Here is a 57671-nt window from a genome sequence, read left to right on the forward strand (position 1 = left end):
TTGAACTCGATAACATCTGTAGACTCGGCTACCATTTGGAACGACTGTTTGGCCATCATCAAACAGGATGTAGACGAACATAGCTTCGAAACATGGTTTAAACCCATTACTCCACTGCGCAGTGATGGCGAAATTTTAACGATTCAAGTGCCTTCGCAATTTTTTTACGAATGGCTGGAAGATCATTTTGTGCCCGTTTTGAAAAAAGCCGTACACAAAGTATTAGGAATAGGCGGGAGGCTCGAATATTCGGTAGTGGTAGACAGTGGCAATCGCCAAAATCCACCCGTGATGGTAAACTACCCGAACGGAAATGGTTTTGCGAAGAGTAATGCGCAGCCCGTAAACGGAAGCGATGTTTATTCGCCCTTTAGTTTTAAGGCACTAAATCCGCAAACTGTAAATTCACGGCTGAACCCTAATTATTCGTTTGATAATTTTATTGAAGGCGATTGCAATCGCTTGGCACGCTCTGCCGGATTGGCCGTAGCCAAAAAGCCAGGCGTCACTTCTTTTAATCCATTGATGTTGTATGGTGGCGTGGGTGTAGGCAAAACGCACTTGGTGCAGGCCATTGGCAACGAAATCAAAAAGAGCTTGCCACATAAAATTGTTTTGTATGTCGATCAAAATGATTTCACAAGCCAGTTTTTGAATGCGCTGCAAAACAATAAGATGCAAGACTTCCAAAATTTTTACTTGCAAGTAGATTTGTTGATTTTGGATGACGTGCAGTTTTTGGCGGGCCGTGAAAAGACACAGGAGATTTTTTTCCATATTTTTAATCAACTCCATCAATCGGGGAAGCAGATCATCATGACAAGCGATTGTCCTCCCCGTGATTTGAAAGGATTTCAGGAGCGATTGCTCTCTCGCTTTAAGTGGGGGTTGACAGCCGACTTGCAAGAACCTGATTTTGAAACCAAGCTGGCCATCATCCATAAAAAGATGCAGTCCGATGGTATTGAAATTCCAAAAGAAGTAGCCGAATACTTGGCGTATAGCGTAGACACCAACTTGCGCGACATGGAAGGCGTGTTGAACTCCTTGCTCTTCCACGCCACTCTTTTGAAAAAAGAAATTGACTTAGAGTTGGCCAAAGAGGTGTTGAAAAACATTGTAAAAGAAATTCAAGCTGATGTAAGTGTGGATTTCATCCAAAAAACGGTGGCCGATTATTTTAAAGTAGAGTTGGATGCCATGAAGGGAAAAGTGAAGAAGCGCGAAATTGTAATTCCAAGGCAAACGGCCATGTATTTCTGCAAACGCTACACGCAATTAACGCTGGCGCTGATTGGTGAAAATTTTGGTGGCCGCGATCACAGCACGGTTATTCACGCCCTCGAGTCGGTTGAAGACATGATGAAGACTGATGCGAATTTTAAAAATAGTGTAGAAGAATTGAACAAGAAGTTTAAGCAAAGGATTTCGGCTTAAGTGCTCATTTCAAAAATGCAACGTCACCGCGAGGTTACTTGCGGAGAGCAAGTCTGAAAGAGTTTTCTTGGCAGTCCAAAAAAATCTGATAGTTTCTAGTACTCATCTTCCATCGATTTCATCATCAACTCGCGGTGATGTTTCAATAATCGATCGTGCAAACCTATTTCTACGGTGTAGCCTATTATTTTAATTTTTTCTTTGCTGATGGTTTGGTTGGTAACAGGTGGTGTGATGCAGCTAACATTCATGCCTGCCTTTTGCATGCCGTAGGTACTATTAGTAAAGTGGTTAGTGTTGTCCGCTTGCCCACATACCTCAAAGGTTTTTTTGCTATCGTCTTTTATTACCTGCCAAGATTTTGCGTACATGGTTGATTGGATTTGTTTAGCAAGATAGGGATTTTGAGGGTTTGGTTTGAAATGAGTATACATTCCGAATTATTAGTCAATACCATTATATTTGAAGAACAGTCTAAAGCAGAATCTGAATGGCAGACAAAGAGGCAGAGGCAAGAATCAAGATTAATAAACTTCTGGAGGAGTCAGGCTGGCGTTTCTTTTACGACAAGCATGACAAGGCCACTATTAATCGAGAGTCATCCATAAATCATTGAAATCTTTGAGCAAAAGATAAAAACAAAAATCAGTGAGGTTTTGGATATAAGGACTAGAGTTTATCAATTGTAGAATAAGAAGCTATCAATGACAGCAGAGCCTTAATTTGTAACGAATGAAGGAGAATCAACATCTAGAAAAGAAATCAATACGATTGGTAACGGGTGCTAATCCAGAATGGAAAGAATTGTCTAAAGATTGTGTATGCTTTGCCAATGCCAGAGGTGGCACAATTTACATCGGTATTGAAAACAATGACCAACAGCCGCCAATTGCTCAGTTAATAAACCCTGATTTACCCGCACTAATCAGAAAGAAGGTTTCAGAAAATACAGTCAATGTTGCCACCCATGCAGAAATTGTAACAGCGGCTAATGGAGGTCAATATATTGAATTGAGAGTCCTGCCCAGCGCATCCACGGTTGCCAGTACCACCGATGGCCGCTACTACATTCGTATTTCTGATGATTGTAAACCTGTATTACCAGATGAGCTAAATAGACTGTTCACCGATAAAACTGCTTTTCAATGGGAAACTAAAGTTGCCAGGTCTGTTTTTAAATCGGAAGTTGATGCGGAAAAATTACACCAGTTTTATCTGGATATAAGAGCCAGCGACAGGGTATCCGATTTTGTAAAACAAAAATCACCAGAAGAGCTTCTGGAGCATTACCTGATGTGCGAGGGTAACTACTTCACTAACCTTGGGGTTCTTTGGGTTGGAAAGCGGACTGACCGTGCAAAACTATTATATGCACCCGTTATTCAGTTTTTAAAATTTGATGAAAGTGGTGCAAGAAGCAATAAAATTGTTTGGGATGATTTCTCGCTCAACCCAAAGGAAATGGTTGAAGCCGTTTGGGCTCAGATTCCAGATTGGAAGGAAGGCATTGAAGTATCGGACGGAATATTTAGGAAGTTTATTCCTAACTATGAGCAGGAAGTAATTCGAGAGCTTATAGCGAACGCATTAGTCCACAGACCATACACCACACGAGGCGATATTTTTATTAATCTTTATTCAGACCGGCTTGAAGTTCATAATCCGGGCTTATTGCCACTTGGAGTTACCCCCGACAACATGCTCCATAAAACCGTTCGAAGAAATGAACATCTAGCAAAAGTGTTTTACGATTTGAAGTTAATGGAACGCGAAGGCTCTGGCTTTGATAAAATGTATGAAATACTTTTATCGAATGGGAAGCAATTGCCGTTACCGATTGAAGGAGAAGACCGGGTTACCGTCACGATACGCAAGCGTATTTTGAAAAACGAAGTTGTAAAACTTGTTAGTCGAGCTAATGAAGAATTTCAACTTCGTCAAAGAGAAATTATTTGCTTTGGTTTGATAGCCCAACATACTACGCTTTCAGCAATCGAGTTCTCAAAGGTTCTTTACCTTCCTCAACAAAATGCGATACGCGATTGGTTAGGTCGCCTTCAAGACTTGGAACTTGTTCAATCAAAAGGAAAAACAAAAGGAGTTGAATACTTCATTAACCCGGAGTTTCTAAAACAAGTTGATTTTAAAGGTAAAACCAATTTGAAGAAAATTGAGGACCACCGATTAAAGGAACTTATCCATGAAGATATATCTACTTACCCCAATAGTTCTGTAAGTGAGATACATCAGCGCATCGGGCCAGAGATTGCCGTTCGAAAGGTGAAGGGAATCATCTATCAAATGGTAGATGAAGACAGATTATCCTTTTCAGGTGATCGGAAATGGAGAAGATATTTTATAAACAAAAGCGCGTGAAAAAACACGTCTTTTTGTTTATAAGATGTGCATAATCATGGTATATATGATTGCAAACAGCTGATTTACAGTTTATTGAAAACTCGCTAAAAGTTGCTTAAAAGCTTCTAAAAGGCGGTTTAAAATATTTTTAAAAAAGAAAGGAATGAATCGAAAAAAGGCAACTTTGCTAATGGAAAGGCCTGACATAGTTGCTATGGGGAAAATCCAAATCGTTACTCCGCCAACGTAATACCATTATTCCCAATCAAAATCGCTTTGCCAAAGCGTCCGTCTTCTTCTTTTACTTCTAAGTTTAATACGCCACGGGGGCAAACGGAGGAACAAACGCCACAGCCCACGCACGAGCTGCGTACAATGTTTTGTCCGCGCTGCGCATACCACCGCACATCAATGCCCATCTCGCAATAGGTAGAACAATTGCCGCACGAAATGCATTGGCCACCGTTGGTGGTAATTCTAAAACGAGATTTGAATCGTTGAATGATTCCTAAGTAAGCAGCCAAAGGGCAACCAAACCGGCACCACGTGCGGTTGCCCATCAACGGATAAAAGCCAGTGCCCACCACGCCCGCAAAGCCAGCCCCAATAAAAGCACCGTACACTTCGCGCAACTTGTAGCTATCAAAAAACAACACCCACGAGGCATTGGTGAAGTACGTATACAAAACACCAGCCGTCATTACGATGGCAAAAACCAGTACGCCATGAATCATCCACCGCTCAATTTTCCACGCACTTAATTTTTTGCTCGATAGTTGCCGATACGGATCGCCCAATGTTTCGGCCAAGCCGCCACATCCGCACACCCAACTGCAGTACCATCGCTTGCCAAAAAAATAAACCAATACCGGCACGGCAATTACAATAAGTGCAATTCCCCACACCAACATAAAAATTCCTAGACCACCATTCGCCAGAAGGCTGTCCAAGCGATTGTTGAAGAAAAAACTATAATCGAGCGGCCAAATATTTTTGAAATCAAAGTAGGGTTGATTAAGGCGGATCATGATTTCGGGAATTAAAAACGCAAAAGCCGTTTGAAAAAACATGACCGAACAAGTACGCAAGATTTGATACTTACTATGGCGATAGTTGATGAGCATGCGAATGCCCATCACTAAAATGCAAAGTGTGTACAAGAACCCGTAGAGAAAAAACCGTCCTGCTTCTCCACCATTTAGAAATTTGCTTACAGGGTCAACCATGATCACCCAATTGGTCATATACTCGGGATAGAAATACAAGAACACATAAAACGCGATCAGCCAACTTCCCGTAAGGATGCCAAGCCATTGCACGTTTTTCATGGTGTTGAAAAAGATGCCGTTGTTTTTGATGCCGAGAGGAAGTTGCCATTTCGGTAAAATATAAAGTAGCGCTCCGATTACACAAAGCCCAATGGTAAGGAAAAGAAAGAAAGTCGGGTTTTCTTTTACGGGACTGACCGATGACGCTTTGGTGATGGAGTAGGTTAAATCTTTTACCGCATATCGATCAAACCCAAATTGATTGACGATGCCAAATTTTTTGATGTTGTCGGCAACATGATGTAGTTGATCTTTGATAGTAGGTTGGCCGTCCAGCCAACTCCCATAATTTTTAAATGCTTTGCGTTTAAAAATATTTTTTTCATCGCTTCCGTTAAATACGGAATCGACTGAGGTGAGGGTAAACTTTTCTTTGTTGTACGAAGCCAATCGCTCTACTTCAGCATCTGAAATAGAAAAATTTTGGACTTGTGTTTGGTTGATGCGCTCAAAGGCAGCATGCAATTGATTGACAAATGAAAAATTTGATTTTGTTTTATTTTTGGTGAGCTCAGTTGTCTCTTGCAAGAATACTGATGCTTTTACAGAATCGCGTATTTGCAATTTGACAATCGTGGGTGTAAGCTGGTAACTTGACCAAAAGAACGAAAAATTGAAAATGGCAAACCCCGTGATGAAGAGAGATAGACCGATTGGTTTTAAGTACTTCATTTTTTTTGTGATTAAACTACTGACTGCCTGCTGCCTACTTTTTTAAATTCTCTAACAATTTCCCCTTCATGTCTTTCAAAAAACTCAGGATCAAAATTAGCCTCTACCAAATGGTTCATTACAAAGTCGATGCTTTTCTTTTCGCGCAGCCAACGATCAAAACATTCGTGCCGCAAGCGGATGCCAAATGCATTGATGCCTAAAAATTGATTGGTGATTTTATCCCATACCACGTGAACGCACTTCATTCCAATGGGGTGTTCCCAATAGAAGTCTGACTCATTTTGTTTTAGTTGATTGCCTACAGTGCCATACGTTTGATATTCAATGTCGAAGAACTTGGCGGAGTTGAACCACGGTCCCGGTTCGTATTTTGTTTTTTGTCCTGCGATTGTTTGCGCCACCACTTCACCCATCATGCGGCCGGTGTACCACACTTGCTCTACGGTTCGTCTTCCGGGCAATTCATATTTTCGCTCCACGCAATCGCCTAGCGCAAATACATCGGGCACATTGGTTTCTAAGAATTCATTTACCAATACACCGCGTTTTGTTTCGATGCCTGACTCTTTCAAAAAATCGATGTTAGGCGAAACACCAACAGTTAACCCTACAAACTGACAGGGAATTTGTTCGCCTTTGTTGGTGACAATCGCTTGCACACGTCCCGAATTATCTCCTACAATTTCTTTTAGTTCGGTGGCTAGTAGTAAATTGACATGGTGCGAGCGTATGTGTCGACTGATTAAACTGGCTTCTTGCTTGGGCAATACGTTATCCCAAAAGTCATTTTCACGAACTAAAAATGTGACTGCAATTTTTCGGCTGATCAGCATCTCAGCCATTTCAATACCAATTAGCCCTCCGCCTACAATCACGGCTTGTGTAATGCCTTTGGTATTTTCTTCCATTAACTGAAGATCTGGATAACTGTATAAACCTTGCACACCTTTTAGGTTTTGACCCGGCCACCCAAACTTATTTGGTTTTGAACCAGCCGCAATCAGCAAGCTGTCATAGCGAATGTGGTTGCCCGATTGCAGTTGTATTGTTTTTTCAGTAGTGTTTATTTTCTGTACATGATCCTTTAGCAGGTCGATTTTGTTTTTCTTCCAAAACCAATCTTCATAGGGTTTGGTATGCTCAAATTTCATCTGACCCATGTAAATATACATGAGTGCAGTACGCGAGAAAAAGTGCTCGGTTTCAGAGGAGATAACGGTGATCCGATGGTTGGTTTGTTTGCGAATGTGTCGGGCAGCCGTTATGCCACTGATGCCATTGCCGATGATCACGATGTGTTTCATAAAAATGCCAATCTGGCGAGATGCTTCATCATACTTTGTCAACCAATTGACAAAACATTCATTAGGGGCTAAGTATTTTTGATTTTCAAGGTAACAATAAAATCTATTGTACCATCTTCAAGGTATTATAACTTTCATAGTGACTAATTTAATTTTATGAAACGATTACTTTCACTTTGGATTTTTTTAGTGATACAAATCCAAGATCGCCAAAGTTGTGATCAAAATAGGCTAAAAAAATAGCCTCATAAATGTCCATTACTCCTGAAAATAGCAAATAGCTTTTTCTACTTCGGGAATTTTTTTACGGATCGTGGGAGTGAGTAAATTGGGTGAAACGCCCCATTTGTTTTCCAGGTTATCGTACTCGGCACTGGTAACTGCCCGGTAAATACGGTCCTTGTATTTATGAAAGGTATCAAATGAGGGTTCATCAAATTGCGAAAGGCAATGGTTGGGTGAGCATAGCTGTATTTTCTGTATGCCAATACGATGTCGTATTCCACGCTAAAAAACTTGATTTTAAGGCAAGAATAGAATTTTATTAAAATCTGAAAGTTTGCAACCGGCCTTTAGCGTCCAATTTCGGTCAAAAATTCTAACCCATTTATTCTTCATTCATTCCTCCAAAGCGAAGGCTCTGAATTTTTAAAATAGCGTTGATAAGCCGTGCGTGTAGTAATGCCAATTGGCCCTTCATAGATGCCGCCAACATTACCCATGTCTTCCACCAATACTTCTATTACATTAGCAGAACCTTTTTTAAGTAACCCATCTGGAATGGTGTACACACGTCTCTTTTCAAACGAACGGCTCTCTCCATAATCTTCGCCATCATTCGTTTTGCCAATGAGTTTTCCATTCAAATAGGTTTTATCAAAATCATCTATTTTGCCAAGCATCAATACAATTTCTTCGTCTTTCTCAGAGAAATTGGCTGGTAGGGTAAACGTTTTTCGGTACCACGCATAGCCATCGTATTTATAGTAACCTTGATGTTCCCAGGCAGACGGAACCATCATCTTGGTCCATTCAGCGTCTCCATCGAGTGGTTTTTCATTTCGTGTTTTGGCAAATTGCCATAACCCCGATAAATCTACGAGCATTCTGTTTTTAGCTGAACGATAAATTCCCAAATCACCATCAATGATTCCGCCACCGAGGGTAACATCAAATACCCGAACAGCAATTATGTTGTCGCCTGCAAAGTTGATTACTTCTGAAGGCAGTGTATATTTTCGTTCGCTGTTAAAGGCGGTTTTGAATTTTGGAGGCATTGTGCCCGACACTCCAATCAATGTTCCATTTACATAGACTTCATCGCAATCATCAATGTAGCCGAGGTTTAGGTAATAGCTTTCTCCCTTCTCTAAGGTAGTGCCATCAAACTTTTTGCGGTACCATGCAAAACCATCGTATCCGTTAAACCCTTCTTCTTCCCAAGCCGCTGGAGCGATGATGTTATCCCAATCCGAATCATCATACTTTGGGTTCGACCACATCGATTTGTCGCCAATACGAAATTTCCATTCGCCTCTTAATTTAATCACCTGTGCGAAGCTGGAAAATGTAAAAACAGAAAGGAGAAGGAAGAGAGAAATTTTTTTCACGGCTAGATTTCGAGTTAAAATTACAAAATGTTTGAGTGAAGGCGAACAACCTGACCAAGGAATCGTCCGCCTTTCCCAAACTTAACCTATCTTAATGCAACGGTAGGATAATTGTAGGTTGCTTTTTCAAGCTGAGCCATCCACTTGCCATCGGTAGGAGCAATTAATTTATAGGTTACCGCCACCTCGTTGCTCTTTACTTCAATCCACAGTGCATCATATTGATCACGTTGTATTTTGTATTTTTTGATAAAGCCACGGTTGAAGTTTTTGGCCTTGATACGCTCAGTACTGATGGTACCTGTTTTGTCCAAGAAACTCACTTCTACCGTTTCGTTTTTATCGTATCCGTAAATTAATTTAACGGTGTTTTTCTCCATACCTGGAACCACTTTGATGGCGGGTTGACCTTGGGCTTTTGCTGTTAATGAGAAGGCACTGATAGCTGCTACCACTACGCCTGCCATTAAGATTCTTGTTTTCATATTGATTGTTTTTTAGTTATTTGTTTTTGTTTCGTTCACAGTACAAATAACGCGGAGGTTGTGTGGAGAGATGTCACCGCAGGGTAAAGGATTGTAACAAGATGTAACGCAGGTTGGTGAGGGTGGTAAGAGGGTAATAGGTGATTGGTAAGTGGTATAAGGTAATTGGTGAGAGGTAGTAGTTAAGAGGTGGTTGTTGAGAAGTAGTTAGTAAGAAGGGAGTGGTGTGGAGTGCTTGATATGGGGTAGCGATTTGTTATTTGGGATCTTTGGTTTTTGGTTTGCAAAAAGAGGCTGACTTAAGAATCATAGAATTTAACATATTGCCAATAGAAGTATATTGTTTCAAGAAGTTAGCGGCTACTTCATTTGAAATATAGCCACAGTCTAACGCAACTTCAATCCAGTGCTGGGTTTCCAACTGTTCACCATCTGCATCGGTAAGTTTGCTGATAAAATGTTTTTCATATCTTCTTTTTCCCCATGATTCAGCGATCTGTGCTCCAACAGAACGGGATGACCTCCTCACCTGATCAGTAAGAGAATACATTTCCTCTTTTGGAAACTTCTTTGTTACATTAAAAATATCCTTTGATAATTGGCGAGAAAGCTTATAGACTTCCAAGTCCCTAAATCCTATTGCATATTCCATATTTTAATCGATTACTCTTTTTATTGTACGGCCACTTACCACTTACCATCACAGAATTAACTTATACCCCGTCCCATGCACGGTCAAAATAACCTTGGGCTGATTGGGATTGGTTTCAACTTTTTGGCGAAGACGCACCATGAAATTATCAACCGTGCGGGTGGTGGGTTGCTCATCGTAACCCCATACTTTTTCTAGCAAGTCGTAACGACTAACTACTTGATTTCTATTTTGGTATAGATAGGAGAGTATCTCAAACTCTTTGTGCGACAACTTTATTTCAGCGCCATTTTCTTCTGCGCGAAAGGCAGCAAAGTCAATTTTGATTCTTCCAATCGATATTCCTTCTGATTCTTTCATCGGTTCGGATTTACTTCTACGCAAGTGCGCTTTCACGCGCGCCAATAGTTCGCGCACGCTAAAAGGTTTGGTGATGTAGTCATCTGCACCCAATTCCAAACCCAATACTTTGTCGATTTCTTCCCCACGCGCAGTGAGCAGAATAATTGGCACTTCAATGCCCGCTGCGCGTACGGCCTTGCACACATCAAAACCTGAAAGCTTGGGCATCATTACGTCCAATAATACCAAGTCGTATGGATTTGCTTTTATTTTGAATAAACCTTCCTCGCCATCACTGGCCAACTCCACAGAATACGATTCCAGTTCTAAGTTATCTTTCAACCCCAGTTGCATGGCGGGTTCGTCTTCAACGATTAATATTTTTGTCATAGATGAGTAGGAGTTAGGAGAGGAGTTAGTAGCGATACATGTTATTTTCAAATTTTACAAATTGCCTCATTTCCAAATTAGTTGAGTGGTAAATAAACAACAAACACCGACCCCTTCCCCAATTCGCTGCTAACGGTAATTTTTCCATGTTGTTGCTCAATCAATTGTTTGACCAAGGAAAGACCTAAGCCTGTGCCTCGACTCTTAGCCAGATCACCACTGGATACCCGATAAAATTTGTCAAAGATGTGTTTTTGGTCAGTGGAACTGATGCCCACTCCATAATCTTTGAAAGACGCCCAGCCAAAACCATTTTCTCTTCCAGTAGTAATCACCACTTGTTTTTTTTCTGTACTGTATTTCACCGCATTGTCAATCAAGTTGATGATGATTTCAGTCATTGCCTCTTTGTCTGCTAATACGGCTAACGATTCTGATGCTTCAAAGTGGTATTCAAAACCTTTGTTGCGCAAGTGAAAATCATAGGTCTTCAGCACGTCTTTGATTTCACTTGTCAAATCAATTATTTGAGGATGAAGTTTCTTCTTACCTGCCTCCGTCTGACTGAAATTTAAAATTTTATTTACAATGCCCGTGAGGCGGTGCGTTTCTTTATTGATGATGGAATAGTATTCTTGTTTTTTCTCCTCCGATTTTACCCTACCCATCTCAAGCGTTTCGGCAAACATACTGATGAGGGCAAGCGGGGTTCTGATTTCGTGCGAAACGTTGGAAACAAAATCGGCTTTATTTTGGGCAAGCTGCACTTCCTTTTTCACACTTCGAAAGGCAAGTATCAACGCAGCAATCAACACCACATCCAACCCAACCAACAAATACAAATTGGTGGTGGTTCGGTTGCGTACCAATTGCTGAAGCGAGGCTTCTTTTGTGCGAATGCCCAACGCATAGTTAGGAAATACCCACAAATCTTTGGTCAATGAAGCGGACGCAAGCGAAGTGGTGTCACTTGTTTCGGTGGAGTAAACGCGTGACTTGGTTTCTTTGTTAAATACCGTCAATACAAATTGCTCTTTGGATATCCGTTGAAGCAAAGGACCCACCACATCTTCAATAAATAATTCTGAATCAATGGTAAAACCAGCCACTTGCCACGGGTTGCTTGTACCTTCTGCAATGAAAATGAGATTTTGCAAACGCGGATTGGTCGATTGGATGCTTTCTATTTTTTGAAAACCACTTCTCCTGTATTTTAAGAGTTGGGTAATCTGCCCCTTACTCTGGGCAAGCGAATTTTCCACGAAAGGCTTCAATTGAACACCGAGCATGCTATCCAACGAAAACAAAACCAAGTTTGCCTTTTGCGAAGCGGTATCAATCGAAAAAATGAGTTGGATGGATGAGTTTAGCGAAAGCAGATTTTGAAGAGGCGGAGGCAATGGCTCTTCCATGACTCCATTTGTCAGTTGATTTTTCCCCGCTTCGGCTTTGGCCATCCAACTATTGATGGTGGCATCTGAAATCTGATTGACCGAGAAAAGAATCGCCTCCAATTGCTTTTGGTAAATGCCCTCAATCATTTTTTCATCTTTAGTAAGCGATGAGATTTCATACACCGAAAAGAACAAGGCGGGTATGAGAAACACTACGGTAAGGATGATGGCAATTCTTCGGGTGGCCGACATTCAAGCACGGATATAAGTCAATCGCTCAAAGGTCGCAAAAGTTTTGGTTTGATGAATGTAAAAAATTGTAATAGCTATTCACTTCTCAAACTCTCCACTGGGTTACTCACCGCAGCTTTCATTGCTTGATATCCGACCGACACAATTGCTGTTATTAGTAAAATACAGGCAGAAATTAGAGGAAACTCCCACGTAAAATCAATTCGGTAGACGTATGACTTGAGCCAGAAATTAGACAAGTAAATTGCTACTGGCAGGGCTAAGCCGAACGCTATTACCAGCAATTTCGAGAAATCAGAGGAAATCAACAATACTAGATGCTGAACGCTCGCGCCCATTACTTTACGAATGCCAATTTCTTTTGTTCTTTGCTCGGCCATAAAAGTAGCCAATCCAAACAAGCCAAGGCTGGAAATAAAAATTGCAATGGTGGTGAACGCCAACGAAAGCTTTTGAATGGTTAGTTCGCTAGTATACTGCTTCTCAAAATTCTTATCTAAAAATTGATATTCAAATGGGTAAGTTGGGTCGAATTTCTTATGCACTTCTTGTAGTCCTTTAATAGCTTGTTGGAAATAACCGTTTTCAATTTTCACAAATCCACGCCAAGTGTTATCTGTTCTATACATTATTATCAATGGCTCAATTTTGCTATGCAGACTTTGGTTATGAAAATCTTTGATAACACCAATCACTTTGCCTGACGGGCTATTCCAAACATCGAGTGGTGCACCGATGGCGTTAGTATATCCAAGGCGAGCTGCCGCGGTTTCGTTAATGATGTAGTTGGTCGAATCGGCCTTTTCGTTAGTGAAGTCAGATCCTTCTTTCAATTCCATTTTCATAGTGGTGAGAAAATCTCTATCGGTAAATATTAATTTGAAAGGGACTCTTTCGGCTTCGTTTTTGCCAGGCCATTTCACATCGGTAGTCATGGCTCCAACCGAAAATGGATTTTGCCCAGCAAATGTGATGCTTTCGATGCCTTTCGTTTTCAGTGCTTCATTTTTAAAGGTCTGTTGATTATTTGTCACACCATTATACATATCAAACACGATAATATTGTCCTTGTTAAAACCAAGGTTCTTGGTCATAATGAACTGTGTTTGCTTGAAGACTACGAGGCTAACGACAATGAGTATTACGGATAATCCAAATTGAAATATGACTAAACCTTTTCGCAGCTTTCCCCCCGCAATAGTTGATTGAATTTGCCCTTTGAGAACGGAAGCTGGTTTAAAAGAGGATAAGAAAAAAGCTGGATAACTTCCCGCTATTAAACTTACCGTGATGGTCAGCAAAGTAACGGCAATAAGAAAAATGGGATTAAAAAAATTTACAACAATTTGACGCCCCATTATTTCATTGAAGAAGGGAAGTAGGAGTTGAGCCAGAACAAGTGAAATAACTACGCTAGTAGAAGTGATGATCAATGATTCGCTAATAAATTGCCCGATCAGCTGACCTTTTTTTGCTCCCGAAGCTTTGCGCACACCAACCTCTTTACTTCTCCCGGCAGAGCGCGCGGTTGCTAAATTCATATAGTTGATGCAAGCGATGAATAATATAAAAACAGCAGTGAGCACAAATAGCCGCACATATTCTATTCTACCCCCCGTAGGTTTTCCGTTTTCATAATTGTCATTAAGATATTTATCCGTTAGTTGTTGTGCAAAAGGTTGATGCATACAATCAGGACAGTGTTTTTTAACAATCGTTTTTAGTTTTGTGTTAAGATTTTCAATGTCAGCATTGCGCTTCACTTTTATGTAAGTTTGATCGTTGAAATTTTCCCAATGCGACATCCATTCGTTTTCTTTGTAGTATACTTCATACGGTAATAGAAAGTCGAAGTGTTTTGATGCGTTTGATGGAGTTTCTTCAATGACTGCCGAAACAGTCATATCATATTTCTCATCGATTTTGAAAGTCTTACCGATAGCGTCTTGACCTGGAAAGAATTTGTCGGCTGTTAGCTGTGTAATCACAAAAGAATTAGGGTCTTTCAACAAATCTTTAGTGCGCCCCTTTACCACCTTGAACGAAAAGATTTTCATGATACTAGGGTCGGTCCACAATCCTTTTAAAAGCAAGGATTTATTTTCATGCCGGAGCAGTCGCGGAGTTGGATCGTCCCAACGTCCTGCAGCTTCAACTTCTGTTACATCAGCGATGATCGCTTCAGCTAACGGACCAGCGGTCGATTCGCTTGTTTCTATATGTCCATCAGAAAAAGTTGAATTATAAAGTACCTGATAAATTCTGTCATGATCTACGTAGCCAGTATCTACGTTTATTTCGTCATTCACCCAAATAGCAATAAGAATTGCTGCTGTCAGCCCGATGGCAAGGCCGAAGATGTTAATGAAACTATAACTCAGATGTCGAGTAAAGTTGCGAAAGGCGGATGTAAGATAATTTCTGAGCATAGCTTTAATAGCGGGCTTTTTAAAGTACGGATTGCTTTTTTTTCATTTTGAATCTGAAACTTGAATTGTCTTACTCACTCCTCAAACTCTCTGTTGGATTACTCACCGCTGCTTTAATCGCGTGCGCGCTCACGGTTACCAACGTGATCACCATTGCTGCCAAGCCCGAAAGCGCAAAGGATGTCCAGGTTATTTCAATGTGATAGGCGTAGCCCTGTAACCATTGGTAAATTCCATACCAAGCAAACGGTGTGGCAATCGCCAAGGCAATCAATACTAATTTCAAGAAGTCTTTTGATAATAGGACAACAATGCCATTTACGGTAGCACCCAATACTTTGCGGATACCAATTTCTTTGGTGCGGGCTTGTGTGGTGTACGCCACCAATCCAAAAAGCCCTAAACAAGAAATGAACATGGCTAACCCAGAGAAAATTTTGAATAACGTGAACAAACGTTCTTCCGATTTGTAGTAGCCATCGATTTGTTCATCAAGAAATTGATACGAAAAAGCACCCTCGGGGTACGCTACTTTCCACGCAGCTTCAATGGCTGCGATGGTTTCAGGCAGGTGGCTTTTGGCTTCGATTTTTATTCCCGCCTGCTCGCATTCTTCTAAGTTAGGCGTAATGAAAACGGGTGTGATGACTTCCCGCAACGGGCCCGAATCGAAATTGGCGATGACGCCAACAATTTCAATCTTCCCGGTATTTACTCCAACGTTAACGATTTGCCCGATGGCGGCTTCATTGGATTCAAATTCTAATTCACGGACTAACTTTTCGTTTACCACCGCCTTCATCATTCGCTTTTCCTTTGGCAGCGATGCAGAAATAAAGTTTGTGTCAGCGGCTTGAAGCAGTCTGCCGGTTACCAATTTTAGATTGTAGAGTCCACAGTATTTATCGTCTGCGAAAATGGTGGTCACAGATTTTCGATTATTGTCAAATACATTCTCCCGACTCATGATGGTACCCCAATGGCCCTGACTGCTTGGGGTCGAAGTTTCAAATGTAAAATCCTTAACACCTTTGATTTTGCGTAACTCGTTTGCAAATATTCGAGAGGTCTTTTCTGAATTTTTCACATCCACCACCACCACATTGTCTTTATCGAAGCCCAGTTTTTTGTTTCTCAGAAAGGAGACTTGTTGCGCCATTAACATCACCGCCATTAGCAAGCAGGCGGAGAGACTGAACTGCGCCACCACCAGACTTTTTCTCAACCATGCAGAACCTTGACTCCCCGTTGAAACAACGCCAGCCTTCAGCGTGATGCTTGGGTTAAATTTGGTAATGACCCATGCAGGATAAATTCCCGAGAGTAGCCCGGTGAGCACTAACCCCACTAACAGTAAAGCAAGCAAAACAGGAGACTCCAATAAATTAAATGTGATGCTCTTGTTCATTAGCGTATTCAAATTGGGTAAGAGCATTTGTGTTGCAGCCACCGCCAAAATTCCTGATACGAAAATCAACACCCAGGCTTCTAACAAAAACTGCGTGATAAGACTCCGTTTTGCAGCGCCTACTGACTTTCTTACACCTACTTCTTTCGCGCGTGTCAATGCTTGCGCGGTGGAAAGATTCATGAAATTAATACAAGCCAAAATCAATACAGCTACCCCAATGATTCCAAAAAACCAAAGCCAGCTGATGGATACCGCTTGCACCCACCGACCGCCATTCGCATAAGATGCATTAAAGTGGACATCGTTCAAAGGTTGCAATTCAAAATCGGTACGCTCTTTTAGTTTGGAAATTTTTGGGTTGATGTATTTATCGGCTATTGCTTTGAGTTGAGCAGATACAATTGACAAGTCCGCATTTTCCGGAAGTACCACCAATGTCTCGGTTCCGGATACGTATGTCCACCCATCTAAATTTGGCTTCAGGAAATTTTCGGTGTAGGAGTGCGAAAGTAAAATGGATGCCGGCAAGTGGGTGTTTGATGGAAAGTCTTTGATGAGAGCCGTTACCGTGAATTCGAAGTCTTCGCGTAGTTTAAATTTGAACGTTTTGCCTATGGGGTCCTCGTTGCCATAAAATTTCTTAGCCGTGCTTTCCGTCAACGCGGCCTGATACGGTTTGCTCAGCGTTTGATAAATGTCACCTTTCAAAACTTCTATCTGAAAGATATTTGGGAAGTCTGGCTCGACAACAAGTATATTTTTTTGTAAGAATCGTTTTTTCGGAGTTACCTCTACCGTTTGCACATACGGAGGATGCGCGAAGCTAACATGTTCAATTCCACTGATCTCATTACGGATAGCATTGGCCAACGGAAAGGGCGTTGAAAAATTTCGGTCAATTTGGTTGTTGGGTTCTGTCCATTTAGATGCCACACGATAGGTTCGGTTGGCTTTTTCGTGATACGTATCAAAGCTCATCTCATATCGGATAAAGAGCGTGATGAGTAAACACACGGTAATGCCAAGCGTAAGGCCTGTGATATGGAGTGCGGTGTTCAGCTTTTGCCGACCTAGATGACGGAAAGCGATGTGTAGGTAGTTGCGCATCATATTTCTTATGGATTAATTCTTTTTTACTACTCGTTTCAGTTTGCTCACGACTTGAAACCAGAAATCAGCAACCGTTTATTCGCTCCTCAAACTTTTGGTAGGATTTGCGACTGCTGCTTTTAGTGCTTGGGTACTTACAATTAGCAATGCCAACAGCAACGCAAACAAACCTACGCCCGCCAATACCCACCACGCTACACTGATGCGATAATCATATTGAGCTAAGAAATTGTTTAAGAACCACCACGCGATTGGTGCAGAAATCAAGAAGCCAAAAATCACTAATCGCGAAAAGTCTTTTGAAATGAGCAGCACCAAGCTACTAACCGAGGCTCCCATCACTTTGCGAATGCCCACTTCTTTGGTACGTTGCTCGGCCGTGAAAGCAGCCAACCCAAACAAGCCTAAACATGTTATGAAGATGGCAAGCCCGGCAAAAATTCCAGCCAATCGACTGATCAAATTGATAATTGAAAATTTCTTTTGGAAGTCAACATCAGCAAAGCGGTATTGAAAGGGATAGTTTGGATTTATTTTTTTGAAAACACTTTCTACTTTGGCAATGGAGGTGGGAATATCGTTGGTTTTATTTAAACGAATGGTAACCGTACTACTCCAGTCAGGAATAAATACCATTGTAAGTGGTTCTACAGGTCGGTACGGAGAATCCATCACTACATCTGCAATCACTCCAATGATTTCAAGTTGAGATCCGCCAAGCACTTCAATTTTTTGACCGATTGGTTTTTCCATTCCCATCATTTTCACAGCGGCCTCGTTTACTATCACAGCCGATGAATCGCTTTTGAAGTCACGCGAAAAATCGCGACCCTCTATGATTTTAATGCCCATCGTTTCGGTATAATCATATTCCGTGGCAATGGTGGTAAAGGCTACCCGGGCATCGCTTGCTTTACCAGGCCATTTTACTTCGTTATTAGAAAAAATAGATGTGATGGGGCTATTGCTTTTGCAAACCGATTTTACCACTTCAGTTCGTAATAGCTCCTCGCGTATGGTTTTAAAGTTTTTTTCCAACTCGCCATTCGTCCAAATTTGAATGAGGTTTTCGCGATCATAACCCATGTCGCGATTTTTTACATGCTGTATTTGCTGATAGATGACAATTGTGCCGATGATGAGAAAAATTGAGAAACCAAACTGAAGGGTAACCAATACTTTGCGAGGTGTGCTAGCGCCTTTGCCCACATTCACTTTTCCTTTTAGCACCTTCACAGGCTCAAAGGCCGATAGGTAGAAAGACGGATAACTACCCGATAATGTACCAATCACAAAAATTAATGAAAGGGACGCTAACCAAATCGATGGATTGGAGTAATCAATTGAAATAGTTTTGTTGACCAACACATTGTAGCTGGGCAACACGAGTTCGACTAGCACGATTGCCAATAGAAAGGCGATCGTTGTAATCGCAATCGATTCTCCCAAAAATTGAAATATTAGCTCTTTTCTGCGCGAACCAATACTTTTGCGAATGCCCACTTCGCGTGCCCGGCTTTCGCTGCGGGCCGTGGCTAGATTCATAAAATTGATGCAGGCAATAATAAGAACGAAAATTGCTATGGCGGTGAACAGTCTCACATACACAATTTGGCCTCCGGTGTTCACACCTTCTTCCCAGTTGGAGTGCAATCGCCACATACTCATCGGGTGAAGAAATACCTTGGCCGTGGGCGATTTTGGGTTGTTGTCTTTTACAGTTGTTGCAATGGCTTTGTTAACATCAGTGGATGTTGCTCCTTCTTGGAGCAACACATACATTTGAAAGGAATTGTTGTCCCAACCTTGTTTAGAATTTCTTACCCACTCATTTGTCTTTTCGTAATAACTAAATGGAAGAATGTAATCAAATTCAAAAAAAGATTGTTTGGGAACATCTTCGATAAGGCCCGTTACTTTCAGTTCGTCACCATTGTCAATGCGTATTGTTCTATTGAGTGGGTCTTGGTCTTTAAAAAAAGTTTTGGCCGTGGATTGGGTAATCACGATGTTGGTGGGCTCGTTCAGTGCGGTGTTCGGATCTCCCGCCAAAAACTTAAATCCGAAGATTTTGAAAAAATCTTCACTTGCCGATACACCAAATTTATTCAGGCGATTGTCTCCAACTTGCAGCATGTTGCCTTCGCCCCAATTGGTCATCACCGAGTATTTTATTTTACTGGATTTCTGAACCAGTTCGTCCTTTAGCTTATACGGCAAACTATTTTGTGTACCCTTGTGGCCACTCCAGTCCGCGTGCATCCATACTTTATAAATGTTTTGGTAATTGGAGTGAAATGTATCGTATGAATATTCATCGGCCACCCAAAGAAAAATCAAAATGCTGGAGGCTAGGCCAATGGCTAGGCCGCCAATGTTGATGATTGAATAGGTTTGATTTTTGAGAAGGCTTCTAAACGCGATTTTGATGTAGTTGCGGAGCATAGATGATCTGTTTTGATCGTGTATTTACCACCATCGTGCCAACAAACAAAAAAGCCTTGTTCGTTAAAAAACAAGGCTTTTAATTCTATTCAGTAATCAGTTACGGACAATAACGTCCGATTGCGGTCAGTTTACGTGCCCGTGATATTTTAATTCTTTCTCGCGCTCCAGGTCTTCGCGTTCTCGTTTGATCCGTACTTTGGCGGTAGGCCCCACCATGATGGGCACACGCTCTACTTCTACGTTGGCCAATTCCAATCCATACATTTCTTCGGTAGAAAGACTGTGACTTTTAATAAATCGATAGCCCTGTATGATCAAGTTGTCGAAAGTAGAAATCTCGCTATCAACCGATGCCAACGAGTGCAAGATGATAAACTTAAAATCCGCTGGCATGCTGTGTTTTTTCAATGAATCGTAATGGCTGATCATATCAATCTCGGCAGCCTCTGCCATATCGTGCAGAATTTTGTTGAAGAGCAAGTTTACACGATGGTCTGCCTTAAATCCAAGTTTGATTCGGATGAAAAAGCATTTCTTAGGTATAATTGTATCTACAGAATACTTAGAGGTATAAGGGCTATCGACCGTATCCACATGTACAAACCAATAGGTGTCCGCTCGCTTGGGGCGTTTTTTAAACATCGAATAAATAATGTTTGAATCAATGTAGCGCTTGCTATCGGCTACTGACATATACACTAAGTTAGTGGCTTCTCTTGGTAAAGAAATGTCAGCTTGCAAGTCTTCGATCAATGGTACATAATGTTTCAAATCTACAAACTCTGTATGTCGATCGCGCAACATGCGTGCACGCATTAGAATAAACATCATGAAAAAGAAAATAATCGCAATGGCAAAGGAGAACCAACCACCGTGAATAAACTTACTTAGATTTGATACCAAGAATGCCCCTTCAATAGTAAAAAATAAGATGGCCAGCCCGGTAGAGCGGATGGTTGATTTTTTGGCCGTGGCAAAATAATATACTAGCAATGACGTGGTCATTAGCATATTGAAAGTGATAGCAAGGCCGTATGCTGCTTGCATATCATCTGATTTTTGAAAATATAGAACCACTATTGAACTCCCCAATAACAACATCCAATTAATGGCGGGCACGTATATTTGTCCTTTCATTTGACTAGGATAACGGACACGAGTAGCTGGCCATAATTTTAATTTCATGGCTTCGTTGACCAAAGTAAACGTACCTGAAATCAAGGCCTGACTAGCAATGACAGTTGCCATGGTAGCAATGACTACACCAAAAATTAGGAGCCAACTTGGAATGGTAGCGAAAAACGGTATGACATCGCCCAAGGGTTTATTAGAATATTCAGAAAGCATCCACGCACCTTGGCCAAAATAACTCAACAGCAAACATACTTTTACAAATCCCCAGCCTGCCCGGATATTGGATTTTCCGCAGTGCCCCAAATCAGAATACAACGCTTCCGCTCCAGTGGTGCATAAAAACACCGCACCTAACAACCAAAACCCACCTGGATATTTCATTAAAAGTTCGAGCGCATACATTGGATTGATAGCGCGCAGCACAGATAAGTTTCCAGCTAGGTGATAAGCCCCAATACTTCCGATAAACACAAACCAAATGATCATGATTGGGCCAAAAGTTTTGCCCACCACGCTACTTCCAAATTGTTGAAAGATAAATAGCGCTAGCAAAATGCCCATCACAATCGAGATAATGGTTCTTTCTGAAATATTTGGACTAAGGGTCTTTAATCCCTCAACAGCCGAAGTTACACTAATGGCAGGCGTAATAAATCCATCAGCTATCAATGTACAGCAACCAATAATGGCAGGAAAAATTACCCACTCTGCCTTGTATCTTCTGACTAGTGCATACAGTGCAAAAATACCTCCTTCGCCTTTGTTGTCGGCACTTAATGCTAGATAAACATACTTTACAGAGGTAATGAGCGTAAGCGTCCAAAATACACACGATAAACCACCGAGTATAAGTTCTTCTGATACAACATTACTTCCTACAATAAAGCGAAAGGTATAAATAGGCGAAGTACCTATGTCACCATAAATAATGCCAAGGGCAACTAATATGCCTGCTGCTGAAAGCCTGTGAGGTTTGTTTGAGTCCACTTAAAAAAATTAGGCCGATTGCTTAAGCTCTTCGGTTGGAGTCTTTACTTCATCGGCATTCATTTTTTCTTCGCCCCTGCCGATAATCAGGCGATTGCTTCGGTCATATGAAAAATAATTCCACATCCAGCTAAAGAAAGTAAAGACCCGGTTTTTCCACCCAACGATTGACATCAAGTGAACAAACATCCACACATACCAAGCAAACATGCCTTGAAAGCGAATGCCTTTTAAATCAACTACTGCTTTGTTTCGCCCAACGGTGGCCATGGACCCTTTATCAAAATAGTGGAAAGGCTTCAACTCCTTCTTTTCAATTAGCCGCAAAATATTTTTAGCGACCAGCCTGCCTTGCTGCTGGGCTGGCGGAGCCATTTGCGGGTGACCCTTCGGGAATTTCTCATCCCCATCCATAAGGGCAACATCGCCAATAGCAAAAATGTTATCATATCCTTTTACGCGATTGAACTCATCCACCGTCAAGCGATTGCCTTTGGAAAGATTTTCTGGCTTTAGTCCTGCAATAGGATTGCCCGTAACACCTGCTGCCCAAATCAACGAACGCGAAACTAGTTTTTCACCAGTATTCAATACGATTTCAACTCCGTCATACGATTTCACGGCCGTGCCTAAATGCACCTTTACACCCATCGTGGTCAAAAAATCCAGTGCTTTTGCACCGGCTTGCTCGCTCATGCCATTGAGCAAGCGAGGAGAAGCTTCAACCAAATGCACGTCCATCTGGCGCATGTCCAATTCTTTATAATCTTTGGGGAACACATTGTGCTTCAATTCGCTGAGTGCACCACATAGTTCAACCCCCGTGGGGCCACCGCCCACTACAACAAAATCCATTAGCGAGTTCATCACTTCACGATCTTCTGTAAGCAATGCATACTCCATCTGCCGAATGATTTTATTGCGCAGCTTGGTGGCGTCTACAATGTTTTTCATGGAGATGGCATTCTTTTTCACTTCCTCCATTCCATAAAAGTTGGTGACCGCCCCGGTGGCAATCACGAGGTAATCGTATTTAACACCACCAATGGATGTTTCAATGTAATTCTCTTCTGGCTTGATATTTTTTACTTCCGCCAACCGAAAATAAAAGTCTTGATAATTGCCAAATAGTTTTCGAAAAGGAGCTACAATGGAATTTGTCTCCAAACCTGAGGTAGCTACTTGATAGAGAAGAGGTTGAAAGGTATGGTGGTTGTTTTTATCAAAAAGCACAGTCTGCACTTTCGATCCTCGAAGTTTTTTAACGACTTCTAGCCCGCCAAACCCACCACCAATTATGATAATTCTAGGTTTGCCCAGGTCTTCAATACGCGTACGCGTGGTTATTAATTTGGGCATTTAACGAATAAAATTTCCGTTTTGCGGGCGCAATTTACGTGTTGGCGGTTGATTTAGGGCTATTTGAAAAAATATTTTCTTATTGCAGCCTTAACTATGGTAAACACTCTATTTTTACAGCGGAATAATCACCAAAAACTAACAACTGTATGCTTAAAAACTTAATATTCGTATCTGCTATTGGCCTGCTATTGGCCAGTTGTGGCGGTAATTCAGAAAAACTTCAGTCGCAGGTTGATTCATTGAAAAATGAACTGCAAACAAGCCAACAATTTGCCACCACCTTGCAAGAGGTAGGAGTATTGATGGATTCCATCGATGCCAACCGTCAATTGCTTCGGGTGAACATGGTAGAAGGAACAACCTACGACAATTATCAGAGTCGTATGCGTGACATCAACAACTATGTGAGAGACACACAAGGCAAAATTACTGAGTTGGAGAAGTCGTTGAAAAAATCAAAAGGCAATGCCAATGCCTATGCTGCAACTATTAAAAAGTTAAAAGCAGACTTAGAGAGTAAGAACGCAGAAATTGCTTCGCTCAGTGAAAAAGTGGAACAGTTGAAAAATGAAAATTCAAATTTGATTACTACTGTTGGCTTGCAGGAAGCCGAACTATCTGATAAGGAAGTACAAATTCAAGCCAAGCAACAAGAGTTGGCGTTGATAGAGAACCGCATTCAAGAATTGATGGTACAAAGCAAAATGAATGAAGCGGATTCGTACTTTGCACGCGCTACTGCCGTGGAAGAAGCAGCTAATCGCACGAAGTTGGCCCCACGCAAAAAGAAAGAGACTTATAAAGAAGCCATTGAACTTTATAAGAAAGCACTTTCTATGGGCAAGCAAGAAGCCCAAGATAAAATTACAGCCCTAGAGAAAAAGGTGAAGTAGTCTGTTGATTGACTTCAAATAAAAATCCCTTCCTTGCAAAAGGAAGGGATTTTTTGTTTTGCAACTTTTTAAAGTAGCGGTATGGGTCCAAACTACTCGTTTAGCCATCTATCTTCTTCTTCGTTTAAATCTTCATTTGATATCAATTTACCTTCTATGATATCCTTTTCGCTTCCCGAAAGCATTTGCTTCTGACCATCCGAAATTTTAAAAACAGATTTAGACACATCAACATTACCGATGAGATGATCTATTTTCTCGAGTAAGCTAACATCACGAATGGATATTAATTTATCGATTAAATTGTATTTCAAATGGTTTGTTTGCGTGGCAGTTGAGCTTTATTTCTACTTTCAAATTTATTAAAAATCACATCGAAATGCTTCCATTGTCCATACCGATCAACACTACAGTATAAACAATGTAACCAATCAACATAAGAGCGGCTTCCCATCTGTCTAGTTTTCGGGTATTGAGTGTGAACATAAAAATCATCAGCAATACCGTAGAGCTCATCAACACGTTCAAGTCAAAATTCATGACCTCTTTATATTCAAGGGGATTAATCATTCCAGTAACTCCTAAGATAAAGAAGATGTTGAATATGTTAGAACCAATTACATTCCCGATAGCAATGTCGGTGTTTTTTTTATAAGCAGCGACACATGATGTGGCTAGTTCTGGTAACGATGTGCCGGCTGCAAGTATAGTTAAACCAATGAGTTTTTCACTCAATCCGAAGGTTGTGGCAATAGCAACAGCATTTTCAACCACTTTATCTGCTCCGTATACTAAGCCAATTAATCCCCCAAAAGTCATTAATAAAGCAATTGGTGTTTTATATATTTTTATTGAGTTATCCTCTTCATAGTCCGAAGTAGTTTTCATTGAACGATAGATGTACAACAAAAAGCCTCCAAAGAATAACAGTAAAATCAATGAATCTATTCTGCTTAAGAAATTGCCTTCACTTCCCAAAATCATTTTGTCATTAACTAGTAAAAAGAGAACACCCGCAGCCAATAATGAAAGTGGCACTTCGTATTTTATGGTATTTCGTTGCACAACTAATGGGTAAATCAACCCAGCCAAACCTAGTATAAACAGAAGGTTAAAATTATTGCTTCCGATTATATTACCAAAAGCAGCGTCATTATATCCTTTTAGTGATGATTGCACACTTACTAATAGCTCGGGCATGGAAGTTCCAAATGCTACAACTGTAAGTCCGATGGCCAAATTCGAAATTCCCATTTTCTTTGCTATTGAGGAAGATCCGCTAACCAGAAAATCAGCACCGAAGATTAGTATTGCGAAACCAGCAATTAGCCATACGAATTGGACAATCATAAAACTTTAGGGTTTGAGGTAATTATTTTTTAAAGTTAAAACCATTTTTTGTATTTAAAATAGCGAATCATGGCCACCACAATCAAAAGCATAACCACCCACACAATCGGGTAGCCATAGGTCCAGTCAAGCTCGGGCATATTCCAAGGGCTAGTGCTAGTATGGAAATTCATACCGTAGATACCCACAATAAACGTGAGGGGCATAAAGATGGTAGAAATTACCGTCAGTACTTTCATAACCTCGTTCATGCGCGCGTTGAGGGTGTTGATGTAAATATCCATCAAGCCGGAAGTCAAATCTTTATACGTATCCAACGAATCGATTAGGTGAACCACATGGTCGTACACATCGGCATAGTAACGCACGTTGTTGGCTTCAATGAAACCGCTCTCATCTTTGATCACTTTACTCATGGCATCGCGTAAGGGGTACAATGCTTTGCGCAAAAAAATGAGTTCTTTTTTAAGTTTTTGAATTTTTTTGAATTGCTGCTCAGATGAGTTTTTATAAATCTCTTCTTCAATCACCTCTATCTTTTGGCCAATCGCATCTAGTACCGAATAATAATTGTCAACAATAATATCAATGAGGCGATACAACAGGTAATCCGCTTTCTTTTTTCGTACCCTTCCTTGATCCAATCGAATCCGATCACGAAAGGGCCCAAACAGATCGCCTTCTTTTTCTTGAAATGAAAGCAAGTAATCTTTGCCCAATACAAAACTTACTTGCTCGTAATCGATTTGATCCTCCTCAATCCGATAGAGCATTTTCAGAGTAAAGAACAAGTAATCATCGTACTCTTCTGCTTTGGGTTGATGATCGCTCACGATGTCTTCGATCAGTAGCGAATGCAAACAAAAATGTTCACCAATTTTTTCTACAATCGACCGCTCGTGCAAGCAATCCACATTAATCCAGTTAATATGATTTGTCTTTACTTGGCCAATCAGCTCGGTTACCGGTAAATCTTCGAATTTGGCAAACTCTTTTTCGTTGTATTGAATCAGTTCTAAAATCACTTTGCTCTCGCTGGGGCGAGGCATAGCAACGGCAGATACCAATTTTTTCTTTCGGGCCATAGACTATACTGTTTTCATCACTACCAAGTGATGCAAATTACTTAACATGATGCCTGCTTGGTCAAACCTTTCCTTAATGGATTTATTCAAATCACACTTCAAATCAAAAGCATCGGAAGAGTTGTTCGTCCATACATAGGCACGCAGTTGTATGCCTCCATCCAAAAATGTCATCACACGCACCATCACATCGTCTTCACCTCTTGCCCGATCCACCTCACTGCGGTTATCAATGAAATAGCGATGCTTGCGAGCTTCTTCTTTTATAATGGAAATAGCTTTGTTTAAATCGGTTGAATAGGCAACCGCCAATTCTATAAATACAACCATCCGTTCATCGGTAATGGTTGAGTTGATGATGGTTTCGTTGCTGATTACACTGTTGGGAATGATGACCCTGCGGTTTTCAAAATCTTTGATGGTGGTGTGGCGAAGATTGATGTCTTCCACATCGCCCGTATAAAGTTGACCTATTTTAACTCGGTCGCCCACACTAAATGGTTTGAAGATTACCAAAAAGAACCCGCTTACAATATTGGAGAAGGCAGCTTGCGAGGCAAAACCCACAATAGCAGCCAATACACCCGCACCCGTGAGCAAGGTGGTGCCCACCGTTCGCAATGAAGGGATGGATCGGAAAACAACGGCAATGGCTATGAATAAAAGTATCAAGTCGATCGCATTTTTAAAAAAGTTGTAGCGGGTAGGGTCAACTTTTAGTTTTTTGGCAGCTCCGCGGATGAACTTGCCCACGATGAAGCGCAGTATGCGCGATAGAATAAATGTGATGAGAAGTACGGAGAGCACGAAAACAAACTGCTCCCATTGCTTATTTATTCCAAACATAGCCGTGAAAATAGTAAATAGTCAATGGTCGGCCTCCATACGGGTTAGATTTTTTGTAACATTTACCTGTTTAGTTTGGGCAATCGCCTTGGTACTTTTCGTATTATTGCAATTCATGTCCTTATCATTAGAAAGCATAAAAGCACCTGTTGCCGCAGAAATGGAAGCCTTCGAGCCGAAGTTTCGCGATTCTATGAAAACCAAGGTGCTGCTGTTGGACAAAATCATGAACTACATTGTGAAGCGCAAAGGCAAGCAGATGCGGCCGCTCTTTGTTTTTTTGAGTGCTGGGGCGTGCGGCACCATTTCCGATTCTACCTACCGTGGCGCTTCGTTAATCGAATTGTTACATACTGCTTCGTTGGTGCACGATGATGTGGTGGACGACTCCAATTATCGCAGGGGTTTTTTTTCGGTCAATGCTTTGTGGAAAAATAAAATTGCCGTTTTGGTAGGCGATTTTTTGTTGGCACGCGGGCTTTTGCTCTCCGTGGAAAACAAAGAATACCATCTGCTGGAAATTGTAAGCAATGCCGTGAAGCAAATGAGCGAAGGTGAGCTTCAACAGATGGAGAAGGCCAGGCACTTGGATATACAGGAAGAAGTTTACTACGATATCATCAGGCAGAAAACGGCATCGCTGATTGCATCTTGCTGTGCCGTTGGCGCGGCCTCGGCCGGTGCAACCCAAGAAGTGGTCGCCAAAATGCACCAGTTTGGCGAATACGTGGGTATGGCTTTTCAAATCAAAGACGATTTGTTTGACTATGGCGATGACGAGATTGGAAAGCCCTTGGGCATCGACATCAAAGAAAAGAAAATGACCTTGCCATTGATTTACGCATTGTCGCAAGCAAGCTGGCTTCAAAAAAGGAAAATCATCAGCATTGTAAAGAACGATAGCGAGAAGCCAAAGAAAGTAAAAGAAGTAATTGAGTTTGTAAAACAATCAGGCGGCATAGCTTATGCGCAGCAGTCCATGAATCGTTACTACCAACAAGCGTTAGATACCCTCCATTCGCTCAACGATTCTGAATATAAAAAGTCATTGAAGCAACTGGTGCAGTTCACGATTGAGAGGAGAAATTGATCGACTGATTCACAAATTGGACAGCTCAATTGAAACTCACAAGAAATTTATTGGTGAATCTGTACTGTGAATCAACCATTAAATCTTCAGATAAAAATCCTTGGTCAGGTTTTTATAATCGTCTGACCAGCTCTCGCCTTTGCTGTGTAAAATCAATTGCTCTTTTTGGGTAGGGGAGGCATCGAATGAAAATTCCATCAACCACCGCTCTTGTCGTTTTCCTTGGCGGGAAAAAAAAGCCAGCTCTCGGTTGCAGAACAAACCTTTCAGCGATGCTAACGAAATAAATTTTTTACCTTCTTCGTAAGGAAGAATTACCGCTAATTTCCCCTTTGTTGTTAACAATCGAATTGAATGCTGGATCAATTCTTCATAGGTAAGCGAATTGGTGTGCCTAGCTGTCGCGCGATGACTGGCTGGTGGCAATTGGCTATTGATGAAATACGGTGGGTTGCTGATAATTAAATCGTATTTATAAGGAGAAGTAAATTTTTGAAATGACAAGTGATGAAACAAAACCCGATTACACCATCTTGTTTCTAACAAATTCTCCTCTGCTTGTCGTACACTTAGCTCTTCAATTTCAATCCCCTCAATTTGAACATCATTCACATTCTCATCGGTACGCTGCGCTAACATCAACGCGATGATACCGCAACCCGTGCCTACATCTAAAATCCTTTTAGCTCCTTTCAATTTTACCCACGCCCCGAGCAAAACCGCATCTGTGCCAACCTTCATGGCCGACTTTGAGTCTTCGATAGAGAATTGCTTGAAGTGGAACATTTTTAGAAGTTAGAAGTTGGATGCTTGAAACTAGGACTTCGAACTTCTAAACTCTAACATCGATCTTCCATTTACAGTCTTCGAAACAGCCCCTCAATACTCTCCACACTCACCTTGTCCTTCCAATCGCTACCAATAGCGTGGTTCCACATATGCGATAGTGCATACGAAACTTTTGCCATCGCTGTGATTTGCTCGTCTGTCCAATCTTTGGATAGCCCTTGCGGCAAATCAATTTTATGTTTGGCGATCATGGTTTTAAATTCCTTCACACCTTCGGGGTAGTAATCTTCCAAGTGATTGAAGGCAAGACAATTTGCATAGCAATGCCGCGTGCCTAAAATTTTTGAAAGCCCATACGACAACGCATGGCAAACACCTACTTCAGAATACGTTAAGCTTAATCCGCCCATTAACGAAGCCACCATTAGCTTGTCATCGTTTTCAGCAGTTTGCCCGCTTTTGTCGCTAAGGTAAATTTCTCTGCAAAGTTTTAGGGATTGCTCTGCGTAGGCGTGACTGTATGCATTGTTCAATGTGCCATTCTCCGATTCGATGCAATGGATGTATGTATCCATGCCGGTGTAAAACCACCAATTGCGTGGTACGCTCGCAATCAAATCAGGGTCCAGAATAACTTGGTTGAACACCGTCCACTCACATTTCAATCCTAATTTTTTTTCAGAGCCAGTCAATACGGCCGTCATTGATACTTCGGCACCCGTGCCTGAAATGGTAGGCACACCGATGTGATAGATGCCTGGCTTCTTAATTAAATTCAATCCTTGGTATAATTGAGACGAGCCTTCGTTGGTAAACATCAACGAAACCGCTTTCGCAATGTCCATGATAGAGCCGCCACCAATGCCAATGGCAGCCGCAGGAATGCCCCGGGTGCTTTTTACCGAATCGCGAATCAAATCAATTTGTTTGGTAGTGGGTTCGTATTGATCCACATCAATGTACATCACCATGTCACCCGCTTCGGCTGGTATGCGCTTGGCCAACTCCTTTCCTTTAAAATAATTGTCAACTAAGTACAGCATGAATTGATCGTTTTGGTTTCGCTGCGCTTCTACAATTTCCCCAAGTTGGTTGAAACTTCCTCTACCGAAAACAGTTTTCTCTATCCCTTTAAAGTTTTTGTGCATTGTATTTGCTATTTCTCTTTTGAAAATTATAACTTAAACATTTCCACCATCGTATCTTTCACCTCGTCAATGTCTTCTTGTTTTAGTCGGCCCAAACTATTCTTAGACAACCTACTTTCATCAACCGCTCTAATTTGGTCAAGGCAAATTTCGCAAAATTTACTTTGAAATCGAATTTCCAGTCGGGAAGGATATCCTCTTAGCGTGGTAGTCATCGGAGCTATAATGACAGTGCCGAGTACTGAATTCATTTCAGCGGATGAAAGAACAACGCAGGGTCTTGTCTTTTTAATTTCCAGTCCAACGGTCGGATCTAGATTAACAAGATAGACTTCAAACTCTTTTACCATGTCCACTCTGTTTCATCAAAGCGGTTCACTACAAAATCAGACTTTACTTTTTTTGATTTTTTAAAATCTGACCATTTCTTCTTCACAGGCTCATCTGCAGATGAAATCATGATGACTTTATCTTTCACATAAATATTAACCGTGTCCTTTATTCCGCTTTCTTCAAGAATGGTTTTGGTAAATAAAATGCCTTTCGAGTTTCCTATTTTTCTAATTTTCGCAATAGCTGTTCTCATCAGATTTGAAGTTATAACACCAAGTTATAACTTTTTATTAAATCCTGCTAATTAACTTTAAACTTATTGTTAGGTCATCACAATTTGTGATAACATATCCTTGCGCCTTCATAAAAACTAACTAAGCGTGTACTTGAACCATCGCCTTTTCAATGCACCCCCCAATTTTCTTCGCCAATGCCTTTACTTCTTCTTCCTTCCAGCTGCAGCGAATGCCGAAGGAAATCAATCGGCCCACAGTCTCTTGCGATTTTGGTAAATGCAACTTGTTGTAATCTTGGGGTGCACCCAAAATATGAATGGGCAACCGAGCCGAAGATTTTAAATCACGCAAATGGTTCCACTGGTTGATGAAGTGGTACATGTTGGTGAACCAATAGTTGAAACCCGTTACGCCTGCTTTGTTGAATTCATCCACGGTGCGCTTCGCAGCTTCGGTATCGGGCAATAAAATATTCAAGAACGTAGCGGAATCTCCAGCCGGATCTACCAACACACTAAAATCAACACCTGGAATAGTGGAAAGTTCTTTTACCAACGAGGCTTTGTGCTCGCGGTTCTTCTCGCGAATGAAAGGTACTTTTCGCGTTTGCGCCAAGCCAATGGCCGCGTTGATTTCACCAATGCGATAATTGAAACCTAGCACCGGATGGTTTTCCATGCCACGGTTATTGCCCACGTGGTCATGACCGTGATCGGAGTAACTATCGGCAAAGTGATACGCTTGCTCATCATTCGTCACCATCACACCACCTTCGCCACACGTAGCGATTTTAAAAAAGTCGAAGGAATAGCAGCCCGTTTTTCCAAACAAGCCAACGGATGTGCCTTTGTACGAGGCACCAAACGCTTGGCCTGCATCTTCGATCAATGTCAGGTTATGTTCTTTGCAGATTTTTAAAATCTCGTCTACGCGCGCCATGCCCCCACACATATGCACGAGCATGATGGCTTTTGTCTTGGGCGTTATTGCTTTGCGAATTCCCTCAGGACTTAAACAAAGTGTCTCATCAATTTCGGCAAACACGGGCAGCGCACCAGCAAACAACACCGCCTCCACCGAAGCGATGTAGGTAAACGGAGGCACGATCACCTCATCACCTGCGCCAACACCCGCAGCCGCCATGGCGCACGCCACTGCCGTGGAGCCGCTGCTCACCGCATGTGCATACTTGGCACCTGTTATTTTTTTTACTTCTGCTTCAAACTCGCGCGCCTTCCAAATGTTGTTGCGCTGCGCATCATGATTGTAACGAAAGAGGATGCCCGTTTCCAGCACATCGTTTACCTCTTTGCGTTCCTCTATTCCAAACAGTTCGGTTCCTGGCATAGTTGATAAAGATTAAGCCGCAAAAATACGAATTTCTGTGTATGCAATTTGAGAAAATTAGCGGGGCTCAAGCTTCAGCGAAGGCAGGTAACCCAGCCCGATGTCTGCAACTGTGGTCAAGTTCTATAAGGGAGTTGTGTATAATGCCGCTCAAGAAAATTTCTGCGCTACGGGAAAAATGAGTAGATTTAGAAGTGAAAAAGCGGCAGGTAATACATTTAGGTTTTGAGATTGATAAGCTGACGAATTCAATCGTAAATACTTTCACAGGTGACAGTTTCGAGACCGAGATAACTAGACTGACAAAGGCAGATTTAAAGACGGTGACCAAGAAGATTGGATGGTCATTTAACTGGGCACAAGAGCTAAAACAAAGTGATAGGGACGTTTACAAACTGACTATTGTAAGTAATCCAACTGTTATTCAGGGACTTATCAGCTTTACCATTCGGGCAGACAATGTATTTATGCACTTAGTTGAAAGTGCGCCTTTCAATATTGGTCGAAATAAAATTTACGAAGGAGTTCCAGGTAATTTGGTCGCATTTGCATGCAAGACATCGTTCAACCATGGACTTCAAGGCTTTGTTTCGTTTGTTTCGAAGACAAAACTTATTGACCACTATATTAAATCACTAGGCGCATACCATTTTGGCGGACATTTGATGGTTATCACAACAGACCCTGCACAAATTTTAGTTGACAAATACTTTAAAGAATAAAATTATGGGACTAATAAGAGAACCAGAAGGAGTGGACTTTGTAATTAACAGTAGACCTTTGACAAAAAAGGAGCAAGAATTATTGAGTAAATTCATTAGTGAGGCTAAAGCAAAACGAACTAAAAAGGTTTCATCCAGAAAAGCAACGACCACGCGGACATCATCGACACGAAAAAATGTGAAAGTTAAAAAAGTGTGAGCTAACTCGGTACCTTGTTTCCGCAAACTTTTAATTATTTTTAGCGTCTAGCAATGGCTTGTACGCACCTCACATATTTTCAACCTCCTTCTCCTTCTTCTCAAAATAGCGAGAAGAGAAAGTTCAAGTTATTCACTCAACGCCCCCAAAACCTCACTCACAAATTTATTGGTGTCGAACTCTCTTTTTTGACTGAGGCCTAAGCGAACAATCACTACATTTTTGGAAGGCACCGTCACTACACATTGCCCTTCAAACCCATCCATCAAATACATGTCATTGGGCACATCCGCAAAGCGTTTGTTGTTGGAATTACTCTTGTTGCCTGCATTCAGCCAAATCTGTGCACCGTACTCGCCAACTGGCGCAGCAGGTGCAGGTGTGGTAGAATATTTTACCCACCCTTCGGGGAAAATTCGTTCGCCATTCCACAGGCCATCGTTCAAATACAATTGACCAAACCGCGCCCAATCGCGGGCGGTGGCATAGCTAAAAGATGATCCTACAAAGGTGCCAGACGCATCCGGCTCGATCACCATGCTTTGCACACCAATTTTTCCAAATATTTCGCGGTGTGGAAATGCGTAGTAATCATCATCACCAACGGCCTGCCGAACGATGCGCGAAATAATATTGGTGGTGCCGCTGCTGTAATACCATTTTGTATTTGGCTCGTGTTCTAATTTTGATTGAGCCGCAAACGCACCTGCATCTTTTTTTCGGAAGAGCATGTTGGTGGCGGTGCTGGGGCCAGCATAGACTTCTTCCCACGCCAAGCCACTACTGGCTTGCAGTAAATTATTCAGAGTGATTTTGCTTCGATCGTCTTGCTTCCATTCGGCCACGGGTGCAGTTTCATCTACTTTTAGTTTTCCTTGTTTCACGAGTACGCCTACCAATGCATTGGTGATGGTTTTGGTCATGCTCCAGCCGATCAGTTTGGTTTGTGCAGTAAAATCGTTCGCATATTTTTCCGCAATTAATTTACCATGGTGCAGGACAATCACCGCCCGCGTATTGACGGGGTTTGCTGGATCCGTTTCATTGAAGGCTTCGTTCACAACCGCATTCAGTTTAGCCGAACCGTTGAGCAGCGAGTCGGCTTTGTTGCCTTGCGGCCATTCGATTGTATCTTGATTTAGTTTCTGCTGGTCTGATATTTTTATTTTTTGGTTTCGCAATTCCTCTTCTCTGACTTCAGAAACCAGTGTGCATCCAAGTCCTTTTCGGTAAATGGCTTTACGCGTACTCATGCCAAATACTTTTCCAGTAGCAGATGAATCTTGAAAGTTGACGGAGTAGCTTCCCAAGTTTACCAACGAACCACCCAATTCTTGTTCGATTACTTGGTTGGCATCTCGCCCCGCCACAAATACGCACGAGCATAAATTTTTAGCACCGTATCCCGCAATGATAGGGAAGGCCTGGGATAAAAAATAGACGGCATACCCAACCCCAACTACCAGAATCAAGAGAAAAATTTGTTTGACGCGTTTCATGGTTTCTTTTTTTTTGAAACGATAAAGATAATAATATCAACACAACTGTTGAACAACGTCCTCGCACAAAACAAAATCCTCCCTATATTCGTGTAGGCTAAACTCCATAATTGTTCCATCCACAAAATCATCATACCCCATGCGCCATTCCATTTTCAAAACCGCCATACTCATTTGCTTGGCTCATATCAGTTGGGCACAAGTGCCTTCTTTTAATGTCGATTCGCTGAAGGCAAAAATCGACTCGATTGCAAAAAAGCACCGCATACCGGGTGCTCAAGTATTGGTCTTTACCAGCGATAGCATTTTATACAAACAAAACATTGGTTTTAAAAACCTGGCCACCAAAGACCCCGTCATAGACCAAACCATGTTCCGCTTGGGATCTATCACCAAAAGTTTTGTGGCCGTTACGGCACTGCAATTAATTGAAAAAGGCGAATTGCATTTAGACGACAAACTGAAAGACCTCGCACCTGAAATTTATTTTGAAAATCAGTGGGAGCAGACTCACCCCATACGGTTGGTAAATTTATTAGAGCATACCACCGGTTGGGACGATTGGGCATTAAAGGAATATGCCTTTAACAGTGACACGATTACGCTTCAACATGGCCTCAACCTCTACCCCGAAAGCAGAAAATCGCGCTGGCGTCCGGGTGCTTTCTTTGCGTATTGCAATTCAGGGCCGCCCGTGGTGGCGCGCATCATCGAGAAGAAGACCAATCAGGAATACGAAGCATTGGTAAAAAGTAAAATCTTTGAACCACTCGGTTTAACGTCTATCACGTTTCGAAAAGATGGCAGCGCCAATCAACATTTGGTCACTAATTATTCAGGAGAGGAAAATCCGAAGGAAGAACCATACTGGAATATTTTGCGCAGACCCGCAGGCAGTTTGAACGCCCCTGCCTTGGAGCTCATGCCTTTTGTGCAAATGTTGATGCACCGCGGCAGTTATCGCGGCACTAAACTATTAGATTCTGCCTCGGTAGACCGAATGGAAATTCCACTCTCAAATTTGGCAGCACAGGCGGGAAGCAACGAAGGTTACGGCCTTCACAACTACACCACTTCTTACAAAGGCCATCTTTTTCACGGCCACGATGGGGGAGTGAATGGTGGCCTCGCACATTATGTTTACAATTCAAAATTGAATATTGGTTACATCGTATTACTTAACGAACTATGGATTGGAAATCCATAGGTTTAAATGCATTGACTGAAAGTCATTTGAGCGTGCTGTGAACAGCATTGAAAACCTTAAACTTAAAGTTCATTCAAACTATTCAAGAATGAAATTCTGATCACTAAATCCCTGCACCGTAGCTGAACATCTCCTTTTAAAACCGAATAACGATACTTCGTGCTCCAAACCAAATGAACGTGCAACTGATGAACACTATGGCTGCCCTTTCTCAAATTATCCATCCTCAAATTTACTAGATTTGTAGAAGCTAAAGCCTTGCACTAAAGTGCATAGCTTGAGCTACCGTTTTGAGACCAGTCAATTACGATGGTGGTGGGTTTACGAAGCTTAATGATGCAGTCATGCAAGCCATCTTGAAAGATGTACCCAGCGCACTTCCGGCACCCCTCTCGCTATCAAAAGAAGAGATGGAGAAATTTAGTGGCTACTACCGATCCACTTACCCGCGCGCACAAATGACCTATTTTATCGAGTGGCCTTTGAGCGTGACGAACGTTTTTGAAAAAGAGGGAAAGCTGTATTCACAATCTCTTTTGGGTGGCGATGCAAGCGAGCTGCAATATGCTGGCAACGGACAGTTTTTCGAATTAAACAAAGAGGGCTACACTGCCAAACTTACTATTACCACCAATGATGAGAAAGAACAAGTATTGATTACTAGTTTTGGAAACACGCGCAAGACATCGGCACTCGGTGCTTGGTTGCCTATTGTTATTGGAGGGATCGCGTTGTTTTTTACGCTGTTAGGTTTGTTGGCAGGATTGATTTGGTTGATCCGCTATTTCTATCTCAAGCGGAAAAAAAGAATACTTTCAGCACTTAGCGCACGATTAAGTTTCTGGGGCTATTGCATCAGTTTCGTTAGCATGCTTGCGGTGGTTGTGGTTAACTCCCAAGGGTTTTCGCTGGGTAATCCAGGCTTGGGGTCTTATGCCGTGTATGTCACCTCGTGGTGGATTGCCATCTTTACCATTAGCGCTCTTTATTTTTTTGTGCGCGACCGCAAGCGGATACCATCCACACTGGATAAAATATTTTTATTTCTGTGCATGGCCTCGGCCTGTTGCCTGATGGCCTACTTGGCTACCTGGGGACTCATTGGGATCAGAACGTGGGGATAACTTTTAAGATTTTGACGGGCTTTTCGAATTGCAATTCCTTCGGATGGCTACAATTTTATTGGTCTCAGTCGTTAGTTAAAACTATGCACTTTTAGTGCAAGACTTTCAGTTTCTAAAAATATAGTTGTGAAGTTAGTGCTTTGTAGTTTTTTTGGCGAGTAATTTCTATCTCTTTGGGAGTAGGTATCGTTTGGTTAAGAATTTTATTCTTTTTACAACCTATCGACTTCCAGTCGATAGTGGTTTAGTTTTGAAATATGTCAATAAGCCTGAATCAAAACTTCGGCTGGAATATTTAGTATCTCATTAAGCTTGCGAATCATTGCCAAGCTTAGTTTTCTTTTGCCTGAAAGAATTTCAGATTTCCTCGAGCGATGCCCTAATATTTCGGACAACTCACTTTCTGTCATTCCTTTTTGCTCCAACCTGAATTTGATTGCCTCTAAGGGCTTTGGTTTAGGCATTGGAAAATGAACATTTTCGTATTCCTTTACTAGGATCGATAAAATTTCTAATTCGTCCGATTCGGGTGAATTCACTTTCAAGTCTTTTTGCATCAAAGTATAAATCCTGCTCAAAGAAAATTCATACTGAGCGTTATTTTTAATAGGCTTTATCATAGCTTTTTTTTCTTGCGTCAATTTTATCGTACTGCGTATGGGTACCAAACCATACTATGAAAACAATTTTTAATCGATATTCGATATCTACAATTAATCGAAAGGAATTTCCATGAATATTGAAAACAACTCTCTTCTCAGATAATATGGATGCATTGTGATATTGACTTTTAAGTTCGTTTGGACTATTCCAAACTGCTTTTTCTGCTTCTTCATACCAAGAGAGAACCGATTGCTTTGCTTGTGGGTATTCTTTGATATAATTCTTAAGCGTTTTTACAGCGATAACCCTCACGACTGCAAAGATAACGAAATGTTACCAAAACGGTTACAATTACAATTTCTTTTCTTCCACACCCTCCAAATAAAACCCTTGGTTCTCTCCGCTTGATTTTCTTACCTTTTCGATTCCTAAACAGATTTTGCTATGCGTCAACTTTGTTCTTTGCTTTTTTTATTACTGGCCGCTAATGCTTTCAGCCAGTCCTTTGACCCCAAAACTTTTTCAAATCTGAAGTTTCGCTTCATCGGCCCGGATGGCAACCGCATGATCGCGGCCGTGGGCGAGCCGGGCAATCCGATGGTGTCGTATGCGGGTGCAGCCAGCGGTGGCATTTGGAAAACCGAAGACATGGGCATCACCTGGAAATCTATTTTTGATGAGACGGAAGATTCGTCCGTTGGGGCATTGGCCATAGCGCCCTCCAATCACAAGCAAGTGTGGGCGGGCACAGGCGAAACTTTTTTGATTCGTCCCGCGCATGCCGTGGGTAATGGAGTTTATAAATCTTCGGATGCAGGAAAAAAGTGGAAACATCTGGGCCTCGAAAAAACCTTTCGCATCAGTCGTGTGATAGTGCACCCTACCGATACTAACACCGTGTATGTTGCTTCGCTTGGCCACACGCATGGCCCACAGCAGGAGCGGGGCGTTTACAAAACCACCGATGGTGGAAAAACGTGGGAGCGTGTATTTTTCGTCAACGAAAATACGGGCTGTGCTGATCTGGCCATCGACCCAAAAAATCCGGATGTGTTGTATGCCGCCATGTGGGAAGTGGAAATCAAAACATGGAAGTTAAACAGCGGAGGCGCAGGCAGTGGAATTTATCGGACCAAAGACGGAGGCAAAACGTGGGAGCCGTTGCGCAATGGAATTGAGAGTGGCCCCTCGCATCCCGTTGGCAAGACTTCAGTTGATGTAGCTTACAGCAATCCGAAGGTAGTCTATGCGTTGGTCGAAGACAAAGAGCCGCGGCTCTATCGCTCCGAAGATGGAGGCGACAGTTGGAAGTTGATGCACAAGCACCACGGCATGGGGCAGCGTGCTGGATATTATACACGGTTGCGTGTTTCCACGGCCGATGAAAATACGGTGTACACCATTTCGGTGGGCATTATGAAAACGACCGATGGTGGAAAAACATTCGATAAAAAATTCAATCAGTGGGCACCGGGTGGCGACAATCACGATATGTGGTTTGACCCCAAAGATGGCAAGCGCATTTTGTGTGCGCACGATGGCTGCCTTAACATGACGTTCAACGAAGGCAAAACGTGGAGCAATATCAATTTACCGATTGCGCAAATGTATCACGTGGCAGTGGATAATCAGGTTCCATACTATGTGTATTCCAATCGACAAGATGGATGGAGCTATCGTGGGCCGAGCCGCTACTTGGGAGGATGGAATATTCCGCTTGGTGCATGGCATGGCGTGGGCGGTTGCGAGAGTGGTTTTGCGCAGCCCGATCCGTTTGATAACTCGATGGTATGGAGTGGTTGCTACGATGGTGGTTTGGATGTGTTTGATTTGAAGACCATGCACCCGCGCGATGTGCGTGTGTGGCCGCAAACGCAAATCGGCTCGAAGCCGGCCGATGCCAAGTATCGATGGCATTGGAATTTCCCAATGGTGCTGAGCAAACATGTGAAAGGCCGCGTGTGGGTGGGCAGTCAGTTTGTGCATGAAACCAATAGCGTTGGACAAAATTGGCAAGTGATTAGTCCTGACTTAACCACCAACGATAAAACACATCAACAAAATTCGGGCGGAATTGCCAACGATAATTTGATGACGTGGGATGGTTGTACGTTGTACTCGATGGCCGAATCTCCGGTGAAGGAAGGTGTGCTGTGGACAGGTAGCAACGATGGTCAAGTGAACGTAACACAAGATGGCGGTAAAACATGGACGAATGTTTCAGCCAATATTCCGGGCTTGCCCAAGTGGGGCACCATCCGAAACATCGATGCCTCTAACTTTGCTTCCGGCACGTGTTACCTTTCGGTGGATGCGCACCACGTCAATGACTTTGGCTCGTATGTGTACAGGACTTCTGATTTTGGAAAATCGTGGACGCGATTGAAAATAGAGTTGCCTCCGTCCAACTCAAACTTTGTCAATCAAATCAAAGAAGATCCCGCCAAGGCTGGCTTGCTTTGGTTAGGCACCGATAAGTCGCTGTACTTTTCTCCCGATGATGGTCAGCATTGGATTCACTTGAAAAATAATTTGCCTCCTGTGCCGATTTATGGAATTGAAATACAAAAGAACTTTAGAGACTTGGTGGTTGGCACGTATGGCCGTGGCATTTATATTTTGGACGACATCACACCCATTCGCGAATTCAATGAGCAGATTCAACAAGGCAACGCTCATTTGTTTTCGCTGCGTGATACGTATCGCTTTCAAGATGTGAATGGCATTAAAACCGAAAACAGTTTTGTGAACGGACAAAATCCTCCTGATGGCGCAGCGATTTCGTATTACTTGAAAGAAAAATCGAAAGATAGCGTTGAGCTGCAGGTGTTGAATGCCAAAGGAGAACTGGTTCATAAATTACAAGCGAAAAATCAACCCGGCCTTCAACGCGTTTGGTGGAACATGCGCCTGCAAGAACACAACATGCCGAAGTTGCGCACCCGCCCGCGTGGAAAAGATTGGGTAGAATTAGACGAGAAAGGTGAGCGCAATTTGTTTATCCCCGATTTAGATATCGGTCCAGGACTCACTCCACCGATGGTGCCCGTGGGTAATTATACCATCGTACTAAAAGCGCATGGTCAAGAATTCAAACAAACGCTTTCGTTGTTGAAGGACCCCAACACAAAATCAACTTCCGATAACATGGTTAAGCAATATGCCTTGGGCGTAAAGTTGTACACGGCAACCAAAACAGCTTTGCAATTGATTGACGAGATGGAGAAGATGCGTGTTAAACTTTTAGAGAAGAAAGGAGACAGAAAATCCATTACGCTGGAAGAAAAAATCTATCAATTGGAAGCCGCGTTATTCGACATCAACCAAACCGGAGCGCGATGGGATATTTTTAGAAGTGGTGGTCAAGTGTTGGAGCGGTTGCTTGCGTTAGGGAAAGAAAGTCAAGTATTCAGTGCCGATGCACCGCCCACCGATCAACAAGGAGAAGTATACGAACTCACCTTAAAGCGATTGGAAGAGGTGCAAAGTCAATTTGAATTGATACGCAAAAGCCCCGAAATCAAGCAGATTGAAAAGAAAAAGTAGTCCAATGTTAAGTTTTCATAACTTTTTGGTAATAATTACATAACATGGTAATTTGCGCGTCAATCATTCAAACTAATTATGTCAAAACAAAAAGTAACGGATAAACAAAAGGTAAAAAGCTTATTGATTAGTTCTCTTCACCAAACAATTGAGAAGCTAGGTGTTGGTAAATCAGGGAAGAAAACAGAGAAATTGTTAAACAAAAGTGCTAAGAAAATCGCGGCCTCTGTAGCTAAGGAAATAAAGAAGGCCAAGAAAAAAACCAAAAAGAACTCAGCGAAATCGAATGGCAAAAAAGCCAAGCCTGTTAAAAGTACCGGAACGAAAGTAAAATCTGCTAAGCGTACAGTTAAAAAAGTGAAGCCTGTTAGGCGTATCAGCAAGCATGCTACCAAAGGAATCATAAAATATTCAACACCAACACTCGTTGAACCAACTGTATCAGCAACAGTATAAATTTTTTTTCTGAGATTGAAAGCCAAGGTTACTCAATAGCCTTGGCTTTTCTTTTTTGAAAGAACTCGAAAAGTGAAATATTCAATAGGATTAGCAGCATACCATAAAAAGCATCCTCTACAGGTATAGTTCCCAAGCGAATGTTCAAGTTCTCTGAATTATTGTACCAGATGACGGGCTCTTCAATTCCTGTCCCTGTCAAGACACCATTCACAATAAAAAAAGGAATTAAAAGAAAAGCGAACGCCAAATAGAACCGTCCTAAGAAAATTGGTTTCCAAATCCATTGGACAAAAAAGAGAAAAATCGAAAGCCCAAAGAAAGTAACAGACGTGTATAGTCTACCATAATTTAACGAGCCAACGACTACCAGGAAGAAGATAATCAAGACTGAAAAAAGAACGGACTTCTTATTCACTATATCCTCTCTGAAGTAAAAGTTAACAGCCTCGTAGGAAAAGATACAAGCATACGGAATACAAATAAACCAAAGCACCTCTTCTAATGGTAGATGAAAGAAATATACGCCAACGATGTATTTTGGATTGAATCCCCAAATACCCAAAGAGGCAAATAAATTATCCCAAAACAAAAAAAGGATACCCGGAATTATAATGGCTGGTACTATCGACTTCCATTTTTTGTAGACTGGGTTGATGGGTAAAAAACTTAACCCCAGCGGAAACACGATGGTCAGAAAATCGATGAGCGAGTAATAGTATTTTTCAGGAATCATTAGCAATCATATTCAAAATATATAAGCTACTGTGTCTCTTGCCTATCTTTCTTCAATACAAATTTCTTGGGCTCAAACTTTTTAGGTGCATACAAAAAACCGAAGGCCTCACAATTTTCTTTCGTATGCTTGGCATGGTGGATGTAATGTGCATGCATCATGCGCTGCAGGTACGAGCTGCGCTTGCGCGGAATCCATTTGATACGCTGGTGCACAATGATGTCGTGGAACACCAAATAGAAAACACCGTAACACAAAATACCCAAGCCAACGGCAAACAAGTAGGGGCTTGGAAATACCGATGTTGAAATAACGATTAAAATAATCGAGGGTACACTAAACACTACCGCAAACAAATCATTCCGCTCCAATGCATGGTCGTGCACGCTATGGTGCGATTTGTGCCACGTCCATAAAAACCCGTGCATCACATACTTGTGCGTAAACCACGCCACAGCTTCCATAAAAAGGAAAGTGCCGATGGTAATGATTGAACAAAGGGTAATAGTAAACCAATTCATGCTCTGCGTAACTCTGCGTGAATTTCTCTGCGAACTCTGGGGTAAAATTTTAAACCGCAGAGGCCACAGAGGTGCGCAGAGAGTTATTTTTTAGCTTTAAAATATTCTTCCAACACCCTATACCGATGCTCAAAAATACGTTTTACCTCTTTGCCCACAAATAGCCAATGTGACACTCGGCCCAATATCCCCAAAGGAATGGCGTAATTCACTTCATCGATCATCTCTACCCCGCCCGGCACTTCTTTAAAGTGATGCTGGTGGTGCCACAGGGCGTAAGGCCCAAAACGCTGCTCGTCAATAAAATGAAGCGGCTCCTTTACCTGCGATATTTCCGTTACCCAATGCACTTTGATGCCGGGCAATACATTTACGTGGTATCGGATGATTTGCCCAGCGTATGCCTTTTCACCTCCGGAAATGTATAATATCTTAAAGCCCATGTGCTCGGGCGTTATTTTGTCTAAGTTTCTGGGCGTGGAGAAAAACTCCCAGGCTTCCGCCAGCGAAATGGGCAGTACTTGAGTGCGGGTTAGATTGTATATTTTCATACTCCTTTTAAACAGCGAATAGGGGAAAAGGGTTTTTGCGCTTATTGCACATATCCATTATTTGGGCGACATTGCTCGTTCTAATTTCAGGATTCGCCTTTTTCAACGTTTTGTTTTCCATTTTTTAATGGACTCCCTGCAGCAGGCAAAGAAGAAAGGACGTTAGGATTTCTTCTCAAGTCTTTGCGGTGAGACCGTGAAAGTTCGCACTTTCAAACGGGTGACCCCGCTTTCAAAGACTTGGGGACGAAGTTAAAGGTTTGATTTGAGAGTATCCAGATGTTAAACGATTACAAACGTTTAATTACGGCTAATGCCTGCAATGGGGAGAGGAAATTTAAAAGGAATGGAAATAAACGTTGCCAGTCCAAATAACGTGCGCATAATTTTGTTTTATGCGCAATGACTTGTCCTTAAAAAGGCGACCCTGAAATTGCAACCGCGCCCAACACAGGGTTGCCGAAATCGGGCGGAGACATCGTTATCGTCCGTTCGTACTTTTTTATTAAATTTATCAAGCGGGAAAGTACGAAGGCATAACTGGCCCGACTTCGGCAACCCTCAACATTTTAACTAGATAAGTGCAACTGAATGCACATATTTGGAAGTTAGGGGCAATGCCCTTGGACTACCCGATAACATTTGACTAAACAAAACTTTATGCTTATAACCACCACGACAAATGATGTTGCCCACCGCACGGCAACCATGAGCATTCTCCCAGCCGCACCAAGCAAGAGTGTGGCAGTAGCTGCAACCGCGCAATGCCATGTCTCACGCTACCCCCACACACATGCTTCCCCCACTTTATAAAGTTTCTATTGACACATATGAGTAAGATAAAATTGGCAGTCGTTGGCGATCACAAGATGTTCCGAAAATCAATCATTAAGCTCCTTGAGACTGATCAAAATTTAGAAGTTGTATTGGAAGCAGAAAACGGTAAACAGTTATTGGAACAATTGAAAACAGTAACTCCCGACATAATACTAATGGACATTCAAATGAATGCAATGGATGGATTTGAGGCAACAAAAAAAGTGCATGAGTTATATCCAGACCTTAAAATAATAGTACTTTCCCTAAATGACAATGAGGCAAACATCATTGAGATGTATCGGCTTGGTGTTCAAAGCATCATTGCTAAAGAGGAAAATCAAAATGAACTATTCATGGCCATCAAAGCAGTTAGCAATGGCGGATGTTATACTACTTCCATATGTCAAAAAATCATTCAAGAAAAATTGAATGAGTATGCGCTAAAGAATAACGTTGAAGAAGTCCCAGCTTTATCTCAACTAACCGCAACTGAACTTAAAGTTTTTTGGTATGTATCTCAATTTAAAACAGTAAAAGAAATTGCAGAACTCTTGTACACCAGTCCAAGCACAATCAACAATCATGAGTTTAATATTCGGCAAAAACTTGCGCTTCGCGGCAAAAACTCCCTTTTGCAATACGCTTTGAGTTTTAAGGACAGATTGATTTTTGTCAAAGGAGCAGTAAAACTCAAAAAATAGTAGATATCTACTATTTACTCCTGTCTATTAAAATCTGTACTTGCTTATGATATTTTTAATTTATCCTCTGCTGACAAGATGAAATCTTTTATTGATTTTGTTAAGACTTCACCGATTCAACCATCGCTTAAGGAGGAAGCAATTGACTTGAAGGTAATTGATGGTCATCAATTTTACATAAACATCGTCAACTATTTACGGCCACTTTTTCCGAACATAACGGATGAAAAATCTGAACGAATTACTTTAAATGGTTACTTGTATTTTAGGTTCCTTCTCCTTTTTGACAATTTCATAGATGAGTCAAAAGGGAAAGCCAAGGTGACGGATAATACTTTCCATAAGTTAATGATGGCGTTTGAGTTCTATGAAAAATCTATCAGAGGTCTATCAAACTTGTTTGATGAGCACCACCACTTTTGGAACAGTTTTGCTCTTTTGAAAAAGGAGTACTTCGCTTCTATCATTAAAGAAATTGAAATTTCTGCCACAAAGAAGTCTATCAATGAAGATGAATTTCAATTATTGGCCGCTGGTAAATCTTCCATATGCAATGCTACCGTTTATGCGATTAGTAGTTTAGCCAATAATGATTCGTACAATTCCTTATTGATGGAGTGTATCCGAGAGTTTCATATTGGCTTACAATATGCAGATGATATTGAGGATTTTAGAAAAGACATCCAAGAGGGGCAATGGACTTATGCACAGAGCATGGTTCGCGATTACGTTGAACGAAGTGAATTGATTATTACAGATTCTAATATACTCCATAGATATTTGTTTGTGTCGGGTGTTGCCCGATATAGTATTGAAAAAGCAATAAATCATTTTAACCAGAGTATAAAAATTTCGCAGTCTCTGAGATTAGAGGACTTGACTAATCTGTTGCTAAAGAAAAGAGAGGGGTATCAAGATTATCTAATCAGAATTGATTTAGTAATTCAAAAAGCAAAAGTAAAATTCACGAAGCAGAAAGAATTAAAACCCTTTCAGTCAATAAACGAAAGCCTAATTGCAGGAATAAGATATCTTGAGAAAAATCTTGAGAAAAATTTTGAATGGTCGGACTTTCTTACCAACGCAGGATTTGGAAAATCATGGGTTACAGCATACGTGGGATTTCAATTATCCGAAATCAATCCAAATAATAGTCTTTTGACCAAAGTATTGAATAACCTGTGTGTGCAAAGGAATAGTTCTTACAATGAGAACATTATAAGCGATGGTGACTCAACCACTTTCAAGTTGGGATTTATGAACAGGATGAAAAAAGAAATCTCTTTTAATGAGAAGGAGAAGTGGCTTGCTTTTATGAATAAAGATGGTGGATGGGTAACGTATAGAAATGAGCAATTTCTTAAAAATTTATTGGGTTTTGAAGCAGAAAACATGCCTGTAGGTGGATGGTTAACAAATAAACTATGTATCTCCGCTTCCGCAGCGTATGTGTTATCTCAATTCGATGGTTTGAAAGATGAATACATTGCGAGTTGCTCTTTTTTAGCGAAGCATTTAAAATCTAACATTGCATTATCTTCATACTGGTGGTCAAGCCCAGTATATGCTACTTCTTTTAGTATAATGGCTTTATCCAAACATCCAAATTTCAGAGAACAAATTGTTAGGTCAGTTGAATGGCTAAAAAACCAACAACAAGAGGAAGGTTACTGGAAGAATGAGATGTTGAATGTACCTAGCCCATTTTACACAGCTCTTGCTTTAAAATCTTTGTTGTTGTTTGATTCAAAGAAATATGAAAACTGTATTAAGAAAGGTATTGCTTGGATAGTGCAGAATCAAGTTACTGATGGGAGTTGGCTTACTAATAGAATTTTGCGTATCCCAGCTCCAGATGTGGAAGACCCATTAAAAGTTGATAGGTGGAAATTATCATCATTTGGTATCAACTGCGTGGCAGATGATCATAATAGGGTATTTACTACTTCCACTGTCGTGAACATGTTAGCATGTTTTCATAAAATCTTCAAAAATGATATTGATGTTACCCTTCAATATAAGGCGAACGCTGAAAAGCCTATTAAAAGAGTAAGCGCAAATTGATTAACTTTGTGATTATGGTAAATGAAGTAGCAAAAAAAAACCATCCTGTTCCATCCGAGCAGGAGATGGCCGAGATCTTTGAGGTAGAAGAGCTAGAGTCACGGCTCGAAATGTGCTTCTGGGGAATTGGATGTAGCACTAATGGATGTTGCAATGGCTGCGATGCTGTATGCCCTATCGTAAACGGTATATGTGGTGACGCTGCATGTGCCATTCCATAACAAGGGTGCTGAAAACTTGTAACCTGATACAATTATCATTTCTTGGTCAGGTTACATTTTTCCAAAGCCACTAGCTTTTTAAATCTAAGAATAGGGCAAATATGAAAAAGACATTTTTTATTTTTTTACTGATAATATCCAGTTCATGCACCGATTTGATTATTGGGCCAGACCCCGTCAATACACATCTTAGTATTTTCGAAGAATTTTGGAAAGGAGTCAATACTACATGGCCCGAGTTCGCTAATAAACACGTTAATTGGGATTCCCTCTATCGCCTATACAGGCCGCAGGCAGAAACTGCCACAAGTGATGAAGACTTAAAGAAAATATTGAGCCCGTTGGTCAACAGCTTAAAAGATCAACACACGGATATCTATATTCAAAACAAGCTTACCACCGCTACGGCCATCAGGTACAACCCACTGTACCCAAAAAATTTTTATGGATTCAGTTGGGTATCGAAAAATTACCTCTCGAATGTAAAAACCAATAGGGTGCTCGGCTATCAATTGATAAACCAAGAAGTGGGCTATATTTATATAGCAACATTTTCAAATCCCCATCAAATAAGTGATTTTGAACTGATCGATCAGATTCTTCAGGAGTTTGGGACAGCAAAAGCAATCATAATAGATGTGAGGAGCAATACCGGTGGCAGCAGTCTCAATAGTGATTTAGTAGCCAGCAGGTTTGCGGACAAAAAACATACTAATTCCTATTATAGGCACAGGGTGAGTGCCCAACGCTCCGCAATGAGCGAATTTGTAGCTCAGGACATTGCGCCAGCCGGTAAAACTCAGTTCAAAGGCAGGGTGGCTATTTTAACGAACCGTTACTCCTTTAGTGCCACCGAGAACTTTATACTGGCAATGAAGTCATTCCCAAATGTAATTCATTTGGGAGATTTTTCAGGCGGTGGCAGTGGCACCAGTCCTGTTTTTAGAGAATTGCCGATGGGCTGGTCTTACCGTATTTCAAGCCTATTGCTCTGTGATGCACAGAAAGAACCCATTACTAACGGCATTAAGCCTGATATTTTTGCTCAAACCACTAAATCTGATTCTTTAAATGGAAAAGATAGCATTATTGAACGGGCAATTTTTGAATTGACCAAATAAAATAATGGGATTGATGCAAGTACAGGATTTCACCATACCAAGATTATCCAACAATATTGAAGTGTCCGTGTTCGATGCCGACAGTTATTTGGTCAAACATACGCAACTTGACTATCGCCTAAAAATAAGCCACAGTACCATGCAAATGCTTAGCTTGGTGGACGGCCATCGGAGCATTGAAGAAATTGCCCAAGCCCTATCCGACAAGCTGCAAAAAAAATTAGATGTGGCAACCGTTTACCATAAACTTTACACAGGCGATTTAGCGAATTGTGGCATTGTAGTGACCACTAGAAAAATTGAACCAAAAAAAGCAGACGGGTACATTTGGTTGAAGTTCATCATTCTAAAAGCAAGGAATATTGAATGGATAGCCCGAGCATTGTCAATTTTGTTTAAGCCTTCTGTTTTCTACTTTCTTTTTTCTGCCATGCTGATTTGTCTGCTTGCGGTTTTATTCTTTTTTCTTGAAGGGCAAGCCATTTTTGATCGAGCTATCAAAGTTGAAAATTTACTGGTGTTTTATGTTTTTCTTTTACTCAGTGTTTTTCTCCATGAGATGGGGCATGCATCAGCATGCAAAAGATTTGGGGCCAAACACGGAGACTTGGGTTTTGGTTTTTATCTGATTTTCCCTGTTTTCTATGCAGATGTGAGTGATTCATGGAGGCTATCCCGTAAGCAAAGAATTATCATCGACTTGGCGGGTATCTATATGGAATTGATTTTATACACTGTTATTTCGCTAATATTCTTGTTCACAAGAGAAGATTTTTTGATTCAACTTGTCTTTGTAAGATTGCTGGGGACTGTTACCAATTTGAATCCCTTCCTCAGATTTGACGGATATTGGGCACTATCAGATTCGATCAACATCCCCAACCTTAAGGGAAATTCAGATAAAAAGCTAAAGGCAGCCTTGCAATGGCTATTAGGCAATACAAGTTCACCATTAAAGAATACGTTGGATTATTTCATGGCTGCTTATGCTTCTGCTAGCTGGGCATTTGTGTTTGCTTTCATAGGTGCTACTTTATTGTTCAACTCTCACTCAATTATCTATTTTCCTATAAACGTCTATGAGTTTATTTATTTAACCGTGGGGGATTGGGAGAAGGTTAGTGGCAATACCTTAAAGGCTTTTGTCTATAGTTTTACAGTGCCCTTCATGTTCTATTTTATGTTGTTCAGTTGGTCAAGCAAAATAGCCCTCTCGGTTAAAAGAAAGTCATCAATTCAAAGAAAAACGCCACAGAAAATTGAATAAATCTTTTATGAGCTTAAAACTTTCTCATTATATCGTGGTCACAGAACCTATCGATAGCAAAGGACGTAGGATCCTACTGTCCACACGGACTAGCAGAAATATAATTATCACGCAGGGATGCCTCGATTACTTGCAAAGCGGACGCATAGAAGAAGTGCCTGAAAAGACCTTGGAGAAATTAAAAGAAATAAAAGCAATTGTGCCAAGCGAAGAAGATGAATTATTGACAATTGTAAATGAAAATAAGCGTAGTATAGAGGAAGAAAGTTCCACACTATATGAGGTGATGCAGCCATCGGCCAATTGCCAATTGGGTTGTTATTATTGCGGGCAGCAACATACGAAAGATCAAATGGATGTATCTTTAATTAACAAGATTGAGGAGAGGATACGAAGCAAAGCTGCTTCGGGAAAGTTTACCCACTTGTATATTGGGTGGTTTGGCGCAGAGCCTCTCATGGGGCTACGACAAATTAGAGAACTAACCACTGTTTTTAAGCAAATAGCCCATGACTTCAGTTTGGGATACGGTGCCAAAGTTGTTACAAACGGACTAAGTCTAAAAGAGGCTATTTTCGATGAACTTGTAGGGGAACTTGCCGTAAATTCAATTGAAGTAACCCTAGACGGAACAGAAACCTATCACGACCAACACCGCCATACAAAAGAAAGTGGAAAATCATTTGCCCTTATTTTTCAGAACTTAAAAAATATTTTAACAAAACCTGATTTTGAAAAACTAGGATGTCAAATAACCATTCGGTGCAATGTGGATCAAAATAATTTTGAGGGGGTAACACCGTTGATGGAACTTTTGAAAGAGAATAACCTACACCAAAAGATAGCCAACTTTTACCCCATCGGGATCTATTCATGGGGCAATGATGCCCACAAAAAATCCTTGACCAAAGAAGAATTTGCACAACGTGAACTGGTTTGGTTAGCACAAAAAATAAAGAACAATTTCAGGGTTTCATCATTGATACCGAACAGGGTTAAGAAAGTATGCTTTACGGTTTCAAAACATTCTGAAATGTATGATTCGTATGGAAATGTTTTTGATTGCAGTGAGGTATCGTATGTGCCTGTCTACAAAGGGTCAGAATTTGTATTGGGCAACATCAACAATGCTTCACCGACAACAAAATTCAAACGGAGTGTGCTCAATGATTGGAATGATACCATTCTTACAGATAAATTTCCGTGCCATACGTGTGAGATGCTGCCAGTATGCGGGGGCTGTTGCCCAAAATCATGGCACGAAGATATGCGTGCGTGCCCGACTAATAAATTCAATATCAAAGACAAATTGATGATGAGCTATGTGCTTAATCAGCCAACAAAACAAGACTTGAAGAATAAACTCCTTGAGATTTCCAGTCTTTACCCAAAGAAGGAATGGATAAGTGAGATACATGACTTGTTCTATTTGTCTGAAACAACAAGCAATGCTTAATCCATGAAAAATCGAATCCTTCTTAACGGAATCACCGTTTTCATCGGTCTGATGTTTTTATCATCAGGGATAACCAAAGCCATGGATATAAATAGCTTTGGAGAGATCCTTAAGACGTATGGATCAAAATATTTATATTTCATCGCTCCTTTTCTATCTTCGTTAGAAATACTCTTGGGCTTTGGGTTGGTGTTTTTGGTAAATCCAAAAAAATTAGCTTTTATATCACTTGCCCTTACTTTTTTATTCACCATCATTTTTGCATTCGGATATCTATTTTTAGACGTTAATGACTGTGGTTGTTTTGGCAGCATTCTGAAAATTCCACCCTTTTTAACTTTTATCCGAAACGCTGTGATTATATGGCTTGCTTGGAATGTTTGGGTGCATTACCCTGATCAACCATCTTCAAAATGGGGTAAAGTCCGCCTGTCAACTGCGATTGTTTTTGGTCTAGTTTCCTTATTGGTAGCATTCTTAGATTTAACTGCAAGTTTTAAGCAAAGCCAAAGATTTAATGAGAGTTCAGTTTATTCAACCCTCTTACCAAAATTGATAAAACTTCCCTCAAGCAAAAGATATTTGGTTTTCATGTTTTTGCCAACCTGTTCGCACTGCCAAAAGGCAGTACCTAACGTCAAAAAATATAAAGAAGATGACTTAGTAGATGATATTGTAGGTATATACCCTAGCCATTCGAATCCACAAGAATTGAAATCCTTCACTCGTAATTTCAGTATAAATTTCTTACTAAAGTCATGCAGGGCTGATAGTATGAATATGCTTTCAAAAATATACCCAACCGTTTTTGTTATAAGAAACGATACCATTCATGACACGTTTATAGGCTCCGTCCCATTGCCAAAAGAATCTTATTGATTATCCACCCAGTTTCTTAACATGCTTCTAAAAAAAAATATAGTGTTATTTAGTTTCGTAATGTTACCCGTTTGGTCTTTTGGGCAAACAAAAGAAAGGCAAATTGGTCTTAGTTTCGGCCCGGCATACTATGCGGTGAGGAACAATTCTGTTTCCACGTTCACGCACACAGGTGTAGGCTGGCCAATCTTATGCTTTTTCCGTTTGAATTCAGAAAAAAACAGGCATCATGCGCAGTTTTTTTATACAAAATCAAATCTAGAGTCAGCAACCAGGCTGGTGTTAACACAGATGGAGTCTGCGTATTTGCAATATGCCTATCATAGAAGGATTGCTTCGGTAAATGAGAAAATCAGTTTTTTTGCAGGGGCTGTATTGAATTATAGCGGTTTCTATCGGGCGACCTCGTGGGGCAATAGTTTTAGCATTGACAAGACTGGTGAGTTTATTGCATCACTTAGCCCGTCTGTTCTGTGTGAAATATCACTAAAAGAAAATACCATCAGTATTCAAGCATGGTCATCAGTGCTCGCGAATGCAGTGACAAATGGACATACAAAATGGGATAGCGAAACAAATTGGCTGAGCATTGCTGATTTTTCGAATATCGATGTGCGTATCGCTTACAGCCGTAACCTCTCTGATAAATGGAGCGCTCGCCTCGATTACAAGTTTGAATACTATCATTTGCAAAAATATCAAGGCGTAGTTTTACTGAGCCATCAAACCTTATTGTCAGTATTTTATAGAATTCATTGATGGACAATGTTCTATAACTTTGGCTGACTTGAACTGAAAGTTCATAAGGGGCAACTATGGCAACTTTGACTAGAGAACAAGAAACCTGATTTAAGGAACTGACTGGTCAATTTAGTATTGTCCTACCCAGTTATAGTAATGACGCAACCGTGAAGAGAAATGGAGCAACCTGAAAAAGAAAGCTGGCATACGTAAAAAGAAATGACACGCCCACAAAAAGAATTATTGCACTTGCGACTAGTATTCCCTGCCTTGCCGACAGGCAGGTTGCACCCAAGACTAGGATTCCCGCGACATTACAAAGGTTTCCAAGTGGGACAATGTGAAAAACACAAAAATGATAATAGACCTACCCGACAACGGGGCCGGCCCAAGCGGCACACATAGCAAATCCTGCACATGCCTTCACACAAACCCAAACTTTGCCAAGAGTGCCGCCCCCTTCGCACCAATACTGGACACATTGCCGACAGCAACCCGAAAAATTGGATCAGGTTGCCCCGCCCGCGACTATGTTTCAAACAAACATTTGGTGATAAAATAAAAACCGCTTTACGACAGCTTGACAACATCTCAAAAATTAACGGGTGACTTTAACGGAATTGGGCACATGGCGCTAACACAGTGTTTGTGTAATTGCGGGGTGAAGTAGTAGTGGAAGGTAATTACCTTCGCAAAGCAGTTTGTGCCGAGGACAGGGCGTGGCTTTAAATCCCGCAACTAACACAAATACTCAACCGTTACCTGCCATTTAACCCAGATTTTGCAGTAGAACTATCCAGTCAGACTTAGTGGCAGGTTTATTTTTTGGACATTTGAGAATAATCCATCATACCATTGCCTTCTTTTGAGTGGGACGGACATTTTCAGTACCCATTTTTGGGCTTCCTGCTCCACCCAACTTCCAACTGCAAAGCAGTTGAACCTTAATGTGGAAAGCTTGGGCTGTGGCTGTTTTTGATGGGTTATTTGGCGGAACAGGCTCATCAAATTATAGGCTACCATCACAAAGCGCATAGCTGTTTCAGTAGCACAAAAACTATCCATGCAAAAGCCTTCTGTACCGAAATCTTCTTTCAACTCCTTGATCCTGTTTTCGGCATCACCCCTGCGCTTATATTGTTCCCATATTTCTGTTGCCGGCAGGGCTTGGTTAGTGACAAAGGCATGGTACCTTTTGCGGTACACTTTTTCGTCCGCTATGCCCACGCTGCTGAATAATGTCTTGAGCTTCTTACCCGTTGCCCTGGCCCTGATTTCTTCACTTTGTTTGATGACCACAATCCTACGGGCTTTGCCCCAGCCGCCTTGCTGGTAGTTTATTTCCGATACCCATAAGCCTTCGCCTATCGCATTCCATTGGGTGATACCATAAATGCTGGCTTGTAAATTGGCATACAGCTTACAGGCAATGACGTAGGGGATATTTCTCTGCTCAATGAAATCCAAGACTGTACCGGTACAAAACCCACTATCGGCCCTGAACAACCCTACTGTTTTGTTTTTGAGGATGGCAAAGGTCTCTTCTAAAAAATGGATGCAGTTGCTGTTGCTCCCTGTATTGCCGCTGCGGTTCCAGCAATTGGCCACCATGCGTATGTCATTGACAAAAGCAAACAAGGGATGATGGCTGCCACGGCCAGGCTTCTTGGGGTTGTACCCTTTTTTGCTGCCTTCCTGTTCCCCGTAACGGGTGATCACACTGCTGTCCATATCCAACGTGTAATTGTCGAATTGGATCTGCTCAAAAAACCACGTGTACAGTTCAATGAAAATTTGGTGGTTCATTGAGGGCGTAAACTTTTTAAAGAAACGCCCGAAGGTGGTCCCCGAAGCAACCCGCTTCCATCCAAATATCTGGCGCAACACTTCATCAACCCGCACCACCGCTGTGTGACTAAAACGAAAGCAACCAATCCAGATGCCCACCCAAAAACTCTCTATTATACCCACGGCATCTATCCGGTTGTTACTCTTGCTCTCAGGCAAACCAAGCTCGGCCAACTTCTTGCTGATCCCAGTTTGGTCAATCAATATTTTCATCTCTTTCATCCCGCCCCACGCTGTTACTAATTTATCGGTATAGTGGTGTTCCATATTCAAATATAAGACACCTTGTCACTATTTCATTCTACTGCAAAATCTGGGTTTAAATGAGCGACTTGCAGACAACCATAGACAACCTTTACCTGACCTTCAGTAAATATACCACTGTGGGAATTCACCATTGTGACTGTGGTTGTATTGACGAGAATGATGTTAAAAAACTAAGCTCAAAACCTTTGAGAGAGTTAGAGACGGATGACTTGATTTCATATCACGGAAGTGCATTATATACATGGGGGTGAAAGCTCCCCTTACTTAGTAGCATCCAAAATTAAAGATTTCCAGGTGAACTTGGCATCCTGTTGGAATGTGGGAAACTCCACCCCGCTCAACGGGTGGTGGAGTTTTCCATATTTCAACAGGAACTGCGAAGGTGTTCTGTAGCCTAGGGCGCTGTGCGGCCTTTCATTGTTGTAGACCCACATCCAAGCTTGCGTGAGGAGCCGTGCCTGGTTAAGATTTTCAAAGGCATAAGCATCCAGTACTTCTTCGCGGTACGTTCGATTGAACCGCTCGATGTGCCCGTTTTGTTGCGGCTTGCCCTTCTCGATGAAAACAAGTTCGATGCTGTCACCGCACCAATCTTTCAGCGCCTGGGCGATAAACTCCGGGCCGTTATCGACACGGAGCCGCTCGGGTTTCCCGCGCCATTCCACTATGCGGTCAAGTTCACGAACCACGCGCTTGCCGGTCAGGCTGGTATCGATGGTGATGTTGAGTGCTTCACGGTTAAAATCATCGATGACGTTGAAAGCCCGGAATGGTTTTCCATACAAAAGGCCATCGTGAATAAAATCCATCGACCAGGTCAGGTTATGGTGCAGGGGCTGGAGCAAAGGTTGTTTAATTCGGGCGGGTAAGCGCTTTTTGTGTTTCCTGCGCAGGTTCAGTTTCATATCGGTGTAGATGCGGTAGACGCGTTTATGGTTGTCCCCAAAATTTAATAGCCGCAGCCGGTGGCACATCATCCAGAAGCCCCAGCGGCAATGGAGCTCTGCCATCATTTGAAGTTGTTCACGGATTGGCCCATCATTTTTTGGCTTGGGTTTGTAACGGTGAACTGAGGGGTGAGTGCCCAGCAGTTGGCAGACCTGACGAATGCTGATGGAATGCTCTTCTGTAGAGTAGTCAATCAGCTCCCGTTTTTCGGCAGGCCATAAAGCTTTTTTTCGACAATGTCCTTTAAAACGGTAATCTGCAAGGTCTGCCCGGCTACAATTTTCTTGTACTGGGCCAACTCACCTTCCAACTCCTTTACCCGCTTGAGCTGGTGCACCTCCATACCGGAATACTTACTCTTCCAGTAATAAAATGTAGGTTGGCTGATGCCATTCTCCCGGCAGATGTCGGCCACTTTCTTTCCTTGTTCTTGCTGTTTGAGGATGCCCACGATTTGGCTCTCATTGAATTTTGTTGTTTTCATTTCTTCCCAATTTTAACGATTAAACTCTATTTATAATCGCTACTGTTTTTGGGGGAGCTTTCAGTTTGATCTACCTAAACTTTGATCTTCAGCAAGATGTTAAAAAGTTCATACTTACCTATCACGGAAAGGAATCATTTGCGCTGGCCTATCAACATAAATCTCGATTTGTGGAGTTGATTTTTAAAAGAAAAAATTAGAAGTCATAACTGAAAGTTTAGATTTGGAGAGCATATTTTCTCTTCAAAAAAGGATAGCTTGCCACGGCTGACAAAATAATCAGCGTACCTACGTAAAAATTCCAACTCATTACTTCTTGCTGACCAAATACCAGCAAGGCAAGAATAATTCCGTAAACGGGCTCTAAGTTCAAAGCCAATTGAATAAAAAATACAGAGAGTTTTTTGGTGAGGTTGATCGCTACCGAATAGGCATATACCGAGCAAGCCCACGCCATGATGGCAATGTACACCCAATCCATCGCGGCAGGCAGTAGTTGCAGTTCATTGCCTTCTGCCCAAAACTGTTGATAGGGCGGAAACATCAATGCAACAAACAAACATGCTCCCAGCATTTCGTAAAAGGTAATGGTGTGGGCATTTACGCGCGCCACTAGTTTTGCATTGATTACACTGAAGATGGCCGCGGTAAGCCCTGAAAGAATGCCCAAAAACAAACCCCACGCAAAGTTGAAATTAATTGAAAAAATAATGGCCAGTCCAAGCAACACCACAATGCCTAAACTCATTTCAAGCCAATGTATTTTTTTGCGGTTAGCAATAGGCTCGATCAAGGCTGCCCAAAATGAGCAAGTGGCAAAGCCAACCAAACTGGTAGAAGGGTTAGAAACTCGGCCCGAAGAAAAAAATGTAAGCCAATGAATGGCCACAATTGCACCGGTCAATAAAATTTTAATTAGATCTCGCGTGTCAACTTTGAAGGAGGTTCGGAAAAGGATCATTAAAAATCCCATGCCGATGGCGGCCAATAGAGTCCTGTAAAAAACCATTTCCACCGAAGGGATGCTCACGAGCTTACCCAGCACGGCAGTAAATCCCCACAAGAAAACCAAGAAATGAAGTTTCAGATAATCTTTGGTGGTGGCTACTGCTCCGCTCATTTTTAATTCTTTTTAGTAGTTGGAGCAGAAATCAACGCGGCACGTATTTGTACATCAAGAAGGCGATTCCTCCAAAGATAATATTGGGCAACCAAGCGGCCAAGAGCGGAGAGATAGATCCTGTTTGCGCAAACGTGCTGGTGATGGTAAAGAAGATGATGAATACAAATGCCATTAAAAACCCTAAAGCAATTTGAAAGCCTGTGCCACCTCTGCTTTTGCGCGCAGCCACAATCGCTCCCATAAAAACCAACACGTAAATATAAAAGGGCGATGAATACCGAATGTGCCTTTCCACTTCGTAGGCCTCCACACCAGTGGACCCCCGAAATCGCAGTGTATTTAT

The 57671-nt window shown here is 41.6% G+C and carries 48 protein-coding genes and 2 pseudogenes (1 of these 50 running past the window's edge); 16 read left to right on the plus strand and 34 right to left on the minus strand.

The window, feature by feature from the left end; translation table 11 throughout:
• Positions 1-9: 9 nt before the first annotated feature.
• Positions 10-1437, plus strand: a complete 1428-nt coding sequence (dnaA, locus tag KA713_00005; protein ID UXE69224.1) for a chromosomal replication initiator protein DnaA — start codon at positions 10-12, stop codon at positions 1435-1437.
• 95 nt (positions 1438-1532) lie between these two features.
• Here dnaA and KA713_00010 read toward each other — a convergent pair whose 3' ends face one another.
• Positions 1533-1808, minus strand: coding sequence for a hypothetical protein (locus KA713_00010; GenBank protein UXE67025.1), 276 nt, complete (start codon positions 1806-1808; stop codon positions 1533-1535).
• Positions 1809-2169: 361 nt separating this feature from the next.
• Here KA713_00010 and KA713_00015 point away from each other — a divergent pair, with 361 nt between their 5' ends.
• Complete coding sequence (locus tag KA713_00015; protein ID UXE67026.1) at positions 2170-3813, plus strand: putative DNA binding domain-containing protein; 1644 nt, start codon at positions 2170-2172, stop codon at positions 3811-3813.
• Between the two features lie 215 nt (positions 3814-4028).
• Here KA713_00015 and KA713_00020 read toward each other — a convergent pair whose 3' ends face one another.
• From KA713_00020 to KA713_00075, 12 genes are all read right to left on the minus strand, one after another.
• Positions 4029-5795: a 4Fe-4S binding protein gene (locus tag KA713_00020; protein UXE67027.1), complete on the minus strand. Its 1767-nt coding sequence runs from the start codon at positions 5793-5795 to the stop codon at positions 4029-4031.
• 11 nt (positions 5796-5806) lie between these two features.
• A complete protein-coding gene (locus KA713_00025; GenBank protein UXE67028.1) occupies positions 5807-7102 on the minus strand; it encodes an FAD-dependent oxidoreductase in 1296 nt (431 codons plus the stop codon).
• A 614-nt stretch (positions 7103-7716) separates the two neighbouring features.
• Positions 7717-8712 (minus strand): beta galactosidase jelly roll domain-containing protein, encoded by a 996-nt coding sequence (locus KA713_00030; GenBank protein UXE67029.1) that lies wholly within the window; start codon positions 8710-8712, stop codon positions 7717-7719.
• An 86-nt stretch (positions 8713-8798) separates the two neighbouring features.
• A complete protein-coding gene (locus tag KA713_00035; protein ID UXE67030.1) occupies positions 8799-9197 on the minus strand; it encodes a hypothetical protein in 399 nt (132 codons plus the stop codon).
• A gap of 256 nt (positions 9198-9453) precedes the next feature.
• A complete protein-coding gene (locus tag KA713_00040; GenBank protein UXE67031.1) occupies positions 9454-9849 on the minus strand; it encodes a four helix bundle protein in 396 nt (131 codons plus the stop codon).
• Between the two features lie 48 nt (positions 9850-9897).
• Positions 9898-10581 carry a response regulator transcription factor gene (locus KA713_00045; protein UXE67032.1) on the minus strand — a complete coding sequence of 228 codons (684 nt, stop codon included), beginning with the start codon at positions 10579-10581 and terminating at the stop codon, positions 9898-9900.
• Positions 10582-10658: 77 nt separating this feature from the next.
• Positions 10659-12227, minus strand: a complete 1569-nt coding sequence (locus tag KA713_00050; GenBank protein ID UXE67033.1) for a HAMP domain-containing histidine kinase — start codon at positions 12225-12227, stop codon at positions 10659-10661.
• A 74-nt stretch (positions 12228-12301) separates the two neighbouring features.
• Entirely contained in the window at positions 12302-14656 is a 2355-nt protein-coding gene (locus KA713_00055; GenBank protein UXE67034.1) for an ABC transporter permease, read from the minus strand.
• A 70-nt stretch (positions 14657-14726) separates the two neighbouring features.
• The gene (locus tag KA713_00060) at positions 14727-17177 is read right to left on the minus strand and encodes an ABC transporter permease (GenBank protein ID UXE67035.1); all 2451 of its coding nucleotides are present in this window, start codon (positions 17175-17177) and stop codon (positions 14727-14729) included.
• Between the two features lie 75 nt (positions 17178-17252).
• Complete coding sequence (locus KA713_00065) at positions 17253-19622, minus strand: ABC transporter permease (GenBank protein UXE67036.1); 2370 nt, start codon at positions 19620-19622, stop codon at positions 17253-17255.
• A 126-nt stretch (positions 19623-19748) separates the two neighbouring features.
• On the minus strand, positions 19749-21746 hold the full coding sequence (locus KA713_00070; GenBank protein UXE67037.1) for a KUP/HAK/KT family potassium transporter: 1998 nt from the start codon (positions 21744-21746) through the stop codon (positions 19749-19751).
• A gap of 9 nt (positions 21747-21755) precedes the next feature.
• Positions 21756-23105, minus strand: coding sequence for an NAD(P)/FAD-dependent oxidoreductase (locus KA713_00075; GenBank protein UXE67038.1), 1350 nt, complete (start codon positions 23103-23105; stop codon positions 21756-21758).
• A 149-nt stretch (positions 23106-23254) separates the two neighbouring features.
• On the opposite strand from KA713_00075, the gene KA713_00080 reads away from it, so the two are divergent.
• Complete coding sequence (locus KA713_00080) at positions 23255-24001, plus strand: hypothetical protein (GenBank protein UXE67039.1); 747 nt, start codon at positions 23255-23257, stop codon at positions 23999-24001.
• 92 nt (positions 24002-24093) lie between these two features.
• Here KA713_00080 and KA713_00085 read toward each other — a convergent pair whose 3' ends face one another.
• The 4 genes from KA713_00085 to KA713_00100 are packed head-to-tail and all read right to left on the minus strand — an operon-like array spanning position 24094 to position 27282.
• Complete coding sequence (locus KA713_00085) at positions 24094-24315, minus strand: hypothetical protein (GenBank protein ID UXE67040.1); 222 nt, start codon at positions 24313-24315, stop codon at positions 24094-24096.
• Between the two features lie 55 nt (positions 24316-24370).
• A complete protein-coding gene (locus KA713_00090; protein UXE67041.1) occupies positions 24371-25351 on the minus strand; it encodes a calcium/sodium antiporter in 981 nt (326 codons plus the stop codon).
• Positions 25352-25386: 35 nt separating this feature from the next.
• Positions 25387-26436: a magnesium/cobalt transporter CorA gene (gene corA / locus KA713_00095; GenBank protein ID UXE67042.1), complete on the minus strand. Its 1050-nt coding sequence runs from the start codon at positions 26434-26436 to the stop codon at positions 25387-25389.
• Between the two features lie 3 nt (positions 26437-26439).
• Positions 26440-27282, minus strand: a complete 843-nt coding sequence (locus tag KA713_00100; GenBank protein ID UXE67043.1) for a mechanosensitive ion channel family protein — start codon at positions 27280-27282, stop codon at positions 26440-26442.
• Positions 27283-27397: 115 nt separating this feature from the next.
• Between KA713_00100 and KA713_00105 the strand changes: the two genes are divergently transcribed.
• Positions 27398-28372, plus strand: coding sequence for a polyprenyl synthetase family protein (locus KA713_00105; GenBank protein ID UXE67044.1), 975 nt, complete (start codon positions 27398-27400; stop codon positions 28370-28372).
• Positions 28373-28450: 78 nt separating this feature from the next.
• On the opposite strand, the gene KA713_00110 is transcribed toward KA713_00105, so the two are convergent.
• The 5 genes from KA713_00110 to KA713_00130 form a co-directional block, all read right to left on the minus strand.
• A complete protein-coding gene (locus tag KA713_00110) occupies positions 28451-29158 on the minus strand; it encodes a methyltransferase (GenBank protein UXE67045.1) in 708 nt (235 codons plus the stop codon).
• Between the two features lie 71 nt (positions 29159-29229).
• A complete protein-coding gene (locus KA713_00115) occupies positions 29230-30309 on the minus strand; it encodes an iron-containing alcohol dehydrogenase (GenBank protein ID UXE67046.1) in 1080 nt (359 codons plus the stop codon).
• A 26-nt stretch (positions 30310-30335) separates the two neighbouring features.
• Positions 30336-30659: a type II toxin-antitoxin system PemK/MazF family toxin gene (locus KA713_00120; protein ID UXE67047.1), complete on the minus strand. Its 324-nt coding sequence runs from the start codon at positions 30657-30659 to the stop codon at positions 30336-30338.
• Positions 30653-30895 carry an AbrB/MazE/SpoVT family DNA-binding domain-containing protein gene (locus KA713_00125; GenBank protein UXE67048.1) on the minus strand — a complete coding sequence of 81 codons (243 nt, stop codon included), beginning with the start codon at positions 30893-30895 and terminating at the stop codon, positions 30653-30655. The genes KA713_00120 and KA713_00125 overlap by 7 nt, the downstream gene beginning before the upstream one ends.
• A 121-nt stretch (positions 30896-31016) precedes the next feature.
• A complete protein-coding gene (locus KA713_00130; protein ID UXE67049.1) occupies positions 31017-32225 on the minus strand; it encodes a DegT/DnrJ/EryC1/StrS family aminotransferase in 1209 nt (402 codons plus the stop codon).
• 194 nt (positions 32226-32419) lie between these two features.
• On the opposite strand from KA713_00130, the gene KA713_00135 reads away from it, so the two are divergent.
• On the plus strand, positions 32420-32947 hold the full coding sequence (locus tag KA713_00135) for a hypothetical protein (protein ID UXE67050.1): 528 nt from the start codon (positions 32420-32422) through the stop codon (positions 32945-32947).
• Positions 32948-33274: 327 nt separating this feature from the next.
• On the opposite strand, the gene KA713_00140 is transcribed toward KA713_00135, so the two are convergent.
• The gene (locus tag KA713_00140; protein ID UXE67051.1) at positions 33275-34645 is read right to left on the minus strand and encodes a serine hydrolase; all 1371 of its coding nucleotides are present in this window, start codon (positions 34643-34645) and stop codon (positions 33275-33277) included.
• Between the two features lie 139 nt (positions 34646-34784).
• Between KA713_00140 and KA713_00145 the strand changes: the two genes are divergently transcribed.
• On the plus strand, positions 34785-35852 hold the full coding sequence (locus tag KA713_00145; GenBank protein ID UXE67052.1) for a serine hydrolase: 1068 nt from the start codon (positions 34785-34787) through the stop codon (positions 35850-35852).
• A 101-nt stretch (positions 35853-35953) separates the two neighbouring features.
• On the opposite strand, the pseudogene KA713_00150 reads toward KA713_00145, so the two are convergent.
• Positions 35954-36076, minus strand: a pseudogene (locus KA713_00150) (transposase).
• Positions 36077-36142: 66 nt separating this feature from the next.
• Between KA713_00150 and KA713_00155 the strand changes: the two are divergent.
• Positions 36143-36976: a hypothetical protein gene (locus KA713_00155; GenBank protein ID UXE67053.1), complete on the plus strand. Its 834-nt coding sequence runs from the start codon at positions 36143-36145 to the stop codon at positions 36974-36976.
• Positions 36977-37236: 260 nt separating this feature from the next.
• Here KA713_00155 and KA713_00160 read toward each other — a convergent pair whose 3' ends face one another.
• Both KA713_00160 and KA713_00165 read right to left on the minus strand, forming a co-directional pair.
• Positions 37237-37596, minus strand: coding sequence for a helix-turn-helix domain-containing protein (locus KA713_00160; protein ID UXE67054.1), 360 nt, complete (start codon positions 37594-37596; stop codon positions 37237-37239).
• Entirely contained in the window at positions 37580-37891 is a 312-nt protein-coding gene (locus KA713_00165; GenBank protein UXE67055.1) for a type II toxin-antitoxin system HigB family toxin, read from the minus strand. Before KA713_00165 ends, KA713_00160 begins: the two co-directional genes overlap by 17 nt.
• Positions 37892-38023: 132 nt before the next feature.
• Between KA713_00165 and KA713_00170 the strand changes: the two genes are divergently transcribed.
• Together KA713_00170 and KA713_00175 are read left to right on the plus strand one after the other, a co-directional pair.
• Entirely contained in the window at positions 38024-41125 is a 3102-nt protein-coding gene (locus KA713_00170) for a glycosyl hydrolase (protein ID UXE67056.1), read from the plus strand.
• Between the two features lie 78 nt (positions 41126-41203).
• Positions 41204-41581, plus strand: coding sequence for a hypothetical protein (locus KA713_00175; protein UXE67057.1), 378 nt, complete (start codon positions 41204-41206; stop codon positions 41579-41581).
• A gap of 28 nt (positions 41582-41609) precedes the next feature.
• On the opposite strand, the gene KA713_00180 is transcribed toward KA713_00175, so the two are convergent.
• The 3 genes from KA713_00180 to KA713_00190 form a co-directional block, all read right to left on the minus strand.
• Entirely contained in the window at positions 41610-42317 is a 708-nt protein-coding gene (locus KA713_00180) for a lycopene cyclase domain-containing protein (GenBank protein ID UXE67058.1), read from the minus strand.
• Positions 42318-42343: 26 nt separating this feature from the next.
• Positions 42344-42781 (minus strand): sterol desaturase family protein, encoded by a 438-nt coding sequence (locus KA713_00185; protein ID UXE68982.1) that lies wholly within the window; start codon positions 42779-42781, stop codon positions 42344-42346.
• Between the two features lie 140 nt (positions 42782-42921).
• Positions 42922-43389, minus strand: coding sequence for an SRPBCC family protein (locus tag KA713_00190; GenBank protein ID UXE67059.1), 468 nt, complete (start codon positions 43387-43389; stop codon positions 42922-42924).
• Positions 43390-44219: 830 nt separating this feature from the next.
• Between KA713_00190 and KA713_00195 the strand changes: the two genes are divergently transcribed.
• Complete coding sequence (locus tag KA713_00195) at positions 44220-44909, plus strand: response regulator transcription factor (protein ID UXE67060.1); 690 nt, start codon at positions 44220-44222, stop codon at positions 44907-44909.
• Between the two features lie 78 nt (positions 44910-44987).
• A complete protein-coding gene (locus tag KA713_00200) occupies positions 44988-46973 on the plus strand; it encodes a hypothetical protein (protein ID UXE67061.1) in 1986 nt (661 codons plus the stop codon).
• 98 nt (positions 46974-47071) lie between these two features.
• Here the strand turns inward: KA713_00200 and KA713_00205 are convergent, their stop codons facing one another.
• Positions 47072-47233, minus strand: coding sequence for a hypothetical protein (locus KA713_00205; GenBank protein UXE67062.1), 162 nt, complete (start codon positions 47231-47233; stop codon positions 47072-47074).
• A 62-nt stretch (positions 47234-47295) separates the two neighbouring features.
• Between KA713_00205 and KA713_00210 the strand changes: the two genes are divergently transcribed.
• The 5 genes from KA713_00210 to KA713_00230 all read left to right on the plus strand — a co-directional run bounded on the left by KA713_00210 (position 47296) and on the right by KA713_00230 (position 52676).
• Complete coding sequence (locus KA713_00210; protein ID UXE67063.1) at positions 47296-48315, plus strand: S41 family peptidase; 1020 nt, start codon at positions 47296-47298, stop codon at positions 48313-48315.
• Positions 48316-48319: 4 nt separating this feature from the next.
• A complete protein-coding gene (locus tag KA713_00215) occupies positions 48320-49582 on the plus strand; it encodes a hypothetical protein (protein UXE67064.1) in 1263 nt (420 codons plus the stop codon).
• A 7-nt stretch (positions 49583-49589) separates the two neighbouring features.
• A complete protein-coding gene (locus KA713_00220) occupies positions 49590-51038 on the plus strand; it encodes an SPASM domain-containing protein (protein UXE67065.1) in 1449 nt (482 codons plus the stop codon).
• Positions 51039-51041: 3 nt separating this feature from the next.
• Positions 51042-51917, plus strand: a complete 876-nt coding sequence (locus KA713_00225; GenBank protein ID UXE67066.1) for a hypothetical protein — start codon at positions 51042-51044, stop codon at positions 51915-51917.
• Between the two features lie 291 nt (positions 51918-52208).
• Positions 52209-52676, plus strand: coding sequence for a hypothetical protein (locus KA713_00230; GenBank protein UXE67067.1), 468 nt, complete (start codon positions 52209-52211; stop codon positions 52674-52676).
• A gap of 774 nt (positions 52677-53450) precedes the next feature.
• Here the strand turns inward: KA713_00230 and KA713_00235 are convergent.
• The 4 genes and pseudogenes from KA713_00235 to KA713_00250 form a co-directional block, all read right to left on the minus strand.
• Positions 53451-54773 (minus strand): IS1380 family transposase, encoded by a 1323-nt coding sequence (locus tag KA713_00235; GenBank protein UXE67068.1) that lies wholly within the window; start codon positions 54771-54773, stop codon positions 53451-53453.
• A 362-nt stretch (positions 54774-55135) separates the two neighbouring features.
• A pseudogene (locus KA713_00240) lies at positions 55136-56205 on the minus strand (IS3 family transposase).
• Positions 56206-56422: 217 nt separating this feature from the next.
• Positions 56423-57325: an EamA family transporter gene (locus KA713_00245; GenBank protein ID UXE67069.1), complete on the minus strand. Its 903-nt coding sequence runs from the start codon at positions 57323-57325 to the stop codon at positions 56423-56425.
• Between the two features lie 31 nt (positions 57326-57356).
• Positions 57357-57671: the end of an LptF/LptG family permease gene (locus KA713_00250; GenBank protein ID UXE67070.1), read on the minus strand. The gene runs 780 nt beyond the window's last position; the window shows 315 of its 1095 coding nt (coding positions 781-1095); its start codon lies beyond the right edge, outside the window — the gene reads right to left on this strand; its stop codon occupies positions 57357-57359.

Source organism: Chryseotalea sp. WA131a (assembly GCA_025370075.1).
In the GTDB taxonomy this organism is placed as follows: Bacteria; Bacteroidota; Bacteroidia; order Cytophagales; family Cyclobacteriaceae; genus ELB16-189.

Excerpts from the sequence above, each read along its gene's own strand:
- KA713_00010 (UXE67025.1), bottom strand. The coding sequence starts at position 1,808 with ATGTACGCAAAATCTTGGCAGGTAATAAAAGACGATAGCAAAAAAACC.
- KA713_00015 (UXE67026.1), top strand. The coding sequence starts at position 2,170 with ATGAAGGAGAATCAACATCTAGAAAAGAAATCAATACGATTGGTAACG.
- KA713_00020 (UXE67027.1), bottom strand. The coding sequence starts at position 5,795 with ATGAAGTACTTAAAACCAATCGGTCTATCTCTCTTCATCACGGGGTTT.
- KA713_00025 (UXE67028.1), bottom strand. The coding sequence starts at position 7,102 with ATGAAACACATCGTGATCATCGGCAATGGCATCAGTGGCATAACGGCT.
- KA713_00035 (UXE67030.1), bottom strand. The coding sequence starts at position 9,197 with ATGAAAACAAGAATCTTAATGGCAGGCGTAGTGGTAGCAGCTATCAGT.
- KA713_00040 (UXE67031.1), bottom strand. The coding sequence starts at position 9,849 with ATGGAATATGCAATAGGATTTAGGGACTTGGAAGTCTATAAGCTTTCT.
- KA713_00045 (UXE67032.1), bottom strand. The coding sequence starts at position 10,581 with ATGACAAAAATATTAATCGTTGAAGACGAACCCGCCATGCAACTGGGG.
- KA713_00050 (UXE67033.1), bottom strand. The coding sequence starts at position 12,227 with ATGTCGGCCACCCGAAGAATTGCCATCATCCTTACCGTAGTGTTTCTC.
- KA713_00055 (UXE67034.1), bottom strand. The coding sequence starts at position 14,656 with ATGCTCAGAAATTATCTTACATCCGCCTTTCGCAACTTTACTCGACAT.
- KA713_00060 (UXE67035.1), bottom strand. The coding sequence starts at position 17,177 with ATGATGCGCAACTACCTACACATCGCTTTCCGTCATCTAGGTCGGCAA.
- KA713_00065 (UXE67036.1), bottom strand. The coding sequence starts at position 19,622 with ATGCTCCGCAACTACATCAAAATCGCGTTTAGAAGCCTTCTCAAAAAT.
- KA713_00075 (UXE67038.1), bottom strand. The coding sequence starts at position 23,105 with ATGCCCAAATTAATAACCACGCGTACGCGTATTGAAGACCTGGGCAAA.
- KA713_00080 (UXE67039.1), top strand. The coding sequence starts at position 23,255 with ATGCTTAAAAACTTAATATTCGTATCTGCTATTGGCCTGCTATTGGCC.
- KA713_00090 (UXE67041.1), bottom strand. The coding sequence starts at position 25,351 with ATGATTGTCCAATTCGTATGGCTAATTGCTGGTTTCGCAATACTAATC.
- corA (UXE67042.1), bottom strand. The coding sequence starts at position 26,436 with ATGGCCCGAAAGAAAAAATTGGTATCTGCCGTTGCTATGCCTCGCCCC.
- KA713_00100 (UXE67043.1), bottom strand. The coding sequence starts at position 27,282 with ATGTTTGGAATAAATAAGCAATGGGAGCAGTTTGTTTTCGTGCTCTCC.
- KA713_00105 (UXE67044.1), top strand. The coding sequence starts at position 27,398 with ATGTCCTTATCATTAGAAAGCATAAAAGCACCTGTTGCCGCAGAAATG.
- KA713_00110 (UXE67045.1), bottom strand. The coding sequence starts at position 29,158 with ATGTTCCACTTCAAGCAATTCTCTATCGAAGACTCAAAGTCGGCCATG.
- KA713_00115 (UXE67046.1), bottom strand. The coding sequence starts at position 30,309 with ATGCACAAAAACTTTAAAGGGATAGAGAAAACTGTTTTCGGTAGAGGA.
- KA713_00120 (UXE67047.1), bottom strand. The coding sequence starts at position 30,659 with ATGGTAAAAGAGTTTGAAGTCTATCTTGTTAATCTAGATCCGACCGTT.
- KA713_00125 (UXE67048.1), bottom strand. The coding sequence starts at position 30,895 with ATGAGAACAGCTATTGCGAAAATTAGAAAAATAGGAAACTCGAAAGGC.
- KA713_00130 (UXE67049.1), bottom strand. The coding sequence starts at position 32,225 with ATGCCAGGAACCGAACTGTTTGGAATAGAGGAACGCAAAGAGGTAAAC.
- KA713_00140 (UXE67051.1), bottom strand. The coding sequence starts at position 34,645 with ATGAAACGCGTCAAACAAATTTTTCTCTTGATTCTGGTAGTTGGGGTT.
- KA713_00145 (UXE67052.1), top strand. The coding sequence starts at position 34,785 with ATGCGCCATTCCATTTTCAAAACCGCCATACTCATTTGCTTGGCTCAT.
- KA713_00160 (UXE67054.1), bottom strand. The coding sequence starts at position 37,596 with ATGATAAAGCCTATTAAAAATAACGCTCAGTATGAATTTTCTTTGAGC.
- KA713_00170 (UXE67056.1), top strand. The coding sequence starts at position 38,024 with ATGCGTCAACTTTGTTCTTTGCTTTTTTTATTACTGGCCGCTAATGCT.
- KA713_00175 (UXE67057.1), top strand. The coding sequence starts at position 41,204 with ATGTCAAAACAAAAAGTAACGGATAAACAAAAGGTAAAAAGCTTATTG.
- KA713_00180 (UXE67058.1), bottom strand. The coding sequence starts at position 42,317 with ATGATTCCTGAAAAATACTATTACTCGCTCATCGATTTTCTGACCATC.
- KA713_00185 (UXE68982.1), bottom strand. The coding sequence starts at position 42,781 with ATGGAAGCTGTGGCGTGGTTTACGCACAAGTATGTGATGCACGGGTTT.
- KA713_00190 (UXE67059.1), bottom strand. The coding sequence starts at position 43,389 with ATGAAAATATACAATCTAACCCGCACTCAAGTACTGCCCATTTCGCTG.
- KA713_00195 (UXE67060.1), top strand. The coding sequence starts at position 44,220 with ATGAGTAAGATAAAATTGGCAGTCGTTGGCGATCACAAGATGTTCCGA.
- KA713_00200 (UXE67061.1), top strand. The coding sequence starts at position 44,988 with ATGAAATCTTTTATTGATTTTGTTAAGACTTCACCGATTCAACCATCG.
- KA713_00205 (UXE67062.1), bottom strand. The coding sequence starts at position 47,233 with ATGATAATTGTATCAGGTTACAAGTTTTCAGCACCCTTGTTATGGAAT.
- KA713_00210 (UXE67063.1), top strand. The coding sequence starts at position 47,296 with ATGAAAAAGACATTTTTTATTTTTTTACTGATAATATCCAGTTCATGC.
- KA713_00215 (UXE67064.1), top strand. The coding sequence starts at position 48,320 with ATGGGATTGATGCAAGTACAGGATTTCACCATACCAAGATTATCCAAC.
- KA713_00220 (UXE67065.1), top strand. The coding sequence starts at position 49,590 with ATGAGCTTAAAACTTTCTCATTATATCGTGGTCACAGAACCTATCGAT.
- KA713_00225 (UXE67066.1), top strand. The coding sequence starts at position 51,042 with ATGAAAAATCGAATCCTTCTTAACGGAATCACCGTTTTCATCGGTCTG.
- KA713_00230 (UXE67067.1), top strand. The coding sequence starts at position 52,209 with ATGGAGTCTGCGTATTTGCAATATGCCTATCATAGAAGGATTGCTTCG.
- KA713_00235 (UXE67068.1), bottom strand. The coding sequence starts at position 54,773 with ATGGAACACCACTATACCGATAAATTAGTAACAGCGTGGGGCGGGATG.
- KA713_00245 (UXE67069.1), bottom strand. The coding sequence starts at position 57,325 with ATGAGCGGAGCAGTAGCCACCACCAAAGATTATCTGAAACTTCATTTC.